Origin of the sequence: Ferruginibacter sp. (assembly GCF_028288465.1) — a bacterium.
Taxonomy (GTDB): Bacteria; Bacteroidota; Bacteroidia; order Chitinophagales; family Chitinophagaceae; genus Ferruginibacter.
In genome coordinates, this window is the sequence record NZ_JAQBNR010000048.1 from 57,672 (window position 1) to 115,342 (window position 57,671).

General features: G+C 41.8%; 46 protein-coding genes (1 of these 46 only partly in view). 10 read left to right on the forward strand and 36 right to left on the reverse strand.

The genetic code is table 11. From position 1 onward, the window contains the following. The 4 genes from JWR61_RS18325 to JWR61_RS18340 form a co-directional block, all read right to left on the reverse strand. Positions 1 to 1,788: the start of a PKD domain-containing protein gene (locus tag JWR61_RS18325; protein WP_301929191.1), read on the reverse strand. 1,893 nt of this gene lie to the left of the window's left edge; only the first 1,788 of its 3,681 coding nucleotides appear in the window; its start codon is at positions 1,786 to 1,788; the stop codon falls past the left edge of the window. An 82-nt stretch (positions 1,789 to 1,870) separates the two neighbouring features. Beyond that, positions 1,871 to 4,063 (reverse strand): ATP-dependent DNA helicase RecG, encoded by a 2,193-nt coding sequence (gene recG / locus JWR61_RS18330; protein ID WP_301929192.1) that lies wholly within the window; start codon positions 4,061 to 4,063, stop codon positions 1,871 to 1,873. 175 nt (positions 4,064 to 4,238) lie between these two features. Further along, positions 4,239 to 5,480 (reverse strand): DEAD/DEAH box helicase, encoded by a 1,242-nt coding sequence (locus JWR61_RS18335; protein ID WP_301929193.1) that lies wholly within the window; start codon positions 5,478 to 5,480, stop codon positions 4,239 to 4,241. 54 nt (positions 5,481 to 5,534) lie between these two features. Further along, entirely contained in the window at positions 5,535 to 5,903 is a 369-nt protein-coding gene (locus JWR61_RS18340) for a hypothetical protein (RefSeq protein ID WP_301929194.1), read from the reverse strand. Between the two features lie 478 nt (positions 5,904 to 6,381). Here JWR61_RS18340 and glpK point away from each other — a divergent pair, with 478 nt between their 5' ends. The 5 genes from glpK (at position 6,382) to JWR61_RS18365 (ending at position 13,015) form a co-directional block, all read left to right on the forward strand. Then, positions 6,382 to 7,878, forward strand: a complete 1,497-nt coding sequence (gene glpK, locus JWR61_RS18345) for a glycerol kinase GlpK (protein ID WP_301929195.1) — start codon at positions 6,382 to 6,384, stop codon at positions 7,876 to 7,878. A gap of 99 nt (positions 7,879 to 7,977) precedes the next feature. Further along, positions 7,978 to 9,534, forward strand: coding sequence for a glycerol-3-phosphate dehydrogenase/oxidase (locus JWR61_RS18350; protein WP_301929196.1), 1,557 nt, complete (start codon positions 7,978 to 7,980; stop codon positions 9,532 to 9,534). A gap of 40 nt (positions 9,535 to 9,574) precedes the next feature. Next, entirely contained in the window at positions 9,575 to 10,282 is a 708-nt protein-coding gene (locus JWR61_RS18355) for an MIP/aquaporin family protein (protein WP_290335728.1), read from the forward strand. A gap of 307 nt (positions 10,283 to 10,589) precedes the next feature. Next, on the forward strand, positions 10,590 to 11,480 hold the full coding sequence (locus JWR61_RS18360) for a carboxypeptidase-like regulatory domain-containing protein (RefSeq protein ID WP_301929197.1): 891 nt from the start codon (positions 10,590 to 10,592) through the stop codon (positions 11,478 to 11,480). Next, positions 11,477 to 13,015 carry a hypothetical protein gene (locus JWR61_RS18365; protein ID WP_301929198.1) on the forward strand — a complete coding sequence of 513 codons (1,539 nt, stop codon included), beginning with the start codon at positions 11,477 to 11,479 and terminating at the stop codon, positions 13,013 to 13,015. Before JWR61_RS18360 ends, JWR61_RS18365 begins: the two co-directional genes overlap by 4 nt. Before the next feature lie 33 nt (positions 13,016 to 13,048). Here JWR61_RS18365 and JWR61_RS18370 read toward each other — a convergent pair whose 3' ends face one another. From JWR61_RS18370 to JWR61_RS18390, 5 genes are all read right to left on the reverse strand, one after another. Continuing rightward, positions 13,049 to 15,349 carry an aminotransferase class III-fold pyridoxal phosphate-dependent enzyme gene (locus tag JWR61_RS18370; RefSeq protein ID WP_301929199.1) on the reverse strand — a complete coding sequence of 767 codons (2,301 nt, stop codon included), beginning with the start codon at positions 15,347 to 15,349 and terminating at the stop codon, positions 13,049 to 13,051. Positions 15,350 to 15,410: 61 nt separating this feature from the next. Further along, positions 15,411 to 18,554, reverse strand: a complete 3,144-nt coding sequence (locus JWR61_RS18375) for a glycoside hydrolase family 2 TIM barrel-domain containing protein (protein WP_301929200.1) — start codon at positions 18,552 to 18,554, stop codon at positions 15,411 to 15,413. A gap of 75 nt (positions 18,555 to 18,629) precedes the next feature. Further along, on the reverse strand, positions 18,630 to 20,078 hold the full coding sequence (locus tag JWR61_RS18380) for a Gfo/Idh/MocA family protein (RefSeq protein ID WP_301929201.1): 1,449 nt from the start codon (positions 20,076 to 20,078) through the stop codon (positions 18,630 to 18,632). A 169-nt stretch (positions 20,079 to 20,247) separates the two neighbouring features. After that, the gene (locus JWR61_RS18385; RefSeq protein WP_301929202.1) at positions 20,248 to 21,876 is read right to left on the reverse strand and encodes a sodium/solute symporter; all 1,629 of its coding nucleotides are present in this window, start codon (positions 21,874 to 21,876) and stop codon (positions 20,248 to 20,250) included. A gap of 222 nt (positions 21,877 to 22,098) precedes the next feature. After that, positions 22,099 to 22,989: an inositol oxygenase family protein gene (locus JWR61_RS18390; protein ID WP_301929203.1), complete on the reverse strand. Its 891-nt coding sequence runs from the start codon at positions 22,987 to 22,989 to the stop codon at positions 22,099 to 22,101. 149 nt (positions 22,990 to 23,138) lie between these two features. Here JWR61_RS18390 and JWR61_RS18395 point away from each other — a divergent pair, with 149 nt between their 5' ends. After that, entirely contained in the window at positions 23,139 to 24,161 is a 1,023-nt protein-coding gene (locus JWR61_RS18395; protein WP_301929204.1) for a LacI family DNA-binding transcriptional regulator, read from the forward strand. 90 nt (positions 24,162 to 24,251) lie between these two features. Here JWR61_RS18395 and leuB read toward each other — a convergent pair whose 3' ends face one another. The 4 genes from leuB to leuC all read right to left on the reverse strand — a co-directional run bounded on the left by leuB (position 24,252) and on the right by leuC (position 29,027). Beyond that, positions 24,252 to 25,325: a 3-isopropylmalate dehydrogenase gene (leuB, locus tag JWR61_RS18400; RefSeq protein ID WP_301929205.1), complete on the reverse strand. Its 1,074-nt coding sequence runs from the start codon at positions 25,323 to 25,325 to the stop codon at positions 24,252 to 24,254. 59 nt (positions 25,326 to 25,384) lie between these two features. Further along, the gene (locus JWR61_RS18405; protein WP_301929206.1) at positions 25,385 to 26,878 is read right to left on the reverse strand and encodes an alpha-isopropylmalate synthase regulatory domain-containing protein; all 1,494 of its coding nucleotides are present in this window, start codon (positions 26,876 to 26,878) and stop codon (positions 25,385 to 25,387) included. A 99-nt stretch (positions 26,879 to 26,977) separates the two neighbouring features. Beyond that, positions 26,978 to 27,574, reverse strand: a complete 597-nt coding sequence (gene leuD, locus JWR61_RS18410) for a 3-isopropylmalate dehydratase small subunit (RefSeq protein ID WP_301929207.1) — start codon at positions 27,572 to 27,574, stop codon at positions 26,978 to 26,980. 49 nt (positions 27,575 to 27,623) lie between these two features. Further along, a complete protein-coding gene (gene leuC / locus JWR61_RS18415) occupies positions 27,624 to 29,027 on the reverse strand; it encodes a 3-isopropylmalate dehydratase large subunit (protein WP_301929208.1) in 1,404 nt (467 codons plus the stop codon). A gap of 406 nt (positions 29,028 to 29,433) precedes the next feature. Between leuC and JWR61_RS18420 the strand changes: the two genes are divergently transcribed. From JWR61_RS18420 to JWR61_RS18435, 4 genes are all read left to right on the forward strand, one after another. Continuing rightward, positions 29,434 to 30,102: a FadR/GntR family transcriptional regulator gene (locus JWR61_RS18420; RefSeq protein WP_301929209.1), complete on the forward strand. Its 669-nt coding sequence runs from the start codon at positions 29,434 to 29,436 to the stop codon at positions 30,100 to 30,102. A gap of 51 nt (positions 30,103 to 30,153) precedes the next feature. Then, positions 30,154 to 31,560 carry a TolC family protein gene (locus JWR61_RS18425; RefSeq protein ID WP_301929210.1) on the forward strand — a complete coding sequence of 469 codons (1,407 nt, stop codon included), beginning with the start codon at positions 30,154 to 30,156 and terminating at the stop codon, positions 31,558 to 31,560. A gap of 156 nt (positions 31,561 to 31,716) precedes the next feature. Then, positions 31,717 to 35,001 carry an efflux RND transporter permease subunit gene (locus JWR61_RS18430; protein WP_301929211.1) on the forward strand — a complete coding sequence of 1,095 codons (3,285 nt, stop codon included), beginning with the start codon at positions 31,717 to 31,719 and terminating at the stop codon, positions 34,999 to 35,001. Next, complete coding sequence (locus tag JWR61_RS18435; protein ID WP_301929212.1) at positions 34,988 to 36,103, forward strand: efflux RND transporter periplasmic adaptor subunit; 1,116 nt, start codon at positions 34,988 to 34,990, stop codon at positions 36,101 to 36,103. The genes JWR61_RS18430 and JWR61_RS18435 overlap by 14 nt, the downstream gene beginning before the upstream one ends. Before the next feature lie 44 nt (positions 36,104 to 36,147). Here the strand turns inward: JWR61_RS18435 and mnmE are convergent, their stop codons facing one another. The 23 genes from mnmE to JWR61_RS18550 all read right to left on the reverse strand — a co-directional run bounded on the left by mnmE (position 36,148) and on the right by JWR61_RS18550 (position 57,606). Further along, a complete protein-coding gene (mnmE, locus tag JWR61_RS18440; RefSeq protein ID WP_301929213.1) occupies positions 36,148 to 37,533 on the reverse strand; it encodes a tRNA uridine-5-carboxymethylaminomethyl(34) synthesis GTPase MnmE in 1,386 nt (461 codons plus the stop codon). A 60-nt stretch (positions 37,534 to 37,593) separates the two neighbouring features. Next, positions 37,594 to 38,124 carry a biopolymer transporter ExbD gene (locus JWR61_RS18445; protein ID WP_301929214.1) on the reverse strand — a complete coding sequence of 177 codons (531 nt, stop codon included), beginning with the start codon at positions 38,122 to 38,124 and terminating at the stop codon, positions 37,594 to 37,596. 176 nt (positions 38,125 to 38,300) lie between these two features. Continuing rightward, positions 38,301 to 39,128, reverse strand: a complete 828-nt coding sequence (locus JWR61_RS18450) for an energy transducer TonB (RefSeq protein WP_290335707.1) — start codon at positions 39,126 to 39,128, stop codon at positions 38,301 to 38,303. A gap of 49 nt (positions 39,129 to 39,177) precedes the next feature. Then, positions 39,178 to 39,726, reverse strand: coding sequence for a biopolymer transporter ExbD (locus JWR61_RS18455; protein ID WP_301929215.1), 549 nt, complete (start codon positions 39,724 to 39,726; stop codon positions 39,178 to 39,180). 37 nt (positions 39,727 to 39,763) lie between these two features. Further along, the gene (locus JWR61_RS18460) at positions 39,764 to 40,420 is read right to left on the reverse strand and encodes a biopolymer transporter ExbD (RefSeq protein WP_290335705.1); all 657 of its coding nucleotides are present in this window, start codon (positions 40,418 to 40,420) and stop codon (positions 39,764 to 39,766) included. A 53-nt stretch (positions 40,421 to 40,473) separates the two neighbouring features. Next, positions 40,474 to 41,349 carry a MotA/TolQ/ExbB proton channel family protein gene (locus JWR61_RS18465; RefSeq protein ID WP_290335704.1) on the reverse strand — a complete coding sequence of 292 codons (876 nt, stop codon included), beginning with the start codon at positions 41,347 to 41,349 and terminating at the stop codon, positions 40,474 to 40,476. 246 nt (positions 41,350 to 41,595) lie between these two features. Further along, positions 41,596 to 42,873: an ABC transporter permease gene (locus JWR61_RS18470; protein WP_301929216.1), complete on the reverse strand. Its 1,278-nt coding sequence runs from the start codon at positions 42,871 to 42,873 to the stop codon at positions 41,596 to 41,598. Between the two features lie 160 nt (positions 42,874 to 43,033). Continuing rightward, a complete protein-coding gene (locus JWR61_RS18475) occupies positions 43,034 to 44,428 on the reverse strand; it encodes an NADH-quinone oxidoreductase subunit N (RefSeq protein WP_301929217.1) in 1,395 nt (464 codons plus the stop codon). A gap of 43 nt (positions 44,429 to 44,471) precedes the next feature. After that, positions 44,472 to 45,971, reverse strand: coding sequence for a NuoM family protein (locus JWR61_RS18480; RefSeq protein WP_301929218.1), 1,500 nt, complete (start codon positions 45,969 to 45,971; stop codon positions 44,472 to 44,474). 9 nt (positions 45,972 to 45,980) lie between these two features. After that, positions 45,981 to 47,891, reverse strand: coding sequence for an NADH-quinone oxidoreductase subunit L (gene nuoL, locus JWR61_RS18485; RefSeq protein ID WP_301929219.1), 1,911 nt, complete (start codon positions 47,889 to 47,891; stop codon positions 45,981 to 45,983). Between the two features lie 132 nt (positions 47,892 to 48,023). Beyond that, on the reverse strand, positions 48,024 to 48,347 hold the full coding sequence (nuoK, locus tag JWR61_RS18490; RefSeq protein ID WP_290335699.1) for an NADH-quinone oxidoreductase subunit NuoK: 324 nt from the start codon (positions 48,345 to 48,347) through the stop codon (positions 48,024 to 48,026). A 70-nt stretch (positions 48,348 to 48,417) separates the two neighbouring features. Beyond that, complete coding sequence (locus tag JWR61_RS18495; protein WP_290335698.1) at positions 48,418 to 48,924, reverse strand: NADH-quinone oxidoreductase subunit J; 507 nt, start codon at positions 48,922 to 48,924, stop codon at positions 48,418 to 48,420. 28 nt (positions 48,925 to 48,952) lie between these two features. Further along, on the reverse strand, positions 48,953 to 49,498 hold the full coding sequence (locus JWR61_RS18500; RefSeq protein WP_290335697.1) for an NADH-quinone oxidoreductase subunit I: 546 nt from the start codon (positions 49,496 to 49,498) through the stop codon (positions 48,953 to 48,955). Between the two features lie 63 nt (positions 49,499 to 49,561). After that, a complete protein-coding gene (gene nuoH, locus JWR61_RS18505) occupies positions 49,562 to 50,617 on the reverse strand; it encodes an NADH-quinone oxidoreductase subunit NuoH (RefSeq protein WP_290335695.1) in 1,056 nt (351 codons plus the stop codon). A 107-nt stretch (positions 50,618 to 50,724) separates the two neighbouring features. Continuing rightward, a complete protein-coding gene (locus JWR61_RS18510) occupies positions 50,725 to 51,852 on the reverse strand; it encodes a 2Fe-2S iron-sulfur cluster-binding protein (protein WP_301929220.1) in 1,128 nt (375 codons plus the stop codon). A 23-nt stretch (positions 51,853 to 51,875) separates the two neighbouring features. Next, positions 51,876 to 53,231: an NADH-quinone oxidoreductase subunit NuoF gene (nuoF, locus tag JWR61_RS18515; protein WP_301929221.1), complete on the reverse strand. Its 1,356-nt coding sequence runs from the start codon at positions 53,229 to 53,231 to the stop codon at positions 51,876 to 51,878. A 45-nt stretch (positions 53,232 to 53,276) separates the two neighbouring features. Beyond that, positions 53,277 to 53,678, reverse strand: a complete 402-nt coding sequence (locus JWR61_RS18520) for a nuclear transport factor 2 family protein (RefSeq protein WP_301929222.1) — start codon at positions 53,676 to 53,678, stop codon at positions 53,277 to 53,279. Between the two features lie 50 nt (positions 53,679 to 53,728). After that, a complete protein-coding gene (locus tag JWR61_RS18525; RefSeq protein WP_301929223.1) occupies positions 53,729 to 54,142 on the reverse strand; it encodes a VOC family protein in 414 nt (137 codons plus the stop codon). Positions 54,143 to 54,159: 17 nt separating this feature from the next. Further along, on the reverse strand, positions 54,160 to 54,663 hold the full coding sequence (nuoE, locus tag JWR61_RS18530; protein WP_301929224.1) for an NAD(P)H-dependent oxidoreductase subunit E: 504 nt from the start codon (positions 54,661 to 54,663) through the stop codon (positions 54,160 to 54,162). A 28-nt stretch (positions 54,664 to 54,691) separates the two neighbouring features. After that, entirely contained in the window at positions 54,692 to 55,912 is a 1,221-nt protein-coding gene (locus tag JWR61_RS18535; protein ID WP_301929225.1) for an NADH-quinone oxidoreductase subunit D, read from the reverse strand. 55 nt (positions 55,913 to 55,967) lie between these two features. Further along, positions 55,968 to 56,474, reverse strand: coding sequence for an NADH-quinone oxidoreductase subunit C (locus tag JWR61_RS18540; protein ID WP_301929226.1), 507 nt, complete (start codon positions 56,472 to 56,474; stop codon positions 55,968 to 55,970). Between the two features lie 63 nt (positions 56,475 to 56,537). Next, positions 56,538 to 57,098, reverse strand: a complete 561-nt coding sequence (locus JWR61_RS18545; protein WP_290335686.1) for an NADH-quinone oxidoreductase subunit B — start codon at positions 57,096 to 57,098, stop codon at positions 56,538 to 56,540. Positions 57,099 to 57,210: 112 nt separating this feature from the next. Beyond that, positions 57,211 to 57,606: an NADH-quinone oxidoreductase subunit A gene (locus JWR61_RS18550; protein ID WP_290335685.1), complete on the reverse strand. Its 396-nt coding sequence runs from the start codon at positions 57,604 to 57,606 to the stop codon at positions 57,211 to 57,213. Positions 57,607 to 57,671: the final 65 nt, after the last annotated feature.

Consider the following 57,671-nt stretch of genomic DNA (forward strand, 5'->3'; position numbering starts at 1 on the left):
AAATTTGTCGAACTGTATTCCATAGACAAGATCATTGCCGCTGGTACCAGCAAAAATGGTTTTGATAATAGATTTACCATCTGTTGTAATCTCGGTAATAAAGCCGTCTGTTGCGCCGCCCTGGTTGGTAATACCCATACCGGGTTCTACCGGTGAACCTGCGATGGTGCCGGGAAGCGTTGCACTGGTTGTTCCACCGGCAACATACAAATTACCCCTTGCCGGATTGATGGATAATACAAAGCAGGCGTCGCTGCCCGTGCCGCCAAAAAAAGTGCTGAATATGATACTCGTGAGGTTAGGTGTGAATTCCATTACAACTCCATCCTGTCTACCGCCACCAAACACGCCCTGTAATACACCGCCCGTAACCGGAAAATCTGAAGACTGTGTACAGGACGCCAGATAGATATTGCCTGATCCATCCAGTATCACTTCACTTCTTGCATCGTCTCCATAGTTTCTTCTTGTTTCAAATGCTCCATCCGTCTGACCGTTTGGCGCTCCTACCAGGGGAGAATATTTTGGCCTTATATTAACGCCATCGTCACCGCTTCCGCCCACCTTTATAGAACCGAGCAAAGCGGTACCGGAAGGATTAAATTTGGTAACCACGATATCATAACCGCCTGGTTTACCAACAAATGCCGTGGTAGTTGGATAATCAGTTGACGTAGTCCGGCCGGCAACAACCAAATTTCCCTGCCCGTCACAAATCATGCTATGAGGTTGCTCATTGGCAGTTGATCCACCCAGGTAAGTTGCGTATAATCTCTTGGTTCCGTCAGGCGAAAATTTAATAATGGCAATATCATATGGTCCATTGGCATCTTCCTGTGACCCACTGTTATACGTTTGGTCAAAAGCACCTGTTGATACCGGGTAACCGGCACCGAATGAAATACCGCCTGCAAACAAACTACCGTCAGGACCCGGCGTTGCTGTATATCCCCAGTTATCAGTTGTACTACCGGTAAAAGAAGCAAAAATCAATGTTGGATCAATGATCAGTGTAGCATCAGGCGAATAATTTTTTACTTTGAATTTTACCACGTTGTCTTTAACAACATATTTGCAATCAACTGTTGTGCGACCGCCCGCCCCTACCTGGTACGAGTAGGGATATAACTCTTTTACATCACCTACTGAAGTACCGATGACAAGTTCCCGGTCTTTTACACCAAGGTTATTTACGCCGTCATACTTAAGGGCTATATCATTTACATCGCCTCCCGGGTGCACAATTAAATCATATTTTAATGTGCCGGCGTCTGTATAGTAACGTACATCAATATTGGGATACATGTTGGTGTAAGTAACTCCCGAATATATTTTGCAACCACCCTGCCATTTGCTTTTATCATTGCCAATAAAATAATTATTGTAGGTTGGCAAAGGCTTATCAGGACTGGCTTTTGCAGTTGCTGATGCTCCTAAAAAATTTACTCTGTAAGCGTGAGAATGTATTACAATTGCATCATTTGCGGTCGCTGGAAATTTACCTGGAATTGTTCTCGCAGCAGCTGAAGCGGGAGTGCTGTCTGTATTCAATTTCCCATGCATTTGATCTGCCAGCTTTTTAAGATCATCTGCATTACGCAACACAACACTGAATCCATTTTTTTGAAGAAAAAAAGCGCCTGTAGAAATCTCGCTTTTAAAATCTGCCCTGCTGTCCCACTGCCCTTTGTTTTCTATAAACTGCAATTGTGCAAAGCTCCGGCTACCTATAAATAGTATTAAAGAGGTCAGCAAAAAAGAAAGCGCTATATATTTAACAGAGTTCAATAGAGAGGTAATTTTGTACAAAGTACTGAAATATAATCAAACATACTACAGCCCTGCAACGTTTATGTATTGTTAATTCTATTTACGAAATTTTACTCCAAACCGTTTTACCTTTTTGAAAATGAAGGTAATTTTTTACCGGCGCATTTTCTTCCATTGTTAAATCAGGGTCAGTATTAATGATCTCCTCCGCCGCAATTTTTGCGGCTTCCAGCATCACCCTGTCACTTACTATATTTGCCAGTTTAAAATTCAATAAGCCGCTTTGTTTAGTGCCTTCAATATCTCCCGGTCCTCTTATTTCCAAATCTTTTTCGGCTACTTTAAAACCATCGTTTGTTGCGCAGAGTATTTTTAATCTTTCTCTCGCGTCTTTTGACACTTTATTTCCTGTAAGCAGCACACAATAACTTTGTTCACTTCCCCGCCCTACCCTGCCGCGTAACTGGTGCAACTGCGATAAACCAAACTTCTCGGCGCTTTCAATTACCATGATCGAAGCGTTCGGCACATTTACACCCACTTCAATTACCGTTGTACTTACCATAATCTGCGTATCAGCTTTTACAAACCGCTGCATGTTGGTTTCTTTCTGATCCCCGGGCTGGCGCCCGTGCACCATGCTGATCCAGTATTTTGGTTCCGGAAAAAAAGATTTTACCTCTTCAAAACCTTTCATCAGATTTTCGTAATCCATTTTGGCAGATTCTTCAATCAACGGATACACCACGTATGCCTGCCTGCCTTTTTTTATTTCATCCTTTATGAAATCCATTACCATCGGCCGTTTGTTTTCAAAACGATGTACGGTGGTAATTGGTTGCCTTCCAGGCGGCAGCTCATCAATCACGCTGTAATCCAAATCACCATAAGCCGTTAAAGCAAGCGTTCTTGGAATGGGTGTTGCCGTCATCACCAGCACGTGCGGCGGTAATGTATTTTTGGCCCACAATCTAGCCCGCTGTGCCACACCGAATTTATGCTGTTCGTCTATTACCGCGAAACCCAGGTTTTTAAACTGCACTTTATCTTCTATTACCGCATGTGTACCAATCAATATATTCAATGAGCCATCTTCGCAGGCCTTTAAAATTTCCCTGCGCTGTTTAGTAACAGATGATCCGGTTAATAGTTTTACACAAACGGGTAAATCTTTTACGAGGGCAGCGATGGTATTATAGTGCTGTTGTGCCAGAATTTCTGTTGGTGCCATTAATACAGATTGAAAAGCATCGCCTTTGGTTGGGTGAGTATTATCTGCGGCAATCAGCATACTTAATAAGGCAACAATGGTTTTGCCGCTGCCTACATCCCCCTGCAGCAGCCGGTTCATTTGTTTCCCGCTGCCAAAATCTTTTCTTATTTCCTTCAACACTCTTTTTTGGGCGTTGGTAAGTTCAAAGGGAAGATAGGTATTGTAAAAAGTATTGAACAAATCACCCACTTTGTTGAACGTCCAGCCCTGGCTGAAACGATGACGGGTGCTGCGCAATAAGCCCAGCCTCATTTGGGCAAAAAATAATTCTTCAAATTTGAGCCGTCTTACCGCATGCGCATACAATTCTTCTGTTGCCGGAAAATGGATAGAGCGAAATGCATCCCAGCGGGAAATAAAGCGGTATTTCAGGAGCAATGATTCCGGCAAATTTTCCGGCAGATCTTTGGCAGACAATTGCTGCAATAAGGCGTAGGTTAATTTTGCAAAGGCCCTGCCATTCAAGCCACGGGCTTTTAATTTTTCTGTAGAATAATAAACAGGTTCCAGGAATTTTTTACCATCCGCCTTTTCGGCTGTGTACAGTTCAATTTCAGGATGATTGATTTGTACCCGGTTCATAAAAAAGCCCACCTTTCCAAAAACCAGGTAATGGTGACCGACGGTTAACAATTTCTCCGCCCAGCTGATTCCCTGGAACCAGACCAGTTCCATTTCTCCTGTATCATCCTGCAGGTAGGCTACCAAGCGCTTGCTGCGTTTTTCGCCTATCAGCTCAACGTGAGTTAATTTTCCTGCAACCTGTGCATATTCTGTTCCTTCATTTAATGTTGCAATTTTATCTATTTTGGTTTTATCCAAATGCCGGAAAGGATAATATTCCAGCATATCCTTAAAGGTGAAAATGCTTAATTCTTTTTTAAGCATATCTCCTCTCAGCGGACCTACGCCTTTAAGGTACTCAACCGGACTGGATAATATATTGGGAGAGGATGAAATAGTAAGTAGTTTATACAAATATATTTCTTTGGCAGGAAATGAAACCCAACGCCGGGCCATTGTGCCTGCCTGGTTTTAGATCAGGCTTCTATATGTAAAATCGAGCGGCAATGAATTGAAGGCGTTCCACAATGCTGTTTATGTACAAGTGAGTGACACAACGATATACCACATATCCTTAAGAGCTTGTTCAATAATTTCCTTAAACAATTAAAATGTTAGCGATGGATGTAGTTTAAGATGGTTTTCCTGCCCGCGGATTTCTGTGAAAATGCAGGGGCTTTTTACCATGTTTGCTGCCAGTTTCCCTGGGAACAAATGTAGACGGTGTATAAGCCGGCGCTTCTCCAAATTGTTCGGGAACAACTTCTTTTTGAACCGGCTTTCCAAGCAATTTTTCTATGGTTGCAAACTTGCGCTGTTCTTTTACGCTGATAAATGTAATTGCAGTGCCTTCCGCCGCAGCCCTTGCTGTGCGGCCAATGCGGTGCACATAATCTTCACCATCATGCGGCACATCATAATTCAGCACCAGGCCGATATTATCAATGTCAATACCACGGCTTAATATATCGGTGGCGACCAACACCTGCAGGCGGCCACTTTTAAAATGCATAAGTACTTCTTCCCTTTTATCCTGTTCAAGGTCGCTGTGAATTTCATCCACAGCCAGCCTGGTTTTTTTTAATTCCCGGTTTAGTTCTTTTACGCTGTTTTTACTGCTGCAAAAAATAAGTACGGAAGAAAAAGTTTTTTGGAGTAACAGGTGTTTAACCAGCGGAATTTTTTGTGTATCGTACACCACGTAAGCCAGCTGGGTAATTTTTTCGTTTGGCTTACTGATAGAGATATTTATTTCGGCGGGCTGGTGTAAAATACGGCGGGCCATTTCTCTTATCTTATGCGGCATAGTTGCCGAAAACAACAGGTTCTGGCGCTTTGCCGGCAAGGCTCCGATGATGCGCATGATGTCATCATAAAAACCCATATCCAGCATGCGGTCTGCTTCATCTAAAATTAAATATTTTAATCCCTGGAATTTTACATAGCCCATGTTGATGTGGGCGAGCATTTTACCGGGCGTGCATATCACCACATCGGCACCTGCGCTCAAAGCCTTTTTTTCCTGTATAAAGGCATTGCCATCTCCGCCGCCATAAACAGCAATAGAACTTACGGAAGTAAAATAACTCAAGCCTTCCATATGCTGTGCTATCTGTATGGCCAGCTCCCTGGTGGGTACAATTACTAACGCGGTAATGCTATGATGGTTAAGCGGACTTGAAATAATGTTGTTGATCAGCGGCAATAAAAACGCGGCGGTTTTGCCGGTACCTGTTTGTGCAGAAGCGATGACATCTCTGCCTGCTAAAACTAGTGGAATTACCTGTTCCTGAACTGGGGTTGCTTCATTATAATTGGAGGCTTCTATGCCGTCTATCAATCTTTGATCAAAGTCAAAATCGGTGAACTTCAAAATGTATAGGGAAATTAATTTAAAAGAATGTATTGTTGTTAATGTATGTTTGTTTTATTCAGCATTTGCTTCGGCTGTAACTTCCGGTGCTGGTTGTGGCGCTGGTTGTGGTGCGGTATTTTTTATAGTCAATTGAAATTTCGTGTTTAGAATTACTTCATACTGTCCGCCCCGCAACACTGCTTTTGTAGCATCATCTTCCAGCATAGCGCTTGCCAAATGACTGGCAAGATCTGATCCGCTGATTACATTACTTACTTTGCCATCTGTAAAAGCAATTACAAATTTGTAACCCGCTTTGCGGCCCGTTCCCGCTCTTTCAAAATCTTCCCTGTTAAGGCTCAGTAACTGGTCGCCTGCGGCTGATTTTTTTAGTAAAATTCTAATTACCGGCAGGTATTTGTTCCAAATATAAGTATACATATAAAAGATTTTTAATTGTGCTGCCTTCGTACAAAGGACAAACATTGAACGAAAGTGAAATATGGCGTATAAAGATACAGCTTATAGATGGATAATGCTGTTTTGATTTTTCCGGATACCTGCCTGTTGGAGGTATTCCCGTGTTAATCACCTGGTATCAGTGGGTTTTACTATCTCCGTTCAGTTGAAGGCACAACAATTAATACAGGGGACTACCGGTCATTCCCCGCCAGCGGCAAATCAATTTTCATTATTGAATTAATATTTTCTTTGGCCTCCGGCGCTTGCATCCACAACCAATCATTATAAATACTACATTAGCAGCATAAAACGATTGTATGCCAAAATTTACTCTAAAAAAATCGCCGCAAACTAATTGTGCGCATTCATTGCCTTTATTACTTCCGCTTTTATATTAGCCGTTTTTACTGACGCCAATCAAATTATCATCTTCTTAAAAAATTCAAAATCTATTTTCATGCAGCAATACATCTTAGCATTAGACCAGGGCACTACCAGTTCCAGGGCGATTGTATTTGACAAAATGGGCTCCATTGTTTCTGTAGCACAAAAAGAGTTTACCCAGATTTTTCCAAAAAGCGGCTGGGTTGAACATGATGCCAATGAGATATGGAGCACCCAGTTTGGCGTAGCTGCGGAAGCCATTACCAAGGCAGGTTTATCGGCGGAAAACATTGCAGCCATTGGTATTACCAATCAACGCGAAACAACTGTTGTATGGGATAGAAATACCGGCGTGCCAGTTTACAACGCCATCGTTTGGCAAGACAGAAGAACGGCTTCTTTTTGTGATGAACTCAAAGCAAAAGGCGCTGATAAAGTTATCCGGGAAAAAACAGGTTTAATTGTAGATGCTTATTTTAGTGGTACCAAAATAAAATGGATTTTAGACAACGTAGAAGGTGCCCGGGAGAAAGCGAACAACGGGGAGCTGTGTTTTGGAACGATTGATACCTGGCTTGTATGGAACCTAACCAAAGGCCAGGCACACATTACGGATGTTTCCAATGCCAGTCGTACGATGCTCTGCAATATACATACTTTGCAGTGGGATGGCGAGCTGCAGGAATTATTAGGCATACCCGGCAACATGTTGCCGCAAATCCGCAGCAGCAGCGAAGTGTATGGCCACACACAAAATATTTTATCGGCCCATAATATCCCAATCGCAGGCATCGCAGGCGATCAGCAGTCAGCATTATTTGGACAAATGTGTACGCAGCCCGGCATGGTAAAAAATACCTATGGTACAGGTTGCTTTATGTTGATGAACACGGGTGAAAAACCGGTAACAAGCACTAATAATTTATTAACCACTGTAGCGTGGAAGGTCAACGGTATTACGCATTATGCACTGGAAGGCAGTGTATTTATTGCAGGTGCTGTTATACAATGGCTAAGAGACAGCATTGGCATTATTACAACCGCCGCCGAAGTTGAAACACTTGCCGCACAGGTAAAAGATAGTGACGGTGTGTATGTAGTACCTGCTTTTGCAGGCCTTGGCGCACCACATTGGAACCAGCATGCCAGGGGCATCATAACTGGACTTACAAGGGGATCGAACAAAGCGCATATAGCCAGGGCTGCCCTGGATAGCATCGCCTATCAAACCATGGATGTGTTGAAGGCAATGGAAGCTGATTCCGGTATCAGCATTAAAGAATTAAGGGTAGATGGAGGCGCAACCGTGAATAATTTATTAATGCAGTTTCAAAGTAACATCATGAATACAACCGTTGTAAGGCCGGTTATTACAGAGACTACTGCCCTGGGCGCCGCCTACCTGGCAGGCCTTGCCGTAGGCTATTGGCCGGATATGGAATCTATACAGAACCAATGGCAGGTGGATAAAAAGTTCGTCTCTGCTATGGACGAGGAAGAAAGAACAGCCTTAACCAAACAATGGCAGCGTTCTGTAAAAACTGCCAAGGCATGGGCAGACGATGAATAGTGGAAATATTATCTTACACGTTATGCCATCATAAAAATAAGAACTGACTTAAAAAACAATCAACCTTAATTATTGCAATCAAATAAATATTAGTTTTTAATGGACAGGCAAAAAATGTTACAGCAGCTGGATGATGTTGCGCAATGGGATATCATTGTTATCGGCGGTGGCGCCACCGGTCTCGGTTGTGCTGTTGACGCTGCTTCAAGAGGATATAAAACTTTGCTTGTTGAACAGGACGACTTTTCAAAAGGGACCAGCAGCCGCAGTACCAAACTGGTACATGGTGGCGTACGGTACCTGGCACAGGGCAATATTAAGCTGGTTAAAGAAGCACTTCGTGAAAGAGGTATCTTATTAAAAAATGCACCACATGTGTGCCATAACCTGGCATTCATCATTCCTTCTTTTCACTGGTGGCAAAAATGGTATTATAGTATCGGGCTTAGCATGTACGATTTGCTGGCGGGTAAATTAAGCCTTGGCAAAACAAAAATGCTCTCAAAAAAAACAACCATGCAATTGTTACCGGCCATTTCGCCTGACAATTTAAGTGGCGGTGTATTGTACCAGGACGGCCAGTTTGATGATGCCAGGCTGGCGGTAAACCTGGCACAAACAGCGGTTGAACAAGGTGCGGCCATGCTGAATTATTGCAAGGTAATTGCCTTGAATAAAACAGGCGGCAATATCAGTGGTTTGGTGGTGGAAGATGTTTTATCCGGCATAAAATATACGCTCAATGGTAAGTCGGTTATTAATGCAACTGGTGTATTTACAGATAACGTAATTGCCATGGATGATGCCGGGCACGAACCTATTGTATCTCCATCACAGGGCGTTCATATTGTTGTTGATGAAAAGTTTTTCCCTGGTAAACAGGCTTTAATGATTCCAAAAACGGATGACGGCAGAGTATTGTTTGCAGTGCCGTGGCATGATAAGGTTTTGCTGGGCACTACCGATACACCGGTAAAGGAAATTACAACCGAACCAAAAGCATTACAGGAAGAAGTTGATTTTATTATCAAACATTGTAACCGTTACCTGAGCACACAAATAGGACACGGCGATATAAAAGCGGTATATGCAGGTTTAAGGCCATTGATAAAAGTAAAGGGACAAAAATCCACTGCCATTTTACCAAGAGACCATACTACCATTGTATCAAAAAGTGGATTGGTAACCATAACAGGCGGTAAATGGACTACTTACAGAACCATGGCCATACATGCCATTGACAATGCCGCTAATGCCTGTAAGCTGCCAAAACAACCCTGCGTTACAGACACGCTGAAAATTCATGGTTATACCCAACATGCAACAAGCGATGCCACGCTGAATATATATGGCAGTGACGCGGAAAAAATTATTGAGCTGAGCAACCAGCAGCCATCTCTTAAAGAAAAAATACATGCCGGCTTGCCTTACAGCAATGCCACCGTTGTGTGGGCGGTACAACACGAAATGGCTATGACCGTGGAAGATGTTTTAGCAAGGCGAACAAGGGCATTGTTCCTGGATGCAGCCGCAGCTGTGGAAGCCGCTCCCATGGTGGCGGCGCTGATAGCAGGGTTACTGCAAAGAGATGACAACTGGCAACAACAACAAGTTTCAGCTTTTACAGCAATAGCGCAAAATTACCTGGCACACTGATTAAATGTTTGATTCCTAAACCAAAAAATAAACTTTAAAAATGACACCTTTTATTGCAGAACTTACCGGTACCGCCGTGTTGATATTGCTGGGAGACGGCGTTGTTGCCAATGTAGTATTGAACAAGACCTATGGTAACAACAGCGGCCTTATTGTAATTGCTTTTGGATGGGCGATTGCTGTATTCGCAGGCGTATTTATTTCTGCAGGTTCAAGTGGCGCACACCTTAACCCGGCTATAACGATTGGTCTTGCCGCATTGGGTAAGTTTGAATGGAGGCTTGTGCCAACTTATATTGCAGCCCAGTTACTTGGCGCAATGATTGGCGCATTTTTAGTATGGCTTACTTACCGCAACCACTTTGATGCAACGGAAAGCCAGGCATCCAAATTGGGCGTCTTTTGTACGTCTCCAGCCATTGAAAGCAGGGCAGATAATTTTTTCTCAGAAATAGTCGGCACTTTTGTTTTGGTAATAGGAGCTCTTTTTATCGTATCATCAAAAGAAAGCCTGGGTGCGTTGGACGGCTTGCCAATTTCACTGCTGGTGTTAGGAATTGGGTTGAGTTTGGGCGGCACTACGGGTTATGCTATTAACCCTGCAAGAGATCTTGGACCAAGAATTATGCATGCCATCTTGCCCATTAAAGGAAAAGGAAGCAGCAACTGGAAATACGGTATTGTACCAGTCATAGCACCAATCATTGGCAGCTTGCTGGCAGCATTGTGCTATCATTTTATTCATTGATTTGTTAACCGGACTATTTTTACAACTGAGCTGTTTAAGCCATCCCCGGAATATCAATTCCGGGGATTTTTTTGTATGCTATTTTTTTGTACAGCCAGAAAAAAAACTAACCCTGGCAGGTTTTTTTTTGTGCAGGTGATTCTCTGCTTTGTATGTTGTTGTTTTTTCATTAACTTACTGGTATAATTCAGTCATCCTCCATGTAAAAACATTTTTACCTTTTTTCAATTGCTCTTCTCTCTTTGCCTGCAAGTGTTTTGTTCTATATCCCTTGTTGATTTAAAACACCTCATTACAATCAGGTAAAATGACAACAGACAACCCTCCATCCACAAAAACAGTTTCAGTAACTACCTATCTTATTATCTCGGCGATCAGCCTTATAGTAGCCTCCGGTATTGGTTACTACTATTTGCATTACATGAAACAGGGCGGCTCCGAAAAAATGGATGACCGCGTATTTTATCTGATCCTGGTATTGTTTGGCATGGCTGCCAGTGCGCTGATCTTCGGCATCATGAATTCTTATGCAACCCTGAAGGGCATCGAGTCGAACGTTACCTACAAATTTACCGGGCCTGTGGTTGGTGTGATATTAACAGTGCTCGGCGGCTTTATGATTCCCAAAGGCTCCAGCGATCAAATGCTTACAGTTAGAATATTTGATGAAGACAAAAATCCCATCACAAAAGGACGCGTTACGTTGACCTTTCCACACTACCAGCGGGAAGCCTCCGTGAATGAAAAAGGGATGGTGGTATTTCCCGAAATTCCGTACGATCAGCTACGAAACAACATTGCGATCAATGTGGTAAGCGATGGGTATATGCCCGTCAATATCGACACTTTGTTGCCGAACTTTGACCCGGTCAGTCTCACCCTTGCACAGGCAAAAATTATAAGGCTTGCCGGTACAGTAAAAGATGCAGCAGACCGCCCGATCAGGGACGTTGATATTACGGTGGATGGAACTCCTTATGCCACCAAAACCACCAATGACGGCAGCTTTCAAATACCGTTGCCCGACTACCATTTTGGCGACCGTGTAACAGTGGTTACTGCTCACCCTGCTTATGAAGACAAACAAAAAATGCTGAACATAACATCCGGTGAAATTGACAATATTGAGTTTGTATTAAACCCTCTTCCAATCAGTAATCCAACCCCCACTAATAATGCTAAACACAAAAAGAAATGAAAACACCCATTATACTCACTGCCTTATTTACGATACTTACTAATGCACTTGCTGCGCAACAGGTAATTATCAAAGGCACATTACGCTGCATCAACAATGGCGTGACTTCTACAAGAGGAGCCACCAATATTATCATCATTCCATCTTTTAATCCAAAAGCAGCCGTTGCTACCACTACTACACCACAGGGCTATTTTGAAATCAATACCGGGTGGAGCGCAAAAGACCTGCGGGATAAAAACGTGTCGCTGTATATTATTACCAAATGCAGCAGCTGCAAAAAGGTAGAACGCGTTTTTATTTCGGAAGACCTGGACAAGCGAAATCCGGATCCCTCCAAAATGTTTGTAACAATAAAAAACTGGAAAATACTGGAGAATTGCAAGGAATCAGAACTGCCCGATATTATGTCTGAAAAGCTGCTGGATTCAGCACATCATTTGCCTGCTTTAACTATTGACGGCAGCGCCCAGGGCAGTGCGGCAATGGGCCCGGTTTCGTTTATCAATTTATTTGAGAAATTGATTACAGTTGCAGCATCTCAAAAAGCAGGATTTTATAAGGCTGCAACTTTATTACCCGGCAAAATAAAATACGGTGAATTTCTCCACTCATCACCTCTTATCAATACAGATAATACCGGCTTTAATTTCGCTCCTTCACGCAATTTATCTGAAGCTGTATTTTGGAACGCCGCGGCCATTGCCAACAGCAGTAAACCCAACAATGTAAGCTTGCTGGCTAATTTTAAAAATAACATTAAACTGTCCAGCTATCAACAAATAGCGCCCAAACTGTATCTCGGCATGGGCGGCATTTATACGCAGCAAAATGAATTTAGAAATGTAATCTCGCAAAGGCTGGGTTCAGTCGCCAGCGATTTTGATACCGTGAACCGGACACATACTCAAAAGCTAAAAGAATTTGCCGCTTTTATAGCCCCTGTATACTCAGTTAACAATAAACTGAGTGTAGCACTGACGGTAAAATCGGTATGGCAGCAATTTAATAATCCAAACCTGATTGTGCTTCAAAGCGATTTCGTGAATAATATTGATTATGTTTTTTTTGTAGACGACAGTATCCGAAAACAACATTTTGATTTTGATGCATCGGTGAACTATAAAATCAATAGCTATTTACAGGCTGGTGTATCTGTAATGAATATTGCCGGAAACAAATTATACAAAGATCTTTTTATAAAAGACTCTTCCAACCAATCCTTTGTAAACCAACGGGCATATGGCATTGGCCTATGTTATAAAAGAGAAAGATTGAATGTGGGAGTAGATGCGCTGTTCACTGACAAAGGATTGTATGATGCCGCAGTTGGCGTAAACTACGTTCCTGCAAATAATATTTTGCTGGCCGCCGGGTATGCCATTAAACAACAAAGTTTTTCAGCCTCCTTCAGGTGGAAGCATTTTAAACTGGCTTATATCAACGACAATAATTTAGTGATTAATGAAGTGAGGCTTGCAAAAAATAAATTGTTCAACGGAAAAATTTATTCAGGTTTTGTGTTTGATTTTTAGCATACAAATACGTTGGCTGTAATACCATTTTATCTATGATAACTCCCCCAAACATTCATCCAGGTATTGCACCAACTCATCTGCATTTTGCTGATTGAATGGCATAGGTGGTTTTATTTTCAACACATTGTGCAGCGGGCCATCGGTGCTTAATAAATAACCTTTGTCTTTCATTTTTTCCACCACGATATCTATTTCCGGAATGGCGGGTTCCAATGTTATTCTGTCTTTTACCATTTCGGCGCCGATGAATAATCCATGGCCCCGCACGTCGCTGATGATGGGATGCTTATCCATTAAGCCTTTTAAGCCGGCCATTAAATGGTTGCCGGTTTCCAGTGCGTGCTGTTGCATTTCCTCCTGTTGAATTACATCCAGTACCGCCAGGCCTGTTGCCATGGAAACAGGGTTGCCACCAAACGTGTTAAAGTATTCCATGCCATTGTTAAAGGCATCTGCGATTTCATTGGTAACTACCACAGCCGCCAACGGATGCCCGTTGCCGATCGGCTTGCCCATTACCACAATATCCGGCACGACGTCCTGCAATTCGAAGCCCCAGAATTTTTCTCCTACCCTTCCAAAACCTACCTGTACTTCGTCTGCAATACAAACACCGCCGGCCGCCTTCACATATTTGTACACCTGTTTTAAATATCCGGGCGGCAAAGGAATTTGACCGCCAACACCCAATAAAGTTTCACAAATAAAAACCGCCGGGGATTTTCCTTCTGCCTTTAATGACTCAATAATCCTTTGTACATCCGCTGCATATTTTTCACCTGCATTGGCATCGCCATATTTGTATGGCCCACGATACATGTCGGGATTGATGGCTTTGTGTATCCACGGCATCTGGCCAAAGCCACCCTTGCTGTCAAATTTATACGGGCTCATCTCCATGGCCACGGTTGACGTACCATGATAAGCATGATCAAGCACAATAATATCTTTTTGACGGGTAAAATGCCGACTCATCCTGATAGCTAAATCGTTTGCCTCACTGCCGCTGTTGGTAAAATAACAAACAGACAGCGATTCCGGCAAGGTGGCTGTCAGCCGTTTTGCATACTCCATCATGTGATCATTCAAATACCGGGTATTGGTATTGAGCGTTGCAATTTGCTTTTGCATTCGTTTCACTACGACGTGGTGACAATGCCCAACATGAGAAGGGTTGTTTACACAGTCCACAAAAGTGCGGCCTTTATCATCATATAAATATTGCAGCGCAGCTTTTATAATTTTAAGTGGCTGCTTATAACCGATACTTAAATTTCTTCCGACATGTTTTTTTCTTTCTTCCAGCAAACCGGTATAGTCTTTATCATTGACCAGTCCTTCATATCCACAGGCTGTTCTGAAACTATCCTGTGCTTTCACGGGGTTAATTCGGATGAGCTGGTACAACAAATCCCAGGCAGGTTGCTCTGTTATAAAATGATGTTCGTTACCGCTGTCGAGCGAGGCATTGTAAGCTGATTGCGTAACGCTGATGCACAGTCTTGCGGCAATTAAATAATATAACAGGTCGAGCTCCTGAATTGTTAGCGGATATACTGCGTGGTAATTTTTAACAATCACTGTGGCAGTATCCAAAGGCCTTTCGTTGTTGAGCATAGCGTACGTGCAGGCAACAGCCACGCTGTTAATGAGGGCTGTATATACCATATCGCCAAAATCAATCAGGCCCGAAACAGTATTTTCCTTCACCAGCAAATTGTAATCATTGGCATCGTTGTGTGCATAGGCATGTCGCAGAAAAGCAAGCTCTGGCAATACCGCTGTTTCAAACTGCAGTAAAAAATATCCTGCCATCCGTCTTTTTTCATGATTGGTAATGCAAGCCACTTTGGCGTTCGCATCCATGGCCGTACTGATATCCCAAATATAACGCCGGTGCATAGCGGGATGGGAAAAATGCTGCAATGCCTTATCCATCTTACCAAGGAAATTGCCGAGGTCGGCATGCAATGCGTCTGTTCTTTCGTGTGCATCTACCCAAAAGATGCCCTCTAAAAAACTCAGTATACGCAGGTAATAATTTTTATCGTCAATTACCAGCGTTGTCAATTCCTTCCCTTCGGTATTCAGCAAGTAATGCTGAAACCTATCGCCTACTTCACTTGCAGCCAGGTGATTTACAATTTTCACCTGCGCATCTAAAAAATGGTAGCCGTGTTCATCGGTAGCCACCTTTAAAATGTATTGTTTTCCTTCCTTATCTTTCAATAAAAAATTTAATTCATCGTAGCCGTTAAGTGTTTTTGCTTTCACTGCTATGCCGTACTGTTGTAAAGCAAATGCTTCAATAAATTGTTCCGTAAATTCCATCTGATGAATGCGTTTTATTTGTTACACGTTGAACCTGCTTCAAAAAATTGAAGCGTTATTTTCAATATCGTTCTTTTGCTTTTTCTGTCAGCATATCGCCGCTTTTAATTAACCGTAAGGTAAACGAATAGGTGTAATCCTGGTAGGGCAAGGTATACCCGGCGTGCGTTTTAGCACCCCAGCTATTATCACCTCCCAATCCCATTTGTTTGTAATCAATGTTCCACCACACAAGGTTTTCATTTTGCATGGAACCACCGTGCTTGTTTGCCTTTTGAGTGTGATCAAAATCGAGATTGTGCATATTAAAATGCAATACACCGCTGCTGAGCAAAGGCTCACCCAGGGCCATTAGGCCAGTTCCTGTTGTATCCTGCAATGCCATCCAGCGTACGTCTGTTCTGTTGCCACTTTCCTGCGCACGGGCATAGGGATGAAACATTGCCTCCACCGGTGCCGTGTACAAATCCACAGCTGATGCGTAATTGCGGTCCTGGTAGTTGTCAAATGGTCCCCTGCCCAACCAGCTTGCCTGGTCGATACTCCCATTCAGGATAAGCCGCATGCCAAACCGGGGCAGTTCGGGAAAGGCTTGTTCGCCTGCTTTTAATGCGGCGGTAATTTTTATATCACCATTGGCATTGACTAAATATGTAGTATAATAATATGCATCCACTGAAGCAAGGTAATGGACTGTATTTACAGTGAATGCATGTGCATTAAGTTGCTTTACTATAAATGATTTTAAGCTTGCATTTTCAGCCGCATGCTGCCACACGGCACAACGCATTTGCAGGCTGTTGCCAATATCATTGTCTGTAACTGCCCGCCAAAAACTAGGAACTATGGGTGCTATCAACAACTCTTTGTTACCTTGTTTATATGAATTTAACCAACCCGTTTTTTTATCAAAGACAACAGTAAAAAGAGTCGAAGAAAAGGTTTGCTTATTGGTATCTTCTGCACCAGCAATAACAGGAAAATTGTCCAATGATTTTTTTGCAGGTTCTTTAAAAACCGGCAGATTAAACTGCTCCCAGGCAATTACAAAATTTGCCGGAATCAATGCAGTTGACTGCTTTGTTTCAGCTTCGATAAATAAAAAATATTCCTTACCGGCAACCGCGTTAATAGCCGGCAAATCAAGCGTTATGTCTTTGCTTTGTTGTGGCGAAAGGTCAATGGTTGGAATACTGCCTTTAGCAATTATTTTTCCATCAGCCTTTATATACCAGGTAAAAGTATAATTATTGAGATTGGTAAAATCAAAACGGTTCGTAATGCGAATGGTATTTGCTGAAAAATCAACCGGCTCAAATAAAATATTCTGGTATACTTTTTTTAATTCAAATGCCTGCGGATGTGGTGTGCGGTCCGCTGCAAACATGCCGTCTGCGCAAAAACTGGTATCGCTTGTTTCGCCTACATTTCCCATGTCGCTGCCATAGGCCCAGATGTCGCGGCCATTGGCATCTTTTCGTTTAAATGCCTGGTCACTGAAATCCCAAACAAACCCGCCCTGTAATTGCGGATACTCATAAATCATGTCCCAGTCATCTTTTAAATTACCTCCACTATTACCCATCATGTGCGCATACTCCACTTGTATCAACGGCCTGGTCCGCCATTCCTTCACATGTTCCTGCATGATGTTTAAAGGCTTGTACATGGGGCAAATAATATCTGTATAAGGATTGTCCCGAGCTTCCTCATATTGCACCGGCCGGGTACTGTCTTTTGATTTTAAATAATTGTAAGTCGCAATGAAATTATCACCAAACCTGCTCTCATTACCCAACGACCAGGTAATGATACTGCAGAAATTTTTATCTCTTTCCCACATGCGGCGGGTGCGGTCGAGATAAGCAGCCTGCCAGGCCGGTTTATCTGACAGTGTTTTCAGCGGATGAAAATCCATACCATCGCATTCTATATTGGCTTCATCAATTACATATAAACCATATTCGTCGCAGAGCTCATACCATTCTTCCCTGTTGGGATAATGACTGCAACGCATGGCGTTGACGTTGAATTGTTTCATCAGTTGAATATCCCGTACCATACTTTCCACCGTAATGACTTTACCGGTGTACATATCATGCTCATGGCGGTTGACGCCTTTTATTTTGATGGGCTTGCCGTTTACAAGCAACAGTCCATGCCTGATTTCAATATTACGAAATCCCGTTTTGTGCAAAATGCTTTCAATGATATGTCCATGCTCATTTTTATAATTAATGAATAGTTTGTATAATTCCGGATGTTCTGCGTTCCATTGCCTTACCCAAGGTATGGTAGCAGCGAAATGATACTCTTTTTTGTTACTGACAAGTTGCTGTTGCTGAAGTATTATATTACCCGTATTATCCACCAGTTTTATTTCAACGTACCGGGTTGCTGCAACTGGTGCATCGTTCAATGAAACAGTTACATTTAATAATCCATCCTTGTATGCTTCGTCCAAAGCTGCCTTTACAAAAAAATCATACACACATATTTTGGGCCTGGCTACCAGGTATACGCTTCGTTCAATGCCACTCAGCTTCCACATATCCTGTCCTTCCAGGTAGGTGCCATCACTGAACCTGAAAACCTGCACTGCCACACTATTCTGCCCCTTTTGCACAAAGCGGGTTATATCAAATTCTGCAGGCGTTTTACTGTCTTTACTCAGGCCAACATATTGCCCGTTGATCCAGATATAAAAGAAGGAATTGACTGCGCCTAAATGGATAAAGATGTTTTTACCATTCCATGCAGCAGGAATGGTAAAATTTCTTTTGTAAGAACCAACCGGGTTAAAATCTTTTGGTACATAGGGTGGGTCGGGCTTGATGGGATACTCCACATCAGTAAAAATAAATTTGTCAAAACCTTCCGTTTGCCAATTGGCCGGCACTTTAATGTCATTCCATTGTTGGGTATCGAAATTATTTTTATAAAAATTGAGCGGGCGTTCTGCTACCGTATTGACAAGTAAAAACTTCCATCTTCCATCCAATGATTGTATAAAAGGAGAGGCAGTTTTGCGGAGCGCCTGCTGCTCAGTTTCAAAAGGAATGAAATGGGCATGGGGCGCCATGGTGTTTTGTGAAACCAGTTGCGGGTTTTCCCAATCATTGATAGATTGCGCATGAACAACCTGCTGTAGTAACAGCAGGTAAGTAATTATTTTTAAGGCAAGTTTTTTTCGTTGTATGGACATGTCGGTATGCGTAAAAATACAACAAGGAGTTATTGTATCAATAGCTCCTTGTTGTATTAAAAAAAATGTTCAGTATTATAGACTCCAGCCCGGTCTGTAAGTACGTTTTACAAACTGGTTGGCTTCATCAAAATTGGTGATCTTCATATTCGGACCATCCCAAAGCAGTTTAATAAAACGACCCGGATAATCAAAGTCATCGTTGCCCTTTGGCTTGCGGATATCATAACTGCGGATGGCAAGGTTGCCCATCAGCACACTTTCTGTAAGCGGACCGGCAATGTCAAAATGCGAGCTCAGGTTCTTTGCTTTTTCACTGCCATAACCTGCAATCGCAGCTTCCACCCATGCAGCGTAGTGGCCATCTTCGCCATCTTTTACACGGGCAACAGTTTGCGGTACTTTTACTTCTTTGGTTCTTGAAGTCGGCAATAGTTGCGGATTAACGCCGTAAGTACCTGCCATCATTTTTCCTTTTGTACCAATAAAAATAACACCGTTACCGCCATCACCCATTTCTTCATTGGCACCCAACTCTTCGGGGCGTGTAGGTTGTATACCGCCATCCATCCAATGCAATTCTACATCGGGCTTGCCATTTTTTCCTTTAAACCTCAACGTGATGTGCGATGCTATCGGACCGCTTTCAGGATAGTATGCTTTGTTCCAGTTTTCAATGTATTTTGTTGCTACGCTGCATTCTGCGCTGGTAGGATATCCCAGCCCCATTACAGCAAATGCAGGCGCCATAATATGGCAGGCCATGTCACCTAGTGCACCGGTTCCATAATCCCACCAGCCACGCCAGTTGAATGGTAGTATACCTTCAAAATATTCTCTTTTGGGTGCTGTTCCCAACCATAGATCAAAATCAAGTCCTGCCGGTATAGGAGATGTTGTGGCTGGTCTGCCAACACCCTGTGGCCATATAGGACGGTCAGTATAACAATAGATAGTATGTACATCACCAATGGTGCCTGCATTGTACCAATCCTGTAACTGGCGTACACCATCACCAGACGAACCCTGGTTACCCATCTGCGTTACCACTTTATATTTATGCGCTGCTTCTGTCAACATGCGGGCCTCATAAATATCATGCGTCATTGGTTTTTGCACATATACATGTTTGTTCAATTGCATGGCTGCCATCGCTGCTACGCCGTGCTGATGATCTGGTATAGATACAGAAACCGCATCAATGGACTTGCCTTCCTTGCTCAGCATTTCACGGAAGTCTTTATAATATTTTGCTTTGGGAAATTTCTTACGGGTTTCAACAGCCTGGCGGTCATCTACATCGCATAAAAAACCGATGTCTGCTTTTCCGCTTTTAAAAAAGTTTTCAATATCGCTTGAACCCTTACCACCGGCGCCAATACCGGCCACCACCAGCCTGTCGCTGGGTGCAACAAAACCACGCCCCAATACATGGCGTGGTACAATAAAAAATCCGGCCGCAGTGAGTGCAGAGTTGCGGATAAACTTACGCCGGGAATCCTGAACGACAGTTTTCTTTTTCATGATGATCTGTGTTGTTGTTTTAAATTTAAGTTTGAAATCTTATATCGATGCGCAAAAAAATTAAGCTACAATTTAACTTAACTATTTCGCTTTACAGCTACCACCGGTACTTTTTAATCCACCGTACAAAGCCCGGCCGATATACTTTGTGCGTTTAGCAAAATTATGCTTACCAAAAAACCGTGTATAAAGCAATCAAAACACCACTGATAATAATTGAACCTACGGCAAACCCCGGCGTAATTTTAAACATGGAGGAATCAACTTCAATTTCATGTTCGCCTTCCTTTTTAGGTCTGGCAAGGCTCATTACAATCATCAAAGCCGTAATGGTTAGAAAGGTTATCACCATCCTGTTTAAAAAAGCAATATCAGGAAAAGCGCCACTCGTCCATACCGGTAAAAATTTCAACACTGTTGAAATTGGGATAGTTAATACAGCGCCTGCCAATGCTGCCGCAGCAGTTGTGCGTTTCCAGAAAAAACCGAGTGAGAAAATGGCCAGCACTCCCGGAGAAACAAAGCCTACATATTCCTGGATAAACTGGTAAGCCTGGTCAAGCGATTTTAGCGCGGGTGCTACGATACCTGCAATAACCATCGCAATTACAACCGCCCACCTTCCAATCAGCACCATTTTTCTCTCCGACGCTTCTTTATTAAAATACTTTTTATAGATATCAAGCGAAAAAATGGTAGAGATACTATTTGCTTTACCCGCCAGCGATGCCACAACTGCTGCGGTCAATGCTGCAAAGGCAATGCCCTTTAAACCTGCCGGCAATAAATTCATTAGTGTCGGATAGGCATGATCCGGTTTAATAACCCCTGCCGCATCGGACATCTCTTGCTGAAACATTCCTTTGTTATGCAATACATACATTACAATGCCGGGTAACACTGCAATCACAGGCACTAACAATTTTAAAAAAGCAGCAAATAAAATCCCTTTTCTGGCCGTGACCAAGTCTGCGCCCAGTGCACGCTGTACAATGTATTGGTTGCATCCCCAGTAAGCCAGGTTGTTTACCAGCATACCGCCAAACAGCACCGACAGGCCGGGCAATTCTTTATAATACTTGTTGGATGAATCAAATATCATGTGAAAATGTTCCGGCGCTTCTTTGCGTAAAATGGACATCCCTTTAAAAATATCTTTACCAAAGCCATATTCTTCTGACAATAAAGACAAGGCAAGATAAGTGGTCACTAATCCACCTAAAATCAATACCACCACCTGCACAACATCGGTATAGCCAATTACCTTCATGCCACCCAGCGTAACTACCAGCGAAAAAATTACCAGGCCAACAATGCTCCATTCAAAACTCACCGTAGAGATGGACGAAATAGCAAGCGCACCGAGGTAAATAATAGAGGTAAGATTTACGAACACATATACCAGCAGCCAGAATACCGCCATGATAGTACTTACGGTATCATTATACCGCATGGATAAAAATTGCGGCATGGTGAAAATTTTATTTTTCAGGTACACCGGAATTACAAAAATGGCAATGATAATGAGCACCGCTGCTGCCATCCACTCGTAGCTCGATATGGCCAATCCCAATGCGAAACCCGAACCCGACATGCCGATAAAATGTTCTGCAGAAATATTGGAAGCAATGATGGATGCGCCGATTGCCCACCAGGTAAGGGATCCTTCCGCAAGAAAAAAATCTCTGGAACTGGCCGTGGACGACTTCTTTTTGTGGTAGATATAATATCCGTAAGCCGAGACCGCAATAAAGTAAACAAAGAATACAATGTAGTCGAGTGTATGCAATTGATTCATCAGCAAGCATTCATTTTAATGAACTGTCAAGATAAGTAAAAATGGCTGTTTGCAAACAATACACTGGTAGTAAATATCCCAAACACTAAACTACCACACTTTTCATCGTGAAAAATGTGGTAGTTTGTTTACAGTAAACTAAAAGAGATAAAAAACAATTGTAACAAAATAAATAAGCAGGATATCAAATAAAAAACGGAGAGCTAAAAATAATTGCTTCGGTTAAAATCTTAAAGTGGCTGGTAAATATTTTTTTATCAATGCTTCGTAATAAGGTTTCAATTCAACCCAATTGGGAGGAGTTGGGTTTTTAGAATATAAATCATATGGGTTAAAAAGATCTACCCATTTAAACATCTCATGGTCGTGGGCACTCATCAGGTGATCGTATGCATGCTCACGATGTTGCGCATAAAAAGAGTGATAACGCAACATGTACAAACCGGGTTCAGGCAAATAATCTTTCATCATGTGGTATACATATTCATCGTGTCCCCAGGAAAGATGCACATTATCTAATCCGCAATTGGGGCTATATACACCGTACTTGGTGTTGTAGCGTTCGTCGTCGTAATCCGGGCTATCTTTAAAAAATTCGGGATACACAATTTTGTCTGAAAAGGCGCAACCAACCGGGAATGTATCACCCACAGCCGCCCATTGTGGTTCACCAAACAGGCAGAGTACTTTACCCATATCGTGCAACAAACCAGTCAGTACCATCCAATCGGGATGACCATCGCGACGGATCGCTTCAGAAGTCTGTAGTAAATGCTGAAACTGGTCAAGATCTGTATCCGGATCTGAGTCATCTACCAGTTGATTGAGGAACTGAAATGCGTCCCATACGGGCATTTCTTTTTTATCAAACTTTAAATAATTAGCCTTTTTGCTGAGCACAAAATCGTAACTCTGGTAAGTGTGGTTGAGCCTGTAAAATTCGCGTACGGTATCTCTTTCCGGGCTCTCGTAATTGCGGTAGGCTTCTGTTGATTTATCGGTTGCAATTGACTCCGGATCGGGATAACGCTCCAATACATCGTCTTCCCAAACATCCAGGCTTTTTAGCGGATTGAGGGCGCTTTGGCTTAATTCATCTGTAGCAGGTAACATATGTGCAGGCATTTAAATTTTACAAGAAATTTACTTCTGCTAATTTGCGCATTTTAAATTTGTATCAGTACATTATGGCTGGGTTTATTTACGAAACCGGTTTCGTACAGGACGTAAATTTTATGTAGCTTTCGGTATTCTAAACAGGTATGAAAGAGAAAGTAACCAATGTAACGATTAAAATGCTGGCCAACCAATTGGGGCTTTCTATTTCTACGGTTTCCAAAGCCATCAGCGACAGCCATGAAATAAGCGCTGCAACAAAACAGCGCGTGAATGACCTGGTTGAAAAATTAAATTACAAACCCAACCCTTACGCCAGCAGTTTAAGAACCAGAAACAGTAAAACGATTGGAGTTGTATTACCCGAAGTGGCGGATAGTTTTTTTGCGCAGGCAATCAATGGCATTGAGTCAGTGGCTGAAGAAAAAGGATACCATGTACTGATCTATTTATCGCATGAAAGTTTTGAAAGGGAAGAACAGATTATAAAAGATTTTGAGAGCGGCCGGGTGGATGGTGTATTGATTTCTGTTGCAAAGGAAACCGAACAGCACAAACACATTGACACCCTGCTAGAGAAGAAAATACCACTTGTTTTCTTTGACCGGGTGATTGATGAAGTGGCTACCACAAAAATTATAACAGATGATTACGAGGCCGCTTATACAGCAACTGAACATCTTATAAAACAGGGATATAAGCAAGTTCTTTTTCTGTCTTTTTCGCAAACACTCTCTATCTCCTGTAAAAGACTGGAGGGATATAAAAAATCCCTGTATGATAACACCATAAAATTTTCCAGCGGCAATGTGCTGAGATTTTCAAATGATGCAAAAAAAGATTATAGCAATTTGTTAAGAAAACTAACATCACTGAAAAAAGGGATAGGTGTTCTTGCATCTGTTGAAAAGTTGGCCTTGCCCCTTTACCAGGCCTGTGAAGAATTACAGTTACGTATACCACAAGATGTAGGGTTGATCAGTTTTTCTAATTTAGATTCCGCCGCATTTTTACACCCACCATTAACGACCATTACACAACCGGCATTTGAAATGGGCAAAGCCGCGGCTGCCTTCCTGGTAAAGGCTTTGGAAAGAAAAAATTTTGAACTGGCGGATGAGGAGATTGTGATTCCGTCAGTTATGATTGTAAGAAAATCGACCTTGTAATGGATTAGATTGTTGCACAAATACTGATAATAAAAAAAGGTGCAAATAGCAAATTACTTTGCCATTTGCACCTTTTTTAAAAACTTATTCTTATAAAAATTTCAACACCGCTTCGCCCATGGCTTCAGTTCCTAAAATGTTTTCTTTAGCAATTGTTTTGTCTGCAATATCAACAGTTCGGTAACCTGCTTTCAATACCTGGTCAACAGCGCTGATCACCAAGTCGGATTCTTCCTTCATTCCAAAAGAAATATCCAGCAATAAAGCGGCAGATAATACAGAAGCCAATGGATTCGCAATTCCTTTACCTGTAATATCATGCGCTGAACCGTGAATGGGCTCATATACACCCGTACCATCTCCTATTGATGCAGAGGCCAGCATGCCCATAGAACCTGCAATCTGCGATGCTTCGTCGGTTAAAATATCACCAAATAAATTGGCGGTTACCACCACATCAAAGCGACGGGGATCTTTAATCAGTATCATCGCAGTAGAATCTACAAACTGGTATTCCACTTCAACATCCGGATATTCCAATGCCAGCTTCTGAATTTCTTCTCTCCAAAGGCGGCTTGTTTCCAGTACGTTTGCTTTATCAACAGAACATAATTTTTTGCGTCTTGTTCTGGCTGCTTCAAAAGCCTTGCGGCCTATACGCTCTACTTCAAAACGGCTGTACTCGGCCACATCGAAGGCGGTATTGCCATCATTCTTTCTTCCCTTTTCACCGAAATAAATATCACCGGTGAGTTCCCTGAAAAATAAAATATCAGCACCTTTTAATATTTCTGGCTTAATGCTGGAAGCACCTAACAATTCATCAAATAATTTGATCGGACGAAGGTTGGCATACAGGCCCAATTCTTTTCTCATCTTCAGCAACCCCTGCTCTGGTCTTACTTTTGCAGAAGGATCGTTGTCATACTTAGGGTGACCCACTGCTCCAAACAATACCGCATCTGAATTGCGCATTTTTTCAAGCGATTCATCCGGTAAAGGATTACCGGTAGCTTCAATGGCCACGTGACCTATTAAGGCTTCATCGTAAGTAAATTCATGGCCAAACCTGGCCGCTATTTTGTCCAACACTTTTTTTCCAACCAAAGTAACTTCCTGTCCTATTCCATCTCCGGGAACAACAAGAATATGCTTTTTCGCCATGTTATTTTTATTTTATCAGGTAAATGTATTGCGTCTTTTGCGTGTATGCGTTATCGTTACTAAAGAATGTTCAGCATTTTTTCCGTTGCCTTAATTGCTGCTACTGTCTGGTCACTGTCAAGGCCACGGGTTTTAAATTCCTTTCCGTTGTACAACCAGGTAATGATGGTTTCACACAACGCATCCGATTTGCCGCCGGGTGGAATACGCACCGTATAATCGGCCAGCACGGGCAACTCCATTTTCTTTTGTTTGTATATTTTTTTTAGTGCTGTAACAAAAGCATCGTACTGCCCATCGCCCTGTGCATGCTCTTCAAAAGACTCTCCATTGATCACGATGTTAAGTGTTACCGATGGCTTTAGATTTTTCGAATGCGTCAACACATAATTCACGATCTGCACTTTTTGCTCAATGCTGTTGCTGTCTAAAATATCAGAAATAATGTAAGGCAAATCAGCCTGTGTTACCATTTCTTTTCTATCGCCCAATTCAATTACCCGCTGGGTAACTTTCTTTAAATCTTCATCAGATAACTGGATGCCCAATTGCTGCAAATTGTTATCTATATTGGCTTTGCCGCTGGTTTTACCCAACGCATATTTGCGTTGACGGCCAAAACGCTCCGGCATAAGGTCGTTGTAATACAGGTTATTTTTTTTATCGCCATCTGCATGTATACCCGCTGTTTGGGTAAACACATTTTCGCCCACCACAGGTTTATTGGCGGAGATTCTGAAACCGGAAAAAGCTTCTACCAGTTTGCTTACGCTGTATAAAGATTTCTCTGCAACAGACGTTGTAACGGAGGGCATAAAATCGTTGAGCACCGCGATGGCGCTTGCCAGTGGCGCATTACCGGCTCGTTCGCCCATACCATTCACTGTAAGGTGAAGACCATGTGCGCCGGCTTTGACAGCTTCCAGTACATTGGCAATACTTAAGTCGTAATCGTTGTGCGCATGAAAATCAAAATGCAATTGCGGGTAACGGTTTACCAGTTCTGATACGTACTCAAATGTTTCAGACGGAATTAAAACGCCCAAAGTATCGGGCAACAAAACTCTTTTGATGGGTTGGTGCTGTAAAAAATCAAGGTATTGCAACACATATTCTTTGGAGTTGCGCATGCCATTGCTCCAATCTTCCAGGTACACATTGCATTGCAGACCTTTTTCTACTGCAAGTGCAATAACTGCCGCTATCTCATTGAAGTGTTCTTCGGGCTTTTTCTTTAACTGGTGAGTCAGGTGATTGAGTGATCCCTTTGTTAAGAGGTTCATCACTTTGGCGCCGGCTTCTATCATCCAATTAACAGATGTGTCGCCGTCTACAAATGTCAACACTTCTACTTTATCCAGGTAGCCGTTGGCAGCAGCCCAACCAGTTATTTTTTTTACTGCCTGAAATTCGCCTTCAGATACTCTTGCCGAAGCAATTTCAATTCTGTCAACCTTTACCTCTGTTAACAATAACTGGGCAATGGTTAATTTTTCAGATGCAGAAAATGACACACCGCTGGTTTGTTCACCATCCCGGAGCGTTGTGTCCATTATTTCAATATGTCGTGGTGTTTTTTTCAATTGCTTACAGCGATGCTGGTAGATTATGACGATCTGATAAAAGAAATTCGATGGATGTTCACCAGCTGATTAAATCGCATGGGTTTTGGCAAAACCTGCAATGTCTTCCTTCATGGCCTGTAAATAATCAATGTCATCAAAGCCATTTAACAGGTTGTGTTTTTTATAGCCGTTGATGTTAAATGTTTCTTTTTCGCCTGTAGACAAAATAGTAATCGTTTGGTCAGGAAGACTTACAGTAAACTGATTTTTAGGATCCGCTTCGATGGAAGAAAATATTTTTGCTAAAAATTCAGGGCTTACCTGTACTGGTAAAATGCCCATATTGATGGCATTGTTTTTAAAGATATCAGCAAAAAAACTGGATACCACGCAACGGAAGCCATAGTCGTAAATAGCCCAGGCCGCATGTTCCCGGCTGCTGCCACTTCCAAAGTTGGTACCGCCTACTAATATTTTTCCTGTGTAAACAGGATTGTTCAACACAAAATCCTGCTTGGGTGTGTTGTCTGCATTGTAACGCCAGTCTCTGAAAAGATTGTCGCCAAAACCTTCCCGCTTGGTTGCTTTTAAAAAACGTGCCGGGATGATCTGGTCTGTATCTACATTCTCGATTGGTAAAGGAACTGCGGTACTGGTAAGTTCATTAAATTTATCGTAAGCCATAATTGAATTGATAATTAATAATTGATAATTAATAATGAGAGATGCATCTTTACATCAAATCTCTTGGATCGGTTACGTAACCGGTGATTGCTGCTGCGGCCGCTACCAGCGGACTTGCCAGCATGGTGCGGCTTCCCGGACCTTGTCTTCCTTCAAAATTGCGGTTGCTGGTGCTGACTGCATATTTGCCTGCTGGCACTTTATCATCATTCATTGCAAGACAGGCAGAACAGCCCGGCTGACGCAAAGCAAAACCAGCTTCGGTTAAAATATCCAGTATGCCTTCTTCTTTAATCTGCGATTCAACAATGTGCGATCCGGGCACTACCCAGGCAGTAACATGATCCGCTTTTTTACGGCCTTTTACAATAGAAGCAAAAGCCCTGAAATCTTCAATACGGCCATTGGTGCAACTGCCGATAAACACGTAGTCTACTTTTTTACCGATCATTTGATCCTGCTCATGAAAGCCCATATAATTCAGTGATTTGTCATACGTGGCAGCACCGCCTTTTAAATCAGCACCTTTAGGAATTGATTTTGATATCCCCATGCCCATTCCCGGGTTGGTACCATAAGTAATCATCGGTTCAATATCAGCCGCATTAAAATTGTATTCTTTATCAAAGGTTGCGCCTTCATCGGTTTTCAATGTTTTCCAATAGGCCAATGCTTTGTCCCATGCTTCGCCTTTTGGCGCCAGTTCTCTTCCGTTGATATACGCAAAAGTGGTTTCATCAGGAGCAATCATACCACCCCGGGCGCCCATTTCAATGCTCATGTTGCATACCGTCATGCGGCCTTCCATGCTCATTTTTTCAAATACCTCGCCTGCATATTCAACAAAATAACCGGTGGCGCCGGCAGTAGTTAACTGCGATATAATATATAAAGTCACATCCTTTGGTGTAACGGCTTTGCCTAAACTGCCGGTTACATTGATGCGCATTTTCAAAGGCTTTGGTTGCATGATGCATTGAGAAGACAATACCATTTCAACTTCAGACGTGCCGATGCCAAAAGCAATCGCACCAAAAGCGCCATGCGTTGATGTATGAGAGTCGCCACACACAATGGTCATGCCCGGAAGCGTGATGCCATTTTCTGGTCCTACCACGTGAACAATACCATTTTTTGGATTACCCAGTCCCCAGTGAGAAATCCCGTATTTGGCTGAGTTTTGTTCCAGAGCCTTCAATTGATTGGCGGATAAAGGATCAGCTACCGGCAAATGCTGATTAACAGTAGGTGTATTGTGATCAGCAGTAGCAAAAGTATGTTCAGGAAACATCACTTTTATTCCCCTGCTCTCAAGGCCAAGAAACGCAACCGGGCTGGTTACTTCATGTATAAAATGCCTGTCAATAAAGAAAACATCTGGTCCGTCTTCTATTCTTCTTACCACATGTGCATCCCACACTTTATCAAACAGGGTAGTTGGCTTATTACTCATTGTACAACGTTTTTTGAATTATTTTGCAAATATCCATTGTTATCGGCTAAAAATTGCAAAAACACAGATAAATCTGAACAAGGGTTGAATAAAAACTTCCAAAAGAATATAAAATTGAGATTTTTTCTTATTTCATCGCATGGCATTTTTTAAGTCATTTGCTGCAAAAAGGCGGTTAAAAAATGTTACCTTTTCAGCTAACGGTTTCAGTAATGGATGCGTTATAAAACAACTATTTTTTTAATAAAATCTAAGCCAGTATTGTTTTCGGGTTAAGGACAACTCCTTTGTCGATAACACTAATTTTTTATCTCGGCCATTTTTGTAACGGTTTGTTATTGGCCTAAAAACATTTTTTCAAATCCTGCCATCCGCTTAACTTCACTCATCAGATGACCTGACGACTATGGAAAGTATTGTAAAAAGAAGCGGGGTATGCGATGAGGTTGTAACCAAGTTGCAACAACAAATTGCCTCGGGTAAATTTAAAACAGGAGAAAAACTGCCATCAGAACCGGTGATGATGCAACAATTTGGCGTTGGCCGTTCCAGTATCAGGGAGGCCATCCGGATATTGGCCAATAAGGGACTGGTTACTGTGAAGCAAGGCCTGGGTACTTTTGTTGACGTACAGAATGGCACATTGGTTCCCTGGTACGACCGCCTGCAAAGTTCTACATCGAAAGATTTGAATGAGGTAAGGCAATTGCTGGAATTGAAAATTGCGGAAAAAGCTGCTATAAACAGAACCCAAAAGGATATTGCAATACTCACCAGGTTATTGAAGAAACGGTTGCATGCCGCTCAGCATAACCTGGCGGATGAGTGCATTGATGCGGACATTCAGTTTCATATTGCCATTGCAGACGCGGCTAAAAATGATATCCTTGCAGATTTATATAAAAACATTGCAGCGCAGATAAAAAAATCATTCCGGCAGGCCTACACCGATACAGAAATGTTTGTGATAAAACATTCCATCCACGAAGACCTGTTGCAAAGCATCATTGATAAAGATCCCAAAAAAGCCTGGCAATGTGTGATGAATATTATTGGGGAGAAGGCGGAAAGCTGAAAGCAGAAGGCATAAGGCAAAACCCATTTACTAACTGATACCTGTATAAGTATGATGATTTCTTTAAAGAATAGAATATTGCTTTTGTTGATAGGCGGATTTTTTTGCTGGCAAACTTCAGCGGGCCAGGAACAAAAACCATTGTTGCTTTCAGAAGCAATTCAAACCGGGCTGCAGCATTACCAAAGTATACAGGCCAAACAAAATTATCTTCATTCCTCTACCGAGCTGGTAAAAAATACGCAAAAAGAATACCTGCCCAATGTACTTGCTTCTATACAGCAGAGTTTCGGAACCATCAACGGTCAGTTTGGGCCCGCTGCAGCTTATGGCGCACCTGGTACCAGTTCATCAGGTCCAACCTATAGCAGTCAAAGCTGGTCTGCTGCTTTTGGTGGTGTATATGTATTAAATACCAACTGGGAAGTATTTTCTTTTGGCAGGTTACAATCCCGCATTGCTTATGCAGCTTCACAGGTAAGCAGAGATTCAGCCGATCTGGCACAGGAACAATTTGTACAGAGTGTAAAAATAGCAAGCGCCTATCTTAATTTACTGGTTGCACAAACGCTTTTAAAAACAGCCAATGCCAACCTGCAGAGAGCGACCACTATACAAACAGTAGTGTTGGCACGCACCAAAAACGGGCTGAATGCCGGGGTAGATTCTTCCATCGCCAATGCGGAAGTTTCCAAAGCAAAGCTGCTGATCATCGATGCATCCAATACGGAACAAACCTATAATAACCAGCTTGCGCAATTGATGAACGCTGCTGCCATCAGTTACAGTGCGGACACTACTTTTCTAAAAACATTGCCGGCCACTTACAACACAGATCTGGCTATTGAACAAAACCCACAGGTGAAGTTTTATAAAAGCCGTATCGATCAAAGCGATCGATATGCAAGTCTGCTAAGTAAAAGCATCTTGCCCGGTGTTAACCTGTTTGGCATTTTTCAAACAAGGGGTTCTGGTTTCGATTACAATTACACCGCTCTCAACAACAACTATTCAAAGGATTATTTTACCGGCATCAACCCAACGCGAAGCAATTATATAGCCGGTGTTTCGATGGCCTGGAATATTATGAGCATCAGCAAAATAAAACACCAGGTATTATCACAACAATTTATTTCAAAAGGATTACAGAATGAATATGATCTTATCAGCACTCAATTAAAAGATCAGCTGATACTGGCAGATCAGCGCATCGCTAACAGTTTGCAAAGCTGGCGGGAAGCTCCTGTTCAATACAAAGCGGCATCAGATGCTTACCTGCAAAAATCAGTGTTGTTTAAAAACGGACTCAGTAATATCATCGATCTTCAACAGGCACTCTACTTACTGAACCGTGCTGAAACCGATGTAAGTGTTGCTTACATCAACGTTTGGCAATCCTTGTTACAGAAGGCTGCAGCTTCGGGAGATTTTGATTTGTTTTTAAGACAAGTGAGGTAATGGATAATTTTTTAATGGATAATTGATAATGAATTTTCGTGCAGGTTTCTAAATGTAAAATCAATCTTTAAAATTAAAGTACAAAACATGTTTTTTATAACTTAAGACCTGGAACTTAAGACTTAAAACTTAGTCATATAACTTAAAACTTAACATTTGAATCTGATAAGAGCTGCATTAAGGAAACCCATTACCATACTGGTTTTGGTGGCAGGATTAACCTTTTTTGGTATCAATGCGGTACGCAATATCAAGATTGATATTTTTCCGGATATGAATATGCCGGTTATTTATTTATCCCATCCTTATGGCGGCTATACACCTGACCAGATGGAATCTTATTTTGGTAAAGCCTACGTAAACCTGATGCTGTATGTATCCGGCGTAAAGAGCATCGAAACAAAAAACATCCAGGGCCTCACCCTGATGAAGCTAACATTTTACCAGGGTACTAACATGGCCCAGGCAGCCGCCGAAGTTTCTGCTTTCAGTAACCGGGCGCAGGCCATATTTCCACCAGGGTCGCAACCACCTTTTATCCTCCGGTTTGATGCATCTACCCTACCCGTCGGGCAATTGGTTCTAAGCAGTGCTACAAGAACCAATAACGAATTATTAGACTTCGCCAACGTGTATGTGCGCTCTTCTTTTTCATCTATTCCCGGCCTGGTGGCACCCGCACCATTTGGCGGCAACGTGCGTACGATAGTAATAAAAGTTGATCCTGAATTATTGCGGGCACACAATTTTACCGCCGACCAGGTGGTGGAAGCATTGCGTGTAAACAACCAAACTTCTCCTGCGGGCAATGTACGCATTGGCGATAAAAATTATTTAACCCCGGTCAACACTACCGTAAAAACGGTAAAAGATTTTGAAAATATTCCGCTGTTTAAAGGAGGTGTTCAAAACCTGTATTTAAAAGATGTAGCCACCGTAGAAGACGGCGCAGATATTACCACCAGCTACGCCCTCATCAACGGTAAACGGTCGGTATACCTGGCCATTACAAAATCTGCAGACGCTTCCACCTGGGAAGTTGTGCAAAATCTGAAGAAAGCCATTCCCCGTTTCCAGGCACTGCTTCCTGCAGATGTAAGCCTCTCTTACCAATTTGATCAATCCGGTTATGTTATCAATGCCGTTAAAAGTTTGCTGAGTGAAGGTGCTATCGGAGCCATCTTAACCGGCTTAATGGTATTGCTTTTTTTAGGAGATCCGAGAGGTGCATTGATCGTTATCCTGACAATTCCTATTTCCATTATATCAGGCATTTTATTTTTATCGCTGTTTAACCAGACCATCAATATCATGACGCTGAGCGGGCTTTCCCTTGCGATTGGTATCCTGGTAGATGAATCGACGGTAACCATTGAAAATATACATCAGCATTTAGATATGCACAAGCCCAAAGCGCTGGCAATTTGGGACGCCTGTAAAGAAATTGCCTTTCCAAAATTGCTCATCCTGTTTTGTATACTGGCTGTGTTTGCACCTGCTTTTACCATGAAGGGTATACCCGGAGCTTTGTTTTTACCGCTGGCGCTGGCCATCGCTTTTTCCATGATTGTATCTTATTTTATGGCGCAGACTTTTGTGCCCATCATGGCCAATTGGCTGATGAAGGGTCACCATATAAAAAAGGACGCAACATCTACTGATATGACGGATGAAGAAGAATTCGCTGCCAGTGGTCTTACACCTGAAGAAGAAGGTGATACCTGGGATCAGAAAAAAATCCTAGCGGAAAAATCGATGCATGACGACGGTAAAAAGCATTCTCTTTTTGAAAAATCCAGGATTCGGTTGCTGAGTTTTTTATCACGGTTGTTTCCTTTTTCGGCCTGGGTGGTGGTAGCGTATGTCATTATTATTTCCGGTATTGCCTTTTTATTGCTAAGTAATATCGGGCGGGATGTATTACCTAAGGTCAATGCCAAACAGTTCCAGGTAAGGCTGCGTGCACCGGAAGGCACAAGGGTTGAAAACACAGAACTGGAAGTGGTAAAAGCGCTCGCCGTGTTGGATACACTGGCGGGCAAGGATAATATTGCCATCACTTCTGCTTTTGTGGGAATACACCCGGGTTTGTTTTCCACCAGTCCCATTTACCTGTTTATGGCCGGCCCACACGAAGCGGTTTTGCAGGTGCAGTTAAAAGAAGACTATAAAACCAACCTGGAAGAGTTCCAGGATAAATTCAGGGAAAAAATCAAAGCGGCCATGCCGGATATCAAATTATCTTTTGAGCCCATTCAGCTGACCGATAAAATTTTAAGCCAGGGATCACCCACACCAATTGAAGTAAAAATATCCGGTAAAAACAAGGAAGTAAATGAAGAGTATGCCAATAAGCTGATTGAAAAGCTAAATAAAATCCCCTATCTGCGGGATGTACAGATTGGACAGAGTACCAAATACCCTGCCATTAACATTGATATTGACCGCATAAAAGCGGCACAACTGGGCGTTGATATGTCAGATATTGCCCGTTCGCTTACGACGTCTACTTCTTCCAGCAGGTACACAGAAAAAAATGTCTGGGTTGATCAAAAAGCCGGATTAAGCTATGGTGTGCAGGTTGAAATTCCGGAGAACAAGATGAAAAGTGTGAACGACATCAATGAAATAGCGGTTCTTAAAAACCAGGCCAGGCCTGCAATTGGTGATGTCGCCACCATTTCGGAAGGAACAACGCATGGAGAAAATGACAACGTTGGCGTGATACCGTTACTTTCTGTAACTGCCAATTTATACAAAAAAGATTTAGGCCATGCCACACAGGATGTAGACGCAGCTATCAAATCGCTGGGACCATTGCCCCGCGGACTGACCATGGAAGCTGGCGGCTTAAGCAATGTACTTACCGAAACGCTGGACAGCTTGCAGAGTGGGCTGATAGTGGCCATCGTAGTAATATTTTTAATGCTGGCCGCCAACTTTCAATCTTTTAAAGTTTCCCTCGTAGTGCTGGCTACGGTACCCGCCGTGATATTGGGAGCGCTGGTACTGCTGGTTTTGACTGGTTCAACTTTAAACCTGCAATCGTACATGGGCATGATAATGTCGGTCGGCGTTTCTATCTCTAATTCTGTATTACTCATTACCAATGCGGAGCAGTTGCGCAAACACAATGGTGATGCCATCCTATCTGCCAAAGAAGCCGTGGCCTTGCGTATGCGCCCCATTCTTATGACAAGTGTGGCCATGATAGCGGGTATGATACCAATGGCTGCAGGGCTTGGAGAAGGCGGCGACCAGGCATCGCCATTGGGACGTGCCGTTATTGGCGGACTGGTAGCATCTACGTTTGCAGCATTATTTATTTTACCCCTTGTTTTTGCCTGGGTACAAGGCAAGGCCAGTACACAATCTGTATCACTTGACCCTGAAGACAAAGAAAGTAAACACTATATACCATCTTTATATGAAAAGAAATAACCTCATAGTTACAACATTGCTGTCCGTGAGCCTGTTGCTGATGATGACCATGCAAAGCTGTAATTCATCGGATAGAGGGAAAACAGAAAACAAAGCCGCAGCAGTAGTGGCAGTGCCGCCTACGCCTGTGTTTGTATTACAAAAGGGCATGCTTGCCAGCAGACTGGACATACCGGGGGAATTGATCGCTTTTCAAAAGGTGGATTTGTATGCGAAGGTCAGCAGCTTTGTAAAAAAGATGTACGTGGATGTTGGTTCGCAGGTAAAACAGGGTCAATTGCTGGCCACCATGGAAGCGCCTGAAATTGGATCACAACTGGCAGGCTCACAATCAAAACTGGAATCTTTCAATGCACTTTACCAGGCAAGTAAAGCTACTTACAACAGGCTACTGGAAACCAGTAAAACGCCGGGCACTATTTCGCCCAACGAACTGGAGCTGGCGCTGGCAAAACAAAACTCCGATCTGGCCCAATTAAATGCGGCCAAAGCAGCAGCCAGGGAAATTACCGACACAAGGAACTACCTGGAAATACGGGCACCATTCAGCGGCGTTATCAGTGCGAGGAATGTTAGCGCAGGTGCTTATGTCGGCCCCGCCGGCAAGGGTTCTGATATGCCCATCTTTTCATTGCAACAACAAAGCAAACTTCGCCTGGTGGCCTCCATCCCCGCTACTTATACTTCTTTTCTGAACAATAAAAGCAAGGTGAATTTTACAGTGAATTCATTGGCAGGAGAAAAGTTTACAGCAACGATTGCCAGACTTTCCGGAGCACTGGACAACCGGCTTCGCTCCGAATCTATTGAGATGGATGTAGACAACAGCAGCAAAGAATTATTGCCCGGCATGATTGCTGAAATTTCTATTCCCCTTCCTGCTCAGGACAGTAGTTTTGTGGTACCAAAAACTGCAGTGGTAAATTCAACTCAAAAAATATTTGTGATCAGAAAACTCAACGGCAAAGCCGAATGGGTAGAGATAAAAAAAGGCAGAGACGCCGATGGCAAAACAGAAGTGTATGGAGCAGGCTTAAAGACTGGCGACACACTGGTTACATCAGGCAGTGAGGAAATTCGGGAAGGGAGCGTTATTAAATAATATAGCTGCTACTTAAGTAACATGGAATAAAAAACATAGCTTGTTTATTTCCCGATACAAAACTTACTAAAGATGAAATCCAGCACATCTTCATTCGAAATGTCACCTGTTATTTCTGAAATGTAATGAAGACAACGGCGTATGTCGAGCGCCAGCAGATCGCCGGAAATGACATTGTTTAAGCCAGTTTCAATATCATTCAATGAACGTTCCACCTGTTGCAAGGCCTGCTGGTGGCGGGCATTGGTAACAATTACACTTTCAGATGAAGGAAGTTCATGTACGGTTGATTTGAAAATGACATCTTTCAATTCATCAATGCCCATTTTGTTTTTGGCGGAAATAAAATGAATGTTGTCGATGCCACTAAACTTGTCTTTTATTTCATTGGTTGTGGCTATATCGGCTTTATTGCCAACCAATATGATGGTATTGTTATTCCCGTGTAACATGTCTGCTATAACTTCTAATTCCGCAGCTGTAATTTGATTTACGTCAAAAATGTATAAAACCACATCGGCTGATTTCATCTTCTCCAAACTCCGTTCTATTCCGACCAGTTCTATAGTGTCTGTACTATGTTCCCTGATACCTGCGGTATCTATTAACCTGAATAAAATACCATTGATGTTTAGCACCTCTTCAATGGTATCCCTTGTAGTGCCGGCAATTTCACTTACGATGGCACGGTTTTCATTCAGCAGTGTATTTAGCAAAGTAGATTTGCCCGCATTGGGTTTACCAATGATGGCCACGCTAACGCCGTTTTTAATTACATTACCCAATTGAAAAGAAGTCAGTAATTGTGCAGTGGTGGTTTGCGCAGAACGGATGAGTTCGTAAAACTTTTTACGGTCTGCAAACTCCACATCTTCCTGGCTAAAATCCAGTTCCAATTCTATCAGTGCAGAAAAGCTGATCAGTTCTTCTCTCAACATTTTTAATACCCCGCTAAAGCCGCCTCTTATATTATAAAGCGCCGTCTTTTGTGAGGCTGCTGTATTGCTTGCAATTAAATCAGCCACGGCTTCTGCCTGTGTTAAATCCAGTTTGCCGTTTAAAAACGCCCGCTGGGTATATTCGCCTGGTTTGGCCATTCTTGCACCATGATTAACGCATGCCTGTAATACCTGTTGCTGTACATATGGACTACCGTGGCAACTGATTTCAACCACATCTTCCCCCGTATAACTTTTGGGACCTTTAAATAGCGAAACAACTACTTCATCAATCAATTTATCTTCATCCTTAATCAAACCAACATGAATTGTATGAGAAGGTTTGCCCGATAAATCTTTTGACGAAAATAGGTTGTTGATTATGCCGAAAGCCTTGTCACCACTAAGCCTTATTACACCGATAGCCCCTACTCCTGGCGGGGTTGCCAATGCAACAATGGTATCTTGCCAGCCGGATAATTTATTTGTCATGCGGCAAAGATAAACCAGTATCGAAGTGAATCTGCGTCAGCGATAAAATTTGGTCATTTCTTAGTTCGCCTTTGCCGAAAGGTATTTATTGTCGGCCCGGTCTATCTCAGTGGTGTAGTAATGCTTTACTCCATTGATCGTTACTTCATCCAGCACATCTACAAAGTTCTGGAATGTGCTTACATCGGATGGTTTTATGATCAATACAAAATCATCTGCAGTGCCCTTTAATTTTTGTACTGCCTTTCTTTTCTGCAAAATAATTTCGCGGATGCCTTTATCAATAAAATTAGTTTCTCCAGCAATTGCATTTGCAGAAGGCATTCCTTCGTAATATCTTATCACATTGTCTTTGTCAAGCAGTACAGTTAATGCACAGGATTGGCATATCATATCACTGGGAGGCACTTTATCATAAGGCATATTCATATTCATTACCGTGGGTGTGGCGAGTGTGGTGGTAAATACAAAGAAGGTGATCAGAAGAAAGCCAAGATCCACCATCGGGGTTAAATCAACCCTGGTAGTCTTTTTTTTGAATGCAAATTTCTTCTGTTTGTTGCCGGGTTTGTTGTTTTCGATTTCTGCCATAACATATAGTTTGTAGTAAGATGTTGACCGGTGTTATTTCCATACTGTTTGTTCGATAATTTATCACCAGTTTTTAACTGAAAAGTCTTTTAACAATCAATAAAATACAATTGACTACAAGACAAAAAAAACCCTTTACAAAATTGTAAAGGGATTTTTTTTGTGACTCTTAAATTTTATTGTTCCTGTACCACGAAGGTAATTGGCTGCCTACGATAGGCATTTACGTTACGTCCGTTTTGTAAAGCCGGCGTCCATTTAGGACCTTTTTTAATAATTTTTACAGCTTCATCTTCCATACCATACCCATGCTTTGATTCGGCCTGAACATCGCTTATACTTCCATCCTTGCTTACAATAAACCTTACAATAACCTGGTAAGTTCCTTCAGGAGCACCATTATCAACCGGTGTGCTGGCGTTCAGATTTTTTTCAAGGTAACGTCTCCATGCAGCTTCTCCCCCTGGGAAGGCAGCTTCGTTTTCCACCTTGGTAAAAATTTTATCTTCATCATCAGATTTAGGAGCTTCAGTAACCTGTGTTCCCTTATCTTCCACCGGAGCCTGTACAATTGCCTGTTTATTATCGCTTTCAACAGTCTTAGTACTAATCACCTGGTCTTCCTTTATCTCCTCAATTTTTTCATCTGGCTTTACCTCTTCATCTTTTACAATTTTGGGAGGCGTAAACTTAATCTGGTTAATTTCAGGAGGTGGTGGCGCCTTTGGTGGTGGTGGCGGTGGTGGTGGTGGTGGAGCATCATTCTTTTTTATCTCCGCCATCTGTGTATCCAGCACGTCTATTTGTTCAACCTTCTTTTTTCCCATTATATCAGCAAATACAGAGGCTAAAAAAAGTACAATTGCAAGAGCAGCAGTAAGCAGCAAGGCTTTGGTAAGCCTTCCGTTGTAGGTCTTACGAAGTTCGTAAGCGCCGTACTGCTTGTTCCTGCCATCAAAAATGATGTCAAGAACATCTGCGTTTAAAATTTTATTTATTTCCATTTCAAAATGCTTTATTGTTTAGATTCAGGAACATTCAAATTCCATAAATTTATTTAATTCCATTGGCTTGTTCCGTCATAGTTACTAACTGTTCTTCCGATGGCGCCATGTCAACTTCGGCATAGTGCCCGGGAGGAACTGTATTAATCGTCATTTCATCCAAAATGTCAATCGCATTTTTAAAAGTAGCATCCTTATCAGATTTGATAATATACATTAAATCGCCAATAGGAGTAGCTTTCTTTTTGTCAAGAATCACCTGCCTTATATCTTTAAAATTGCTGCTTTTGAACTGTTGAGATGCAGTTTCCGGGTTTAATTCTCCCATGTAATAATATACCTGGTCGTTTTTGCCCAGAAGAATCGTCATAGCCCCCGAATTTTTTACTTTCAGTTGCTGATCCGGATCATCCTTTGGTTCATTCATGTTCATCGCCGTCGGCTGACTCATAGTAGTTGTAAAAACGAAGAACGTAATTAACAGAAAACCAAGGTCTACCATTGGTGTTAAATCCACACGGGTGGACATTTTTTTACCTTTCTTGACGCCGGGGCCTTTTTTATGTCCGCCACCCGACGAGGTATCCATTTCTGCCATAAAAATATTTTTTAGTTAAATGAAGGAAATTATTTCCCTATTGCTGCTTTGCCTTATTTTCATTATACAATTCTGTTCCAGCTTCAACAGTCTCACTGTTAGTGGCAATCCTGAATTTGAAAAGATCATTTTTCTTCAAAGCATACTTAATGGCTTTGAAAGTTGGGTACTTAACAGAGTTATCGCCCTTAATTACAATCCTCTCTTCCAGTTCTTTTTGGTCACCCCCTGCGTAAGCGTTGGTGATACTTCTGAACCAGTCTACCATTTCGTTATTTGTACTGTCTACGATTGGTATACCTGCCAATTTCTCTGCAGGTGGTAATTCAGGTAAAGCCAAAACACTTTTAATTTGTCCTAAAGGCACGCCGATGAAAGGCAACTTTCCAAGTTTGGCTATTTCGTCAGGCGAAAGGTTTAATCCTTTGGTTTTGTTCAAATCATTCAGCACATCTTTTCTTTTTGCATCATCACCCAAAATCAGGAAACATTTCCCTTCTTTTGTAAGTGTAACAAGGATGGCCTTGTCTGACGCAACTTTGGCTGATACCGACGTAGGCGTTTGAACCGCAACTGCTTCCGGTGGCTTTTGCTTTGTTGCCATTATGAAAAACGATAACAGCAAGAAAGCAACATCACACATAGCTGTCATATCAATATTTGTACTCTTTCGAGGTAGTTTCGCTCTTCCCATGCGCTATTTTTTATTTTATTATGAGATGCATTGTGCTTGTAATTCCACAAATATTATTTGTACAAAGAAGCAAAACTTTGAGTTAAAGTAAAACCACTTTCGTCGATACCATAGGTAATGCCATCAATTTTAGTAGTAAATACGTTATACATAATAATAGCCACGGCGGAAGTACCGATTCCCAAAGCAGTATTGTACAAGGCCTCTGAAATACCTACAGAAAGTTGTTCTGCAGCAGCTGATCCACCTTCACCAGAACCTAGGTTAGAGAATGACCTGATCATACCCAATACCGTACCCAGCAACCCCATCAATGTTGCAACAGATGCAATGGTTGATAAGAATACAAGATTTTTTTCCAACATTGGTAATTCAAGTGCAGTAGCTTCTTCTACTTCTTTCTGAATCGCCATTACTTTTTGATCTGTTGATAATTCTGAATTAGAAATCATGTCTTTGTACTTGTGCAAACCAGCTTTCATTACATTACCAACACTACCTTTTTGTTTATCGCATTCAGCAATAGCAGCATCGATATTTTTGTTGGCAAGATGATATTGGATCTTCCTGATAAAGTCAGCGCTGCTGCCTGTACCGGTTGCTTTTGAAATGGTAAGAAACCTTTCAATTACAAATGTCAATACAGTCAGTAAACAGCCAATCAACAAAGGTACAATGATACCTCCCAGGTACATTTTATGTAACCCGTCTTTAGAGTTCTTTAATTTTTCGTAACTAGGCCAGAAAAGTTCGCCGCTATGTTGCTGAGCATCAGCAAATGCATTTGCATTTCCTAAAATGAACCGCCATATTAAATATCCGGCTATGATACAAAGTAATGGAGCCAGATAAGAAATAGAATTTCCCGATTTTTTTGCCTGTACTGAAGTTGATGGTTTTACGGTTGCAGTAGTTTTTGTTTCTGCCATGACGTTCAATTTTTAGTGAGTTAAGTGTAAATGTTGTTTGTGAAAATTAAATATTAAATGCTAATAAATACGCTTTTTTTTACCATCAAATATCTTGCTGCAAATATCTTTATGGCGAAGCACAAGTTAATAAAATAATTGAATCTAACAACTGCAGAAAGAAATTTTTCTAAGTTTTCATAAAGAAGTAATGCAGGCCCGTGAATTTTGCGATTTCAGTATTCCGGAAGGGCATTTTATTAAGCATTATTCATAGCGCAGTGCAACGATGGGATCGAGTTTGGCTGCTTTATATGCAGGATAGAGGCCGGCCAGCAAGCCAACCAGCGAACAAACTAATACACCGGTAATGACCCATAGCCATGGAACAACAAAACCGGTCTTTAATAAAACTGCCACAATATTTCCAAATAATATTCCTGCGATAATTCCGACGAAGGCACCCATCAGACTGATTAGTATAGATTCCCATAAAAACTGGGCCCTCACTTCACCAGCTTTTCCGCCCAGTGATTTTATCAATCCGATTTCCTTCGTTCGTTCATTTACCGCTACCAACATAATATTCATCAGTCCGATAGCCGCACCTATCAAAGTAATGAGCGCTATTGCCATTGTTGCATATTGCAAAAAGCCAAGGTTTTTCATCAGGGACTGTGCAATGCTATCACTCTTATCAATATAAAAATTGTCTTCTTCTTTTACATCCAGCTTTCTTACCGGGCGAAAAATTCCCGTTGCCTCACCAATGGCAACATCCATCATTTTCATATCGGTAACCATTACGGCAATATTATAAGATTGGCCGGTTGACCCAAATAGGCGACGGATGGTGTTGTATGTAGTGATAACTATTTTATCTGCATTCATAAATGCACTGCTTCCTTTATCTTTTAATATCCCGATGATGCGGAATTTGTTACCCGACACCGTGATAATTTTATCCAGAGCCCTTTCCGTATTATCACCATATAATTTTTGCGCTACCACATTGCCTATTACGCAAACACTTCGGCCGGAGGCCACATCTGTTTCACTGAAATTACGACCTGCGGATAGTTCGTAACCATTCAGCTGAAGATAATTCTCATCTCCACCAGTCACCCTTATATCAGGATTTGTTTTCTTTACTTCATTGCTTACAATTACTCCGTTAGGGCCCGATAACGCAACGCCTACAATAGCAGGAAACCCATATCTTTCTTTAAAAGAACGTGCTTCCTCCAGCGTAATCAATTTCCCCTCACTGGATGCTCTGACAACCGCATTTTTTCTTTTTTTGGACACCTCCCTGTTTGGTCCGCCACCAAAGCGAACGTTACGTTCTTTATAGCGAAGGCTGAACGCATTGGCACCCATGGTTGAAAAGCTTTGAGTAAGACTTTGATTGACTGCTTGTACTGCAGTGATGATAGCGATGAGGGCCATGATACCCAGGGCAATAATGATTACGGTAATAGCCGTTCTCAGCCGGTTACTTTTTACTGTCTGGTATGATAATGCGATAGAATCGGCTGTTTTCATTACTTTAAAATTCTGCTTAAAGTTAATCCTGAAAAACTATACCCTGTATAAAAAGTTTATAAACGGTAATTACGCTGATTGCTGAAACGTTGTCATGTATTTTGAAATAATTCCTGCAACACTTGTTCCTGACAAATCAGATGGAACATTAAAAATGGCATTAGTAATAAAGCCAATCGATTATTACTGATGGCCATATACCAATGATAATTACTAACCCAGCCGTGATAATAAGCAAGGTTTTAAATGCAGGTGTGATATCCCATTGCTGGTTAACGGCCGATGTATTTTCCTTGAAGTAAATGGCCTGGATGATTTTAAAGTAGTAATAAGCGCTTATGGCCGCACACAAAACAGCAAATACAACCAGCCAGTTTTGATGCCCGTCGTTAACAGCTGCTATCAGCATAAATAATTTGGCCTGGAATCCTGCAGTTAAAGGAACCCCGGTTAAAGATAAGAGGAATATGGTTGCGGTGATGGCGAGCACAGGTTGCTGTTTGGCTAAACCATTAAAGCCATCTATGGTGTAATCGCTCATTTTAATCAGGATAGCAAAAAGACCAATGGTGGCCAGGCTATAAGCAGCAGTGTACAAGATAATTCCTTCTTTGGCGAACTGGTTAATGGCAAATATGGCCAGTAACATAAATCCCGCCTGCGCAATACTTGAATACGCCAGCATTCGCTTTACACTTTGCTGAAATACAGCCGTTAAGTTGCCAATCAATAAAGTGGCTGCGGTTATAATAGCAATTAAAATTTGCCATTGTTGCTGCGCAGTTCCAAAAGCATGCTCAAACAACCTGATAAAAGCGATAAAACCACCCGCCTTTACAATCGTGGCCATAAAAGAAGTGAATACCGTTGGTGCCCCATCATATACATCCGGTGCCCAGAAATGAAAAGGTGCGGCAGATACTTTAAATACCATGGCAATTAATAGAAATACCAGCCCGATAGCAAGCATTACCGGTAACTTGCCTGTACCCAAATTAATATTGTTGATGTAAAAAGTGGGTGTGCCTGTATTACCGCCGTAGATAAACGCAATGCCCATTAAAAGAATACCCGTTGAAAACGAGCCCATCAAAAAATACTTCAGCGCAGCTTCGTTACTTTTTAAATTTCGTTTATCACTGCCGGTTAAAATATACAATGGAATAGACAAAATTTCGATTCCTAAAAACAAGGTGAGTAAGGTGTTGTAAGTAGCAGCAATTGAAACGCCACATAAAACAAAGAATATGAGTGCAAAATATTCTGATACATTGTTACCCACTTTTTCTATATCCCGTCCATTTAATAAAAATAGCAATAGTGTACAAACCAGTACAATGGTTATAAACGTCAGGTTAAAACTGGTGAAATCAAGCATGCCTTTCAGCTCAATCGTAAACATTGGCTTCTGCATAAATACTTCTGCGCAGTTGGCGATTATGGCCAGTATTAAGCCGGCAATGGCCCAATATTTGGCCGTACTTTTCTGCTTGAAAAAAGCACCTCCAAACATCATCACTATTCCCCAGACTGCTGTTAGTATTATTGCGTTCATGTTTCCCTATACCGCCAAACGCGGAACTGTTTTATTTATGTAATTACTTAAATCTTGTTATAATACCCGTAACCGTATCTTTTGTAAGATCAAACAACGGCTGCGGATAAATGCCTGATAAAAATATAGCCACCACGATAATGCTTAATGCAATTTGCTCATTCACAGAAATTTCTTTCATGTTTGTAGTAAGCGCATTTACCTGTCCGTAAAATACTTTCTGCACCATGGTTAAAGTATATACCGCAGCCAGAATAATACTTACCAAAGCCACGGTAGCAATCCAGCCATTAAACTGGAATAGCCCACTGAACATCATGAACTCGCCCACAAATGCATTGGTTAATGGCAACGCGATATTGGCAAAACCAATTACCACCAGCATAATGGTAAGCACCGGCGCTTTATGGGCAATACCACTTAACTGGGATATTTTTCTAACGCCCAATTGACGTTCAATCATTTCAATAACAATCCACAAACCGATGATATTGATACCGTGGTTGAACATTTGAATCATCACCCCTTCCAGGCCGATTTGTTTGGTGGTGAAAATGGTGGCGCTCATTAACCCAATATGAGCGATAGAGGAATAGGCAACCAATCGCTTTAAATCATCCTGCTTAATAGCTAACAGACTTGCGTATACAATTCCAATGACAGATAAAATAATCACAGCGGTATCGAATTTTGCAACCGCCAGCGGAAACATTGGCAACAGCCAGCGCACCACGCCAAACAATCCCATTTTTACCATTACACCACTTAGTACCATGGTAACCGCTGAAGGCGATTGCTCGTATGTATCGGGCTGCCAGGTATGAAAAGGAAATACCGGCATTTTGATGGCAAAGGCGATGAAAAACAACCAGAATAACCAGCTCTGCTGATCAGCCGTTAACTGTGCAGCATAAAAATAATTGATAGCAAAACTATGTGCTGAAATTATTTTACCAGTTGCATCCTGGGTTGCTGCCGTTTGCAAATAAATATAGATGATGCCTACCAGCATCAGTAAAGATCCGGTAAAAGTGTAAATGAAAAATTTGAACGTCGCCTGTATTCTTTTATCGCCGCCCCAATTGCTGCATAAAAAATAAACGGGTATAATAGCCAGCTCCCAAAAGAAATAAAACAACAGGGCATCTGACGCTAAAAAAACTCCCATCAAGCCAGCCTGCGTTAACAGCAACAAGCCATAAAATGAATTGGCATTTTTATATTGATCTTTATAAGTTGCTACAAAGATTACAGGAAAAGATATGGCGGTTAACAGGGTAAGAATTCTGCCCATACCATCCAGTGAAACAGAAAAACTGGCACCGATATATTTCAGCCATTCGTAATTAAAAGTCAATCCGCTCAATGCTTTATTACTGGCGTAATAAATACTGCCCAATGAAACACACAACGTAACCACAGAAGAAAATAAAGCCCATGATTTAACGGTTGCATCTTTTTTAAAGAAAAAAGTAATTAACCCCGCCACCAACGGAAAGAAAATTAAAACATGCGGAAATGTTATCGAAATATCTTGATCCATATCTTCTGATTACAAAAACAATTGAATGATAAATAAAACTAAAATCGCAATAACCATCATCAGCATATAAGCGCTTACCTGGCCCGTTTGCAATAAACGTATCTGGCGGCTGCCGTAATTGACTGCCTTACCCACACCATTTACAAAACCATCAATCCCTCTTTTCTCAACCACGTTGCTAAAGAATCCGGCGATTGATTGTACTGGTTTTACAATGATGGCATCGTAAAATTCATCTACATACCATTTATTACTGATCGCTTTGGCCAGGCCAGTTTCTTCTTCATTTGTTTTTTCATATTTGCTGAATTTGTTCCAGGCATACAATAATGCGACCAGGGCGCCCACAACAGATACCGCCATCAACGCATATTCGGTAGCGTGTGATAACTCGTGGGCTGCGCCCAAAGCAGCAACATGCTCATTGCTTTTTGCAAAGATGGGTTCCAGAAACGCTTCCAGCCGGTGCCCGTTTGGCATAAATACTTTTGGTATTCCAATCCACCCGCCAACCACAGCCAGTATGGCCAGTACAATTAAAGGTATTGTGATTGCCGAAGGACTTTCATGCAGGTGATGTTCCTGATCGTGCGTTCCGCGAAATTTACCAAGAAAAGTCATGGCGTATAAACGAAACATATAAAAAGCAGTCATGAAAGCGGTCAGCACTCCAATACCCCAGTAAACAGGGTTCTTTGCAAATGCTTCCGCCAGTATTTCATCTTTGGAAAAAAAACCCGAAAAAGGAGGCATACCTGCTATAGCAAGACAGCCCAACAAAAAGGTGATGTTCGTAATGCTCATGTACTTTTTCAAGCCGCCCATATTGCGCATATCCTGCTCTCCACCCATTGCATGTATCACACTGCCTGCACCAAGAAATAGTAAGGCTTTAAAGAAGGCATGTGTCATAACATGAAAAACTGCACCCGTGTAGGCTCCCACGCCCAGGCCTAAAAACATATAGCCCAATTGACTTACCGTAGAATAAGCCAATACCTTTTTAATATCATTTTGTTTTAAGGCGATTGTAGCTGCAACGACAGCTGTAGCCAAACCAATTACAGCAATTACAGATTGAGTAAGCGGTGCCATGGTAAATAAAATATTGCTGCGGGCAATCATATAAATACCGGCAGTCACCATCGTTGCTGCATGTATCAACGCACTCACCGGTGTCGGACCCGCCATAGCATCCGGTAACCAGGTGTATAAAGGTATTTGTGCACTTTTACCGGTAGCTCCTAAAAATAATAATAGTGTGATGCCACCAATATCAAATGAAGACAATTTTGAAACGCCGTCAAAAACATCATGGTAATTGGTTGTGCCCAGTTTTGCAATCAGCCAGAAAACCGCCAGCAAAAATCCAAAATCACCAATGCGGTTCATGATAAATGCTTTCTTTGCAGCATCGTTGTTGGCATTATCTTTAAACCAAAAACCTATCAGCAGGTAAGAACATAAACCAACGCCTTCCCAACCAATAAACATGATAATATAATTGGCTCCCATTACCAGCAGCAACATCGAAAAAACAAACAAATTCAGGTATGCAAAATACTTTGCAAAATCTTTTGGCGCTTCTTCATGCATGTAAGAAGTAGAATAAACATGAATGAGAAAACCTACACCGGTAATGATCAGTAAAAAAAGAGAAGACAACTGGTCAATCTGGAAATCAAATCCAACTTTCAGCGAAGCTGTATGAATGAAATCGAAATAATGAGCGACATGGGTATTGCCATTTTTTACCTGGAAGAAAACAAAAAGGCTGATTAAAAATGATCCTAAAATTACACCGCTGCCAATGATGCCGGTCAGTGATTTTGACAAATGATTTCTTCCCAAACCATTTATTAAAAAGCCAATCAATGGTAGAAAAGGTATCAGCCAAACTATTTGTAAAGTATTACTCATAAGCCCTAAACCCCTTGAGGGGATTTTTACCTACAACTTTAAAAGTGTAGTTTTTGATAAAATAAAATATCTTTTAATTACAAAATTCTCGTCCTGTCTTTATACTAAATACTCGCTACTTAATTCTTGTACTTAATTCTTCAACCTGTTCAAAAAATTCACATCCACCGAGTGGGTATTTCTATACATCATCACGATAATAGCCAGGCCCACACTCACTTCCGCAGCTGCTACCACCATAATAAAAAATACAAATATTTGTGCATCGCTGCCGGCAGTCGGCAACGTGGACACATGCGTATATAATTTCGAAAAAGCTACCAGTAATAAATTAGCCGCATTCAGCATTAATTCAATACACATGAAAATAATGATGGCATTTCTGCGTGTCAACACGCCGACTACGCCGATACAAAATAACGCTAAGGCTAAAAAAATGTAATAATTTATAGGCATATGCTATGTAATACTTTGCTTAAAGGTCGATGCAACGGGTTTAAAATATTGTTGTTGTATTAGTTCTTATCTAGGCTTCTTTTTTTGAAATTACCACCGCACCAATCATTGCACTTAAAAATAACACACTGCTTATTTCAAAGGGAAACACATAATCTGTAAATAATAATTTTCCTAAATTCTCAATCAAACCACCCGTGCCATTATTGGTTTCCATTAAATGACGTCCCTGCGCACTTTGTTTTAAAGCTGCAACCAATACAAGCATCAAACTGGCACCGGCAATGGTACCGCCGTATAGAATATATTTATTTTTTTGCGGTGGTGCAGACTCTTCATTTAAGTTCATCAGCATTACCACAAATAAAAACAGCACCATTATGGCGCCGGCATAAACAATGATATTTACAATGGCTAAAAACTGGGCATTCAGCAAAATATAATGGCCGGAAATTGCAAAAAATGTAATGATCAAAAATAAAATACTGTGCACCGGGCTTTTACTGGCGACTACCATAATGGCGCCGCCTACAGCCACTGCACTTAACAACCAAAATAAAATCTGTGTAATGCTCATTCTTTATAATTAACCTTTTTACAAACTACTATTTAACTGCAACCCTGCCACCTTTTGCTTTTGCATATGCTTCGGGTTCTGTTACGGGGTTTGGTATCAGCAAATCTTCTTTACCATAAATAAATCCCTTGCGTTGAAAATTAGCCGGGGCAAAAGTCTCACTTAAATAAATCGCATCCTTCGGGCAGGCCTCTTCGCACAATCCACAAAAAATACAACGCAGCATGTTGATTTCATACCTGGCTGCATATTTTTCTTCGCGGTATAAATTTTCTTCGCCGGCTTTTCTTTCTGCAGCTTCCATTGTTATGGCTTCCGCAGGACACGCTACTGCACATAAACCGCAGGCTGTACAATTTTCTCTTCCGGCCTCATCCCTGTTTAAAATGTGTAAACCCCTGAACACAGGACTGAATGGTCTCGTCTTTTCAGGATAGCTGATGGTGGGTGCCTTTTTAAACATATGGCCAAACGTAATAGACATGCCTTTGAAAATAGCAGGCAGATAAGCACGCTCCAACAATGTCATTGGCTTTCGATCTACCGTTTTGGCTCTGTTTGTTAATGCTTGCATATATTTCGTATTTACGGCAACACAAAAAGTTGCGCAAAGATATTTTAATGTTTAGTAATGCTGCTATTTTGTTGTAAAATATAAAATAACCGCTCCTGTAGCCAGCATGTTGAACAATGCCAGCGGTAATAAAACCTTCCAACCTAAATTCATCAACTGGTCATAGCGAAACCGCGGGATGGTCCATCTTACCCACATAAACAAAAACACAAAGAAAAATGCCTTGAATAAAAACATAAAAATGTGTGCTACCGCCATCCAGTTCTGCCCTATTTTTTCAACCATGTGACCATCATTCAAAAATGGAATATCATAGCCGCCAAAAAACAAACTCACCATTACCGAGCTGCTTACAAACATGTTAATGTATTCTGCAAAAAGATAAAAGCCGAGTTTCATAGAAGAATATTCTGTATGGTATCCGCCGATCAGTTCATTCTCTGCTTCGGCCAAGTCAAACGGGGTGCGGTTACATTCAGCAAACACACAAATCAGGAAAATTAAAAAACCCAGCGGTTGTTTGATCACATTCCAAACGCCGTCCATTTGCCCAACTACCATTAACCTAAGGCTAAGCGTTCCTGTTATCATCAGCAAAGCTATCAGCGCAATGCCCATGGCCAGTTCGTAACTGATAATTTGCGAAGCGGCTCTTAAACCACCCATTAAAGAAAACTTGTTGTTACTGGCCCAGCTACCAATCATAATACCATACACACCCATACTCACTACACCAAAAACATATAAAATACCAATATTGATGTCAGCAATCTGCAAATGAATTTCGCGGCCAAACAGGGTTACTGTATCGCCCCAGGGAATTACTGCACTCGTCATCATAGCTGTTAGCATGGCTAAGCTCGGACCAAGAATAAATAAAAATTTGGATGAAAAATTGGGGATGATTTCTTCTTTAAAAAACAATTTTAATCCATCTGCCAAAGGCTGTAATATACCAAAGGGACCAGCACGGTTGGGGCCAATCCTGTCCTGCATTACTGCTGCCACTTTACGTTCTGCAAAAGTAGCGTACATGGCAATCACCAGCGATGACATTACCACTACAATAATCAAAACCAGTTTCTCAATAATTAAAGGCAAATCAATGGATAATAACATAGCTGTTGTATAAATATTTTTTTGTCGTCTTTAGTTCCTCTTTGGTACATCGTTGTGTCACTCACTTGTACATTCAAAGCACTGTGCATCCCTTTCAATTCGCCGGTTTACTTACCCTCATCAAAAGTATCCGAATGTGCCGGGCCGTTTATTTCACTTAAATGAACTGTTGGCTTATTTACCTCACTTTCCGTATGGATATCCATCAGCAATCTCGGGCTTCGGCCGCCCAATACTTCCTGTATGGTTTCTTTTGGCATCACCAACCCTTCATATTTTCCCTGCGAAATTACAGAATGACGGTTGATCTTCGTAACCCCTTCAGTCACCCAGTCAGTCGTTTTCTTTTTATCAAAACGGCAGGTATTGCAAATCCAGCCTGGCTTTCCGTCATAGCTTTGCACCTCGCCCCACTGATCTTTACGGGCAGTAACCCTGAACACTTCATCCCCTCTTAACCACAGTGTAGTCTTGCCGCAACATTTCGGATTTTCACAATCGCGGTGGGCATCTACGGGCTTGGTAAACCAAACCCTGTTTTTAAACCGGAAAGTTTTATCAGTTAATGCGCCAACCGGGCAAACATCAATCATATTGCCACTAAAATCATTGTCAATGGCTTTTGAAATATAGGTGGATATTTCAGCATGTTCGCCCCTGTCTAATATACCATGGACACGTTTATCCGTCAACTGATCCGCCACATAAGTGCAGCGATAGCAAAGAATACAACGAGTCATATGCAGCTGGATATAAGGCCCGATATCTTCCTTTTCAAAAGTGCGTCTTTTAAACTCGTAGCGGGTTCCTTCTTTACCATGTTCATAGCCAAGATCCTGCAAATGGCACTCACCAGCCTGGTCGCAAATAGGGCAATCTAGCGGATGGTTTAGTAATAAAAATTCTACCACGCCAGCCCTTGCATCTTTTACTTTATCGCTGGTAATATTTTTTACAATCATGCCATCCATTACGGTGGTACGGCAACTGGCTACCAGCTTCGGCATTGGCCGCGGATCCGCGGTTGAACCTGCAGCTACCTCCACCAAACAGGTACGGCATTTTCCGCCACTGCCCTGCAGCTTGCTGTAATAGCACATGGCGGGAGGTGTAACATCGCCGCCAATAGTACGGGCGGCGTTTAATATTGTAGTACCGGGAGTTACCTCGATGGTGATGTTATCAATAGTGACTTTAAAATTCGCCGGTGGTTCTTTTTTTATTTCGTCAGCCATATTTTTAAATAAATGCTTTTAAATTAAGCGGTAACAGGTACATGAATCGGATCCGCGTAATGACGCAAACCGAAATTTTCAGTCAGGCATTTTTCAGGATTCAGTACATGCCATTCAAACTCATCCCTGAAATGACGGATCGCTGCCGCTACCGGCCAGGCTGCTGCATCTCCCAACGGGCAAATGGTGTTTCCTTCTATTTTTCGTTGAATGTCCCAAAGCAAGTCGATGTCTTTCATGTCACCTTTTCCGCTATCAATTTTCTTTAATATTCTTTCCATCCAGCCGGTTCCTTCACGGCACGGGCTGCATTGGCCGCAGCTTTCATGATGATAGAACCTTGCCAGCGTCATGGTATTCTTTACCACGCACTGGTCTTCATCCAGCACAATAAATCCACCGCTACCCATCATACTACCTGTGGCAAAACCGCCATCACTCAGGCTTTCGTAGTTCATCAGTCGCTTCTCGCCTTTGGCTGTTGTGAGTAATAAATTAGCAGGCAGAATAGGAACAGAAGAGCCTCCAGGAATGCAGGCTTTTAATTTTTTACCATTGGGTATACCTCCGCAATATTCATCACTAAAAATAAAATCTTCTACAGAGATGGTCATGTCAATTTCGTACACACCCGGTTTGTTGATGTTACCGCAGGCAGAAATTAATTTTGTACCTGTTGATTTTCCAACACCAATTTTTGCATATTCTTCGCCGCCTTCATTTATAATCGGTACCACGGCTGCTATCGTCTCTACATTGTTTACAACGGTTGGTCTTTCCCAAAGGCCTTTTATTGCCGGGAAAGGAGGTTTGATTCTTGGGTTGCCCCTTTTACCTTCCAGGCTTTCAATCAGGGCTGTTTCTTCTCCGCAGATATAAGCACCGGCGCCACGTTGCACATAAATCTCACAATCGAAACCGGTGCCCAAAATATTTTTTCCCAGAAAGCCATTTGCCTTTGCCTCATTAATTGCTTTTTCCAGGATATCGGGAATCCAGGCATATTCACCGCGTATGTAGATATAACTTACATTGCTGCCCAAAGCGAAAGATGATACCACCATTCCCTCAATCAGCAAATGGGGAATAAATTCCATTAGATACCTGTCTTTAAAAGTGCCGGGTTCGCTTTCATCCGCGTTTACTACCAGGTGCCTTGGCACACCTTCCGGCTTGGCAATAAAACTCCACTTCATCCCCGTTGGAAAACCAGCACCACCCCTGCCGCGCAAACCGCTTTTCTTCACTTCCTCCACAATTTCTGCCGGGGCCATTTTCAAGGCCTTTTCAACACTGCGGTATCCACCTTCACGGCGGTATACTTCGAAGCCTGTGATGCCAGAAACATTTGCCTTATCTAATAATAATTTTCTTGCCATAGCCCATTCCCCTTCAGGAGATTTGTTTATGATTGATTTATTGCTTTACTGAAATCTGATTCCCTGCCTTGAAAATAAAACCCAGCGCTTACTTTTCTTAATCCACACTTCCAGTACCCGTAGCTTGAAATTACTTGCGGCGCCTTTTAATGTTGCCTTATAGTCACCCAGGAAACGCACATTTGCCATATTGCCATTCATGGTTATGGTAATACTATCTTCCTTTATATCCTGGTAACTGATATACCCGCTTTCCAGGTCCTTTATCAAATCAGCTTTTGTTTGTATCCATCCGTTGCTGTGTCCGTAACTCAACGCCTTGTCTGTTTGTTGGTTAATGGCAACAGTGTTTTTATTGACCAATGCCAGGTGGAATTCTTTCAGAGTTGCAGTTAATTTTTCTTCATCGCCAATTTGTGAAAATCCGGAGAAGCAACTGGTGAACAACAATATGGTTAATAAAAATTTCAGTGTTTTAATTTATAATTTACCCTCTTTTATTTTTGTTCTTTATCATGATTAAACATCCAGTTAATCCCAAATTGATCTGTCAGCATTCCAAATCTTGCACCCCAAAAAGTATCCTGCAATTCCATTGTTATATTGGCCCCTTCGCTTAATGCTGCAAATGTTTTATCAATAGATGCAGGATCTTTAAAATTCAGGGAAAGACTGATATTGCTTCCGTTAGTAACTGCCATTTCCGGAGGACAATCACTTACCATCAGTGTCAACTGATCTGCCTGGAAGGCAGCATGCATAATTTTATTTTTCATGGCATCTGATGAAGGCGTGGGCGATTCACCAAATGTTTGCTGATGCAAAATTTTACCGTCCAGCGCCCTTGCATAAAATGCCAATGCCTCTGCAGCATTGCCATTAAAATTCAGGTATGGTACTATTGCTTCCATGATCATTTATTTTAGAATCAATTATTGATAGCCGCCTTTTGCCTGCACTCTTCAACAATCGCATCTACTTTTTCTTTTGTCAGGTGTTCCCTGTAGGTTTTACCCAATTGCATCATAGGCGCATAACCACACGCTCCCAAACATTCCACCGTTTTTAAAGTGAACAACCCGTCTGCAGTTGTTTCCCCAACACCAATATGCAGTTTTGATTTTATATAGTCGATGATGTTGTCACTGCCATTCACCATGCAGGGCCCCGTTTGGCAAACTTCAAATAAATATTTTCCTACCGGCTTTAAATTATACATGCTGTAAAAACTGGCCACTTCGTATACTTCAATCGGTTCAATCTGCAGCAGGGTTGCCACATAATCCATCACAGGCGTATCCAGCCAGCCACCGAACGTATCCTGCGCCATGTGCAGTACCGGCAGCAGGGCACTTTTTTGTTTGCCTTCGGGATAGCGCTTTATTATCTCGCTTACCTTGTCTAACTTCTCTTGTGAAAACTGCACATTCATAATTGCTAATTCTTAATTCATAATTATTTTACGCATCCAATTCGCCTGCAATTAAATTTAAACTGCTCATGGTAATCACAGCATCACTTAACATACCGCCTTTTACCAACTCTTCAAATGCCTGGTAATAAATAAAACATGGTCTGCGGAAATGGAGCCTGTAAGGTGTTCTGCCTCCGTCGCTGATGAGGTAAAAACCAAGCTCGCCGTTGGCGCCTTCAACTGAACTGTATAGCTCGCCAACCGGAATATCTGTTTCTCCCATGATGATTTTAAAATGATAGATCAGCGCTTCCATTTTGGTATATACATCCTTCTTCTCGGGCAAGTAATACGCAGGACTGTCAGCGTGAAATACCTCTGCTTCGGTACCCTTAAATTCTTTTACTTTATTATAAGCCTGCTGTATTAAACTGATACTTTGCCACATCTCATCATTGCGCACTAAAAAACGATCGTAACAATCACCAGTTTTTCCTACAGGAATGGTAAACTCAAAATCTTCGTAAGAGCTGTAGGGCGTATGCACCCTTACATCATAATCAACCCCCGCTGCCCTTAAGTTGGGGCCTGTAAATCCGTAGTTCAGCGCACGCTCAGCACTGATAGGGCCGCAACCAATCGTGCGCTCCATAAAGATGCGGTTACGGTTAAACAGCTTTTCAAATTCTCTTAACTGCACCGGATATTCTGCTAAAAATTTTTCTAACTTTTCAAAGGCAGTATTGGTGAAATTTCTTTCAAAACCACCTATACGGCCAATGTTGGTTGTAAGCCTCGATCCGCAAACTTCTTCATAAATTTCATAAATCAATTCCCTGTATTGCATCAGGTATAAAAATCCCGAAAAGGCGCCGCTATCAACACCAACAATAGAATTACAGATTAAGTGATCTGCAATTCTTGCCAGTTCCATGATGATGATGCGGAGATAATCCACCCGCTTTGGCAATGTAACTCCCAGCAATCTTTCGCAGGTAATATGCCAGCCCATATTGTTAATGGGAGAAGAGCAGTAGTTTAACCGGTCGGTCAACGGTGTGATCTGGTAAAGCGGTCTGCGCTCAGCCAGTTTTTCAAACGCCCTGTGTATATAACCTACTGTTGAAACAGATTTTAAAATACGTTCCCCATCCAGCTCAAGTATATTTTGAAATACGCCATGCGTGGCGGGGTGAGTAGGCCCAAGGTTAAGTGTGGTCGTTAATTTTTCAATACTTCCTTCCGGTAATAAAATGTGATCGCTCATACCCTGACCCAAACGGGCTTTTATTTTAATTTACAATTGTCGTTACCAAATTCAACTATCCCCTGCCAAACATTTCATCATCCTTATCAATACGCGTTTGGTCTTCCAGTGGAAATTCTTTTCTCATCGGAAAATAATCCATTTCATCCACGTTTAATATTCTTCTTAAATTAGGATGACCTTTAAAATTAACGCCGAAGAAATCATATGTTTCCCGTTCCATAAAATTGGCGGAAGCATATAATGCAGTTGCACTGAACACGTCAGGCGTATTGATATCTGTAAACACTTTCAGGCGCAAACGGATGTTATCACTAAGGTTATGGAGATGATATACTACTGCCAGTTCTGCACCTTTATTGGCTGGGTAATGCACTGCCTGCAAATCTGTTAAAAACTGAAATTTTAATTCAGGATCGTCGAATAAAAACTGTAGTATTTTTAAGTTAAGGTCTTTAGGGGCGGTAAAGGTTAGCATGCCATAAGGTTGTACCCAATCTGTTAGCTCTTCACCAAATTTATCTGTAAGTTTTTGCTGTATCAGTTCGTTTGTTAAGGACATGTAGCTTGTAGCTTAGACATTTATTGTAATTACCGGGGCCAAAGCTTGCCGGCAGTTGATAGTTTATTGTATTCCGTAACTTTCCAACAGGTCTTTGTATTTTTCACTGGTTCTTCTGCGCAAACTTTCCTGGCCAATCAGTTCCTGTATTTTTAAAAAGCCATCCAATATCGCTTCCGGCCTTGGCGGACATCCCGGCACATATACATCTACGGGTATAATTTGATCAATGCCTTGCAACACAGAGTACGTATCAAAAATCCCACCACTGCAGGCACAGGCTCCAACTGATAAAACCCAGCGGGGTTCGGCCATCTGCAGGTATACCTGGCGTAAAACAGGCCCCATTTTTTTTGAGATAGTGCCCATTACCATTAATAAATCGCACTGACGTGGAGAGAAGCTCATGCGCTCAGCGCCAAACCTGGCTATATCGTAATGACTGGCGGCTGTTGCCATAAATTCAATACCACAGCAAGAGGTAGCAAAAGGTAAAGGCCAGATAGAATTTTTGCGTGCAAGACCAACTACTTTCTCGAGCGAGGTAGCCATAAAACCATCCCCCATCATGCCTTCGGGAGGTTCAACTGTTTTAAGTTTTGCATTATATTGTACAGGACGCATAATCTTAATTTGAAAATTTAAAAGTTGCTCAATATAAAAATTGATGCCTGAAAAAGTAAACAATAAACGGGGAACAATGTTGCCATCTCCCAATCAAAATCTTTACACATTATTAATCTTCCCAATCCAGTGCTCCTTTTTTTATGATATAAATAAATCCTGCAATAAACAATCCTACAAACATCACTACTGCTCCAAAACCACTCCACCCCAAAGCCCTGAAATTAACCGCGTAAGGATAAAAAAAGATGACTTCCACATCAAATAACACAAACAGAATGGCTACCAAAAAATATTTAATGGCCATCGGCTGACGGGCATTTCCCTGTATTTCGATTCCACTTTCAAAATTTTGCAGCTTATCAGAAGTATGTCTTTTAGGACCAAAAAAATGTGTTAAGCCCATCATTGTAGCAATGAAGCCGATGGCAAACACTAATTGCAGTACAATCGGAAAATAATTACCCGCATTGTTAACTGCATTGGCTTGAAGAATAAAAAATTGCATATGGCAAAAATAAGGCAGCAGGAGCAAAAAACAATCTAAGCATTTAAAAAGAAAATCCCCCGTCA

Coding starts and splice junctions, on each gene's coding strand:
- JWR61_RS18390 (WP_301929203.1), bottom strand. CDS start 22,989: ATGTTACCTGCTACAGATGAATTAAGCCAAAGCGCCCTCAATCCGCTA.
- JWR61_RS18370 (WP_301929199.1), bottom strand. CDS start 15,349: ATGGAATTTACGGAACAATTTATTGAAGCATTTGCTTTACAACAGTAC.
- JWR61_RS18420 (WP_301929209.1), top strand. CDS start 29,434: ATGGAAAGTATTGTAAAAAGAAGCGGGGTATGCGATGAGGTTGTAACC.
- JWR61_RS18385 (WP_301929202.1), bottom strand. CDS start 21,876: ATGAATCAATTGCATACACTCGACTACATTGTATTCTTTGTTTACTTT.
- JWR61_RS18480 (WP_301929218.1), bottom strand. CDS start 45,971: ATGGATCAAGATATTTCGATAACATTTCCGCATGTTTTAATTTTCTTT.
- JWR61_RS18470 (WP_301929216.1), bottom strand. CDS start 42,873: ATGAAAACAGCCGATTCTATCGCATTATCATACCAGACAGTAAAAAGT.
- nuoL (WP_301929219.1), bottom strand. CDS start 47,891: ATGAGTAATACTTTACAAATAGTTTGGCTGATACCTTTTCTACCATTG.
- JWR61_RS18350 (WP_301929196.1), top strand. CDS start 7,978: ATGGACAGGCAAAAAATGTTACAGCAGCTGGATGATGTTGCGCAATGG.
- JWR61_RS18465 (WP_290335704.1), bottom strand. CDS start 41,349: ATGGCAGAAACAAAAACTACTGCAACCGTAAAACCATCAACTTCAGTA.
- JWR61_RS18455 (WP_301929215.1), bottom strand. CDS start 39,726: ATGGCAGAAATGGATACCTCGTCGGGTGGCGGACATAAAAAAGGCCCC.
- JWR61_RS18500 (WP_290335697.1), bottom strand. CDS start 49,498: ATGCAAGCATTAACAAACAGAGCCAAAACGGTAGATCGAAAGCCAATG.
- JWR61_RS18355 (WP_290335728.1), top strand. CDS start 9,575: ATGACACCTTTTATTGCAGAACTTACCGGTACCGCCGTGTTGATATTG.
- JWR61_RS18450 (WP_290335707.1), bottom strand. CDS start 39,128: ATGGAAATAAATAAAATTTTAAACGCAGATGTTCTTGACATCATTTTT.
- JWR61_RS18550 (WP_290335685.1), bottom strand. CDS start 57,606: ATGCAATTTTTTATTCTTCAAGCCAATGCAGTTAACAATGCGGGTAAT.
- JWR61_RS18395 (WP_301929204.1), top strand. CDS start 23,139: ATGAAAGAGAAAGTAACCAATGTAACGATTAAAATGCTGGCCAACCAA.
- glpK (WP_301929195.1), top strand. CDS start 6,382: ATGCAGCAATACATCTTAGCATTAGACCAGGGCACTACCAGTTCCAGG.
- JWR61_RS18375 (WP_301929200.1), bottom strand. CDS start 18,554: ATGTCCATACAACGAAAAAAACTTGCCTTAAAAATAATTACTTACCTG.
- JWR61_RS18380 (WP_301929201.1), bottom strand. CDS start 20,078: ATGAAAAAGAAAACTGTCGTTCAGGATTCCCGGCGTAAGTTTATCCGC.
- JWR61_RS18525 (WP_301929223.1), bottom strand. CDS start 54,142: ATGGAAGCAATAGTACCATACCTGAATTTTAATGGCAATGCTGCAGAG.
- mnmE (WP_301929213.1), bottom strand. CDS start 37,533: ATGACAAATAAATTATCCGGCTGGCAAGATACCATTGTTGCATTGGCA.
- JWR61_RS18495 (WP_290335698.1), bottom strand. CDS start 48,924: ATGAGCATTACACAGATTTTATTTTGGTTGTTAAGTGCAGTGGCTGTA.
- JWR61_RS18545 (WP_290335686.1), bottom strand. CDS start 57,098: ATGCGTCCTGTACAATATAATGCAAAACTTAAAACAGTTGAACCTCCC.
- JWR61_RS18475 (WP_301929217.1), bottom strand. CDS start 44,428: ATGAACGCAATAATACTAACAGCAGTCTGGGGAATAGTGATGATGTTT.
- leuC (WP_301929208.1), bottom strand. CDS start 29,027: ATGAGTAATAAGCCAACTACCCTGTTTGATAAAGTGTGGGATGCACAT.
- JWR61_RS18540 (WP_301929226.1), bottom strand. CDS start 56,474: ATGTCCTTAACAAACGAACTGATACAGCAAAAACTTACAGATAAATTT.
- JWR61_RS18510 (WP_301929220.1), bottom strand. CDS start 51,852: ATGGCTGACGAAATAAAAAAAGAACCACCGGCGAATTTTAAAGTCACT.
- JWR61_RS18460 (WP_290335705.1), bottom strand. CDS start 40,420: ATGGGAAGAGCGAAACTACCTCGAAAGAGTACAAATATTGATATGACA.
- nuoH (WP_290335695.1), bottom strand. CDS start 50,617: ATGTTATTATCCATTGATTTGCCTTTAATTATTGAGAAACTGGTTTTG.
- JWR61_RS18360 (WP_301929197.1), top strand. CDS start 10,590: ATGACAACAGACAACCCTCCATCCACAAAAACAGTTTCAGTAACTACC.
- JWR61_RS18535 (WP_301929225.1), bottom strand. CDS start 55,912: ATGAGCGATCACATTTTATTACCGGAAGGAAGTATTGAAAAATTAACG.
- JWR61_RS18425 (WP_301929210.1), top strand. CDS start 30,154: ATGATGATTTCTTTAAAGAATAGAATATTGCTTTTGTTGATAGGCGGA.
- JWR61_RS18435 (WP_301929212.1), top strand. CDS start 34,988: ATGAAAAGAAATAACCTCATAGTTACAACATTGCTGTCCGTGAGCCTG.
- leuD (WP_301929207.1), bottom strand. CDS start 27,574: ATGGCTTACGATAAATTTAATGAACTTACCAGTACCGCAGTTCCTTTA.
- leuB (WP_301929205.1), bottom strand. CDS start 25,325: ATGGCGAAAAAGCATATTCTTGTTGTTCCCGGAGATGGAATAGGACAG.
- JWR61_RS18340 (WP_301929194.1), bottom strand. CDS start 5,903: ATGTATACTTATATTTGGAACAAATACCTGCCGGTAATTAGAATTTTA.
- JWR61_RS18445 (WP_301929214.1), bottom strand. CDS start 38,124: ATGGCAGAAATCGAAAACAACAAACCCGGCAACAAACAGAAGAAATTT.
- recG (WP_301929192.1), bottom strand. CDS start 4,063: ATGGCCCGGCGTTGGGTTTCATTTCCTGCCAAAGAAATATATTTGTAT.
- nuoK (WP_290335699.1), bottom strand. CDS start 48,347: ATGCCTATAAATTATTACATTTTTTTAGCCTTAGCGTTATTTTGTATC.
- nuoE (WP_301929224.1), bottom strand. CDS start 54,663: ATGAATGTGCAGTTTTCACAAGAGAAGTTAGACAAGGTAAGCGAGATA.
- nuoF (WP_301929221.1), bottom strand. CDS start 53,231: ATGGCAAGAAAATTATTATTAGATAAGGCAAATGTTTCTGGCATCACA.
- JWR61_RS18405 (WP_301929206.1), bottom strand. CDS start 26,878: ATGGACACAACGCTCCGGGATGGTGAACAAACCAGCGGTGTGTCATTT.
- JWR61_RS18365 (WP_301929198.1), top strand. CDS start 11,477: ATGAAAACACCCATTATACTCACTGCCTTATTTACGATACTTACTAAT.